This window comes from Eoetvoesiella sp., assembly GCF_035555955.1.
In the GTDB taxonomy this organism is placed as follows: Bacteria; Pseudomonadota; Gammaproteobacteria; order Burkholderiales; family Burkholderiaceae_B; genus Eoetvoesia.
On sequence record NZ_DATMGA010000068.1, the window covers coordinates 1 to 57,101 of the forward strand.

Here is a 57,101-nt window from a genome sequence, read left to right on the forward strand (position 1 = left end):
CCGATCGTGGTCGGGCCCGAGAAGCTCGTCGTCGAGCCTTGCGCCCCGACCAGGTTGCCGCTGATGGTGGTCGAGCCGCTGAAGGTGGTGCTGCCGCCCGTGGAACCCGAGAAGTCACCGCCCACGTTGGTCGTGCCGGTAAAGGTGACCGGGGTGGTGCTGGTGATGAGGACATCGCTGGGCGTGGAGTAGTCCGGCGGCGGAGGGGTGCTTGAGTCGATCTGCTGTGTGGTGCTGTCCACCACCAGACCCGCCCACTGCGCATTGGTGCCCTTGGTGACCTTGACCGTGACCTCATTGGTACCGGTAAGGTCGACCACATTGCCCTGCGCGAACGCACCATCCTGCAGAACGAGATTGACGATGCCATCCTCTCCGTTGCGCGCTACGTTCAGCAGCGTGCCGTTGTTGCTGGCCACATTCGTGCCGCTGCCCAGTGTAATGTTCTGAGACTGACCTGCCCGGGTAAATTCCGAGCTGAACGTTGCCCCCGCCGAGTTCAGCGTCGTGCCGGTGAAGCTGGCCGTAGCTCTATTCTGTAAATATGCCGACGACGAGCTCGCGTCGGTGGTGGTGACACTGCCACCAGCCATGCTGACCGAGCTGACCGAGCTATCTTCGCCATACACGCTGACGCCGTTGGCATTGGCGCCACTGGTCTTGACCGTGGTGTCGGTGGCGACAATAATGCCCCCCGCTTCGGCCGCGTCTCTGTCCGAACGCAAGCCATCGGCCAGCGCCCCGCTGGTCGTGATGGCGACGTTGTTCACGTTTACAGTACTGCCGTTCTTGGACAACACACCGAAACTGCCTATGGTGCCGCTCAGCGCCCCGCCGGTGGTGGTGATGGAACCGCCGTTCAGGGTAATACCCGCACCTTCTTCGGCGAACGCGCCAAAGCCCGCCAACCCGCCGGTCGTGATGTCGGCCGTGCTGGTGATGTTGCCGCTATTCTGCGAATACAAGCCCCACGAATTATCACCGGTGGTTGTAATGGATCCACCATTGATGGTAATGCTAGGCGCTGGCGATGCTCCCGAACTCGACGCATAGGCATGCACAGCATGCGAATTGCTGCCCGTCGTGGAAATGGCGGTGTTTGTCGTGGTGACCGATGAGCCGACCCCCACCAAGATGCCTCGCGAGTATTGCTCTCCAGTCGCCGAGATCGAACCGTCAGTTATCTCAGCGGTGGCTCCGCCAGTGGCATCAAGCGCATAAATCGGGCTGGTAACACCACCGGTTTTACTGCCGCTGGCAGAGGTACTGATGACGCTGTTGGTAGCGACAACCTTGGAGCCGGCGCCATCCGCGGTAATCCCATTACCCCCAGAGGACTTGAGCGTGGCCTTTTCCAGGTTTAGGGCGCTGCCATACAGCACCCTGGCTGCCATTGAGCCTGAACCAGTGGCGGTAATCGTGCCGTTTGTGTATGTGATTTCGCCCGCTGTTCCGGGATTACTGCCATCGGTATCGCCGGCCATCAGGCCAATGGACGATGTTCCATTCACGTTGATGGCTGTGCCGTCCAGAATAACCTTGCCCTGTTTGCTTTTTTCAAGGGAGGTGTCGGGATCGAAGCCCGTGTAGGCGCGCGCGCCAGCGGCAACATCGCCATTCACATCAATTGTGCTGTTGCTGAGATTGACTGTACTGCCCACGGTCGTGCCGCCGCCGGCCTCCACGCCAAAGGTATAGCTGGTTCCACCATCGACAGATATTCCCACGCCGCTTCCGGTAACAGCGCCGCCATCTTCCGCTTGAATGCCGTTGCTGTACGTCCCGTTGGTTGTAATGGTGCCGCCGACAACATTCAAGGTGCTGCCGTCTCCAAAAGCTTCTACGCCATGAGCCCCCCAAGACGAACCGGAATTCGTTGTAACGGTGGCATTGTTCAGCGTAACCGTCGAACCACCCGTGGAAAGGACACCACGCTGATTTTTCCCATGAGTTATTGGCTCAAACGTATCGCCATTAAACGTTTTCGTGCTCCCATCGCTGACCACTTCAGTCCACGCATATGTTTCCGCCGCAGCCGTTCCATAAACCCCCATCAACGCCACCGTCAACGCGGTAGCCCGCAACACCGCCAACCGCTTGCCTACTGTCTTCATACTGTCCCCTTTTACACATGTGCTGTTTTTCTGCAAAATCGTTTCGTCCCCGCAGGGCCACGCCAGTCGCGGCAAATCGCGGTCGAACAATGAAAATTCATACATATATTTACGAATTTCTTTGCATTTGATCACAATGTTGATACGTTTTGACGTAGATGTATCTTTATATTGCTAATGGTTATCCCTGATTGAATCTTGAGGACACTGAAGAACAATAAAAATACTTTTATATTTCAAGGATCAAGAAAGTTTCAAGGCTCAAGAAGCCGGACGCGGCAATCGAAGCCGCTCTTGGAGGATGAGCCGCGGCCGCCACACCGCCTATGTCGCGGCCCGCATCATGAAAGACGCACCCACGGCTTTTCAGAATAATGCTGACAACCATGCCAGCCGCCGCAGCTATGATTATGGTTCTGGCTGCGGCTGGCCGGGCTTTGGCCGACTGCGCCGCGGGCTCCCGTTGCCCCGAGGCGCTTGCCTGACAGGCCGGCCTAGCGCCCTGCCTGCTTGGCGGTAATACCGTTGGCCATGCCCATATTGGTATTGGGAAAATCGGTGATGCGGGCGCGGACTTCGGCCACCGGCACGCCGGTCACTTCATGCGCGGCAGGCCCCAGCGCGGCGATCAGCGCGGCTTTTTGCTCTTCGGTGCGCCCGGCGATCATGTCGACTTCGTACATAATGGTAGGCGAGCCGAATTCGCCGCCATTCAAATAATGCCCTTCGGGCAGTTCATGCAAAACGACGCGCACACTGTGCTGAGGAGCGCTCAACGCTTGCACGACGGTCTCGCTCGAGCGCAGCAGCAACTGCTTTTTTTGATCGGCCGAAAGTCCCGGAGTGGCCGTAATGGTGACGAATGGCATCAAGGTTCCTTGAAGTGAATAAGAAAAAGGGGTCTGGCTGAAAAAACATAGTCTGGCTTGAATACGGCCCATTATCGCTGTAGCCGGCCGCCCCGCACAAGTTGCCCAGGCGCCAACGGCCCGGAACAGACGCGGCAAGCCCGGCAACACCGGCGCCGCCCCCGCCCATTCGATCCAATGCAGCCGGGCGTCAACTTTACGCGTTGAACCATTTCACCCAAAATACGTCCCTTATCAGGAGCACGGCAGCGCGACCGCCTTGCACGCCCGCCTTTAATCTTTCGGAATACCCATGAACTGGAATCACGAATTGGCCAGCAGCGGCATATGGATACTCAAGGCCTATGTCATTACCGGAGTTCTGTTTGGCCTTGCCGCCTGGGGGCTGGCGCGGTTTACGGTGTGGGGCGGCCACTTCTGGAAAATCACCGGCGGCTACTTCTCGCCCCGGCGCAGCTGGCGGCCCATTCTGGCCCTGGCGTTCATCCTGTTCCTGACCCTGTGCGCGGTGCGCCTGGATGTGCTGTTTTCCAATTGGTACAACAGCATGTACACCGCCCTGCAAAAACTGGACGTCGCCGCCTTCTGGGCCGCCATGTGGCTGTTCGCCATTCTGGCAACCATCCACGTCGTCCGCTCTTTGTTCGACTTCTATGTGCAGCAGGCCTTCACCATCCACTGGCGGGTGTGGCTGAACGAGCAAATGCTGGCAAGCTGGCTGGACAACCGCGCCTACTACCGCAGCCAGTTTCTGGAACAGCCCATCGACAACCCCGACCAGCGGATCCAGCAGGACGTGGCCACCTTCGTCCAGTCGTCGCTTGCCCTGTCCATGGGCGTCGTCAATGCCCTGGTTTCGACCATTGCCTTTACCGTCATACTATGGGGGCTTTCGGGGCCGCTGGCCGTTTTCGGCGTGGACGTTCCGCGCGCCATGGTGTTCCTGGTGTTCGTATACGTGGTCGTGGCCACGGTCTTCGCGATTGGAATCGGGCGGCCGCTGATTGCGCTGAACTTTCTTAACGAACGGTTCAACGCCAACTACCGTTATGCCCTGGTGCGCGTGCGCGAATATGCCGAAAGCATTGCGTTCTATGCCGGTGAAAAAGTCGAAGGGGCCTTGCTGCGCGGCAGGTTCGGCCAGGTCATCGGCAACGCCTGGGCCATTGTGTACCGGTCGTTGAAATTCCTGGGCTTCAACTTCGTCGTGACCCAGGCCGCCGTGGTCTTTCCCTTCATCATCCAGGCGCAGCGCTTTTTTTCCAAGCAGATAAGCCTGGGAGACCTGATGCAGACCGCGCAGGCCTTCGGCCGCCTGCAGGACAATCTGTCGTTCTTTCGCAATGCCTACGACCAATTCGCTTCGTACCGCGCCACGCTGGACCGGCTTACCGGCTTTACCAAGGCCCTCGAGCACGCCAAACACCTGCCCGAACCCAAGGTCAGCGAGCAGGGCCAGCGCCTGGCCCTGGAAAACCTGACGGTGCGCACCCCCGGCGGCCAAACGCTTATCGCCGGCCTGAACCTGGAAGTCGGCGAAACCGAGCCCGTGCTGGTGCGGGGCCCTTCGGGCGCCGGGAAAACCACCTTGCTGCGCGCCATCGCCGGCCTATGGCCGTACTGCGAAGGGCAAATCATAAGGCCGGGTTCCGGCGCGCTATTCCTTTCGCAAAAACCGTACATCCCGCTCGGCAGCCTGCGTGATGCGCTGTACTACCCGCAGCCATTGCCGGACGACACCGACTACGTGCGGCTGGCAACCAAAGCCACGCCGCAGGCCGGCCTTGGCGCCCCCACCAACCTTGACAGCATGCTGCACATCGCCGACTTCGCGCCGGGTTCCGAGAACGCCCCCGACGACCAGCGCGCGCGCGACGTCCTGCGGCAAGTGCAACTGAGGCATCTGGCGGATCGCCTGGACGAGGTGGCCGACTGGGGCCGCATACTCTCGCTGGGCGAACAGCAAAGGCTGGCCTTCGGGCGCCTGCTGCTGGCCGCCCCCGCGGCCGCCTTCCTGGACGAAGCCACCTCGGCCATGGACGAAGGCCTGGAAGACGCCATGTACAGACTGGTGCGCGAACACCTGCCCCGCACCCGGCTGGTCAGCGTGGGGCACCGCAGCACGCTGCTGGCGCACCACCCCTGCCTGCTTACCCTGAAGCTGGAAGGCGCGTGGGAATTGTCCAGGCCATGAGCACGCGGCGCCATCCGCCTACCGCACAAGCCGGCGCGCCCCGCCGTTTCAACGTGCCGCCGCTTATCAGTTACTCTTATCGTTGCGGGCCATTGTCCGGCTGCGGCGGCACGGCGCCTGCGCGACAACGGCCTCGCCCGGCCTTGCCCGCTCATCCATTTCATTCATCCATTCATCGCCCACTTCGGAAACCATGAACTACCTCGCCATCAAACACCTGCACATCACCGCGGCCGTATTGAGCATTCTCTTCTTCGTGCTGCGCGCCTATTGGTCCGTGGCGGGGTCGCCCAAGCTGCAGGCCAGGTTCGTGCGCATCGCGCCGCATGTCATCGACACCGTGCTGCTGGTATGCGGCATCATCCTTGCCGTCATGATCGGCCCCGAGCAGCCGTGGATACTGGCCAAGCTGATCGGCGTCGTTCTGTACATCGTCATCGGCACCATCGCCATCAAGCGCGGCAAGACACCCGGCGCGCGGGCCGTGGCCGCCGTGGCCGCCGTGCTGGTGTTCTTCTACATCGTGGGCATCGCCATCAACCACAACTGGCTGTCGTGGTTCGCATGAAAGGCAAGCCCACCCTTCCCGACTACGAAACCATCGCCCTGGTGCTGCAGGGCGGCGGCGCCCTGGGCGCTTATCAGGCGGGCGTATTCCAGGGCCTGCACGAAGCCGGCATCGTCCCCACTTGGCTGGCCGGCATTTCCATCGGCGCCCTGAACACCGCCATTCTTGCCGGCAACCCTCCCGAAAAGCGCGTCGAGCGGCTGCGCGAGTTCTGGGACACCATCTGCCAGCCGAATATCGGCATGGGCGTGCCACCGATGTTCGACAACGACATCTTCGGCGTCACCGATTTCGTGCGCGGCGCCATGAACTCATTCAGCGCGGGAAACACCATGGTGGGCGGGCAGGCAGGATTTTTTCATCCGCGTTTTCCGCCCCCCATGTGGAGCCACTCGGGCTCTCCGAATACAGCCAGCTACTACACCACGCATCCGTTGAAGGAAACCCTGGAACGGCTGTGCGACTTCGACCGCATCAACTCCGGCGAGTTGCGCGTTTCCGTCGGCGCCGTCAATATCCGCACCGGCAACCTTACGTACTTCGACAACCGCGAGATCGAATTGCGGGCCGAACACTTCATGGCCTCGGGCGCGCTGCCCCCGGCCTTCCCCGCCATTGAAATCGACGGCGAGCACTATTGGGACGGCGGCCTGGTGTCGAACACGCCGCTGGCCTATGTGCTGGAATCGCGGCCTCTGGAAGACACCCTGGCCTTCCAGGTCGACTTATGGAGCGCCAAGGGCCTTGCGCCCACCAACCTCGAAGAAGTCGCCGACCGCGAAAAGGAAATCCGCTATTCAAGCCGCACACGGCTGGTAACCGACCAACTGCGCCGGGCGCAGAACTTCAGGCGCCTGCTGCAGCGCATGCTGGACGACATTCCCGAAGACGTGCGCAACAAGGCGCCGTATTGCAAGACCGCCCGCGAACTGGCATGCAGCAAGCGCTACAACGTCATCCACCTCATTTACCAGAACAAGCCCTACGAAAGCCATTACAAGGACTTCGAATTCAGCCAGGCCAGCATGCAGGACCACTGGCACAGCGGGCTGGAAGACATTCAAAGAACGCTTAAAACCCCGCACTACCTGGCCATGCCCGACAACGAATCGGGCTTCGTCACGCACGACGTGCACAACAAGGAAAAAGGGTAGCGGATCATCCAGCCCGCGCGCCACGCAAGGCCGGCGCAGAACGAGCGCGCGATTCGGTCAATGGAGGAAGCCGCGCCTTAGGGCCTCAGGCCCTAGCGCCGACCCAGCACCACAGCCCCCGCCAGCACGAATACCGTGCCCAGCAGTTGTACAGCGGTAATGGGCTCATCCAGCAGCCACGCCGCCAGAAACAGCACCGACACCGGGCCGATCAGACCCAGTTGCGCCGTCATGGGAGCGCCGATGCGCGCCACCGCCCACATGATCATGAAGGTGGGCGCCACGGTATTGACGGTGGCGTGGATGAAAGAAAGCCCGTATACCGGCCACGCCTGGTACAGGCCGCGCCAGGCATGCACCCAGAAAAACTGGATCAAGGTAAAAACCGCCGACACCGTCATGGCGTACGCCACCAGCCGGGTCGCCCCGACACGCTTGATGAGCTCGCCCGAGCCGATCAGATAGAACGCGTACGTAAACGCCGAGGCCAGTACAAAGCCCGCCCCGCGCAGCACGCCCTCGCCGCTGAACGACAGATCCTGCAAAAAGACCAACACGACGCCGGCATACGACAGGCCAAGCGCCAGCCATTGCTTGCCGGCGATCGCGCGCTTGAAATACAGCGCGGAAATCAGCAGCACGAACGTGGGCGATAAAAACAGAATAAGGCGCTCCAGGCCCGCCGTAATCGTCTGCAAGCCCAGGAAGTCCAGGAAACTGGACAGGTAGTACCCGATGAACCCAAGCAGGACGAGCTGGCAGCGCTCTTTTACCGTGAGGCGCGGGATCAGCCCGCGCGCTGCCTTGCGCGCCTGGAACACGCCGATTGCCAGAAAGAACGGCAAGGACAGCAGCATGCGAAAGCCAATGATGGTCACCGCGTCCACGCCGTAGCGGTAGGTAAGCTTGACCACGACGGCCTTGGCGGAAAACAGCACGGCGCCCAGCCCCGCCAGCAAAAACCCGGCCCAGAACTCTTTGGGACGCGACGCGGCAACGGAACGGGACAACAAGGACATGGGAAACGCAGTCAGAAAAGTCAACAATTTGTCAGGAGATACTGTCGGGACTGTAATTGCATAGACAAATAAATACGCATAAAATACAGGACATGGAATATTACCAGCCCAACCCCGATTCCCTCAGCGCGGAAAACAACGTCGGACACCTGCTGAAGCTTGCCGCAGGGTCCGTCGTGCGCATGGCCGACCAGGCCGTGGCGCCGCTTGGGCTGACCGCCATACAATGGCGGCCGCTGGTTATCCTGCGCTATACCGAAATCAACACCCCGGCCGAGCTGGCGCGCGTCGTCACCGTGGACACCGGAGCCATGACCCGCACGCTCGACCGCCTGGAAGCCAAAGGCTTTCTTACCCGCCAACGCTGCCAGGAAGACCGGCGCGTGGTTCTGCTGGAACTTACGCCGCTTGGGCACGACGTCGTCGCGAAAATCCTGCCGGCCGTCGCCGCCACCTTGAACTCGCACCTGGAGGGGTTTTCAAAAGCCGAAACCACTCAGCTCATCGGGCTGTTGCGGCGTGTCATCATCAACGGCGGCCACAACCCCGATTGCTGTAAACCGAAGGAACATTAGCTTCTCATTGCCAAGCATTCATGAATGCGCGCCGGGCTCCGTTTTTTACGCCCCATCGCGCCATCCGCCGGTTGCCGCTAAATAATTGCCTAGTCAGATACTACTTAATCAATCATATTCAGCTTATTGTCAGCAATGAAATCTCTTTTGCCTCTTGCGCTTGCCCTATCCCTGGCGGGTTGCGCCGCCATCGACCCGGGCAACGCCTCGTTGAATCAAATCCCGGCAAGCCAGCTCGGCCTTGCCGCAGGCTCTGTAACCTGGCCGCAGACCCAGTGGTGGACGCGCTACGGCTCTCCCCAGCTCGACCGCATCATGGAGCAGGCTCTGGCCAACAATCCCTCGCTGGCCGCCGCCCAGGCGCGCCTCGACCTGGCCAATGCCGCCGTGCGCGGCGCCCGCGCCGTGCAATTGCCGCAACTGGACATTGCCTACAAGCAGTCGCGCCAGCGGTTCTCGGAAAACTACATCTACCCGCCGCCTTATGCCGGTTCCATGTACACCGACAGCTCCCTGAACCTGAATGCCGGCATCGACCTCGACCTGTGGGGCAAGAACCGCAGCAAATACGCCGCCGCCGTTTCCCGGGCGGAAGCCAACCAGGCCGACCTGGCCGTGGCGCGCAATATGCTGGCCGGCAACGTCGTGCAAAGCTACTTCAACCTGCAAAACGCCTTGGCGGAGCAAAAGGTTCTGGGCGACATCGCCAGGCAGCAAGCCAATGTCCTGTCCATTACCCGTGATCGCGTCAAGGCCGGCCTGGATACCGAGATCGAAGTGAATCAGGCGGACTCGGCGCTGTCCGCCGTGAAGGTGCAACTGAACCAGGCCGGCGTCAATGCCCAGTTGCTGCGGCACCAGTTGGCGGCCCTGATGGGCCAGGGCCCCGATGCCGGCAACAGTATCGCCGCCGTCCCCCTGGCTCAGGCGCCGCACGCCGTGCCCGCCACCCTGCCGCTGAACCTGCTTGGCCGACGGCCCGACATCGTGGCGGCGCGTCGCCAGGTCGAAGCCGCATCCAGCGAGGTCTCGGCAGCCAAGGCCGAGTTCTACCCCAATGTGAACCTGTCGGCCTTCGCCGGTTTCCTGTCGCTGGGCCTGGGCAATCTACTTAAGGACGAAAGCCTGGTCTACGGCGCGGGGCCGGCGGTTACCCTGCCCGTCTTCCACGGCGGCGCGCTGAACGCCCAACTCAAGGGCAAGAAAGCCGAACGCGACCTGGCCATCGCCAACTACAACCAGACACTGCTGGACGCGGTGCGCGAGGTGGCCGATGCCGTGACCTCGATACGCGCCCTGCAGCAGCAGATTGTGGACCAGCACGCCAGCTACGTCGCCATCAACTCGGCGTACGACATCGCCGTCAAGCGCTACAAGTCGGGCCTGGGCAATTTCGTGCAGGTCTTGCAGGCCCAAAGCGAAATGCAGCGGCAGGTGCTGCTGGACGTCGGCCTGCAGACCCGCGCCTACAAGCTGGATGCCCAGTTGGCCGTGGCGCTGGGCGGCGGTTATGGCTCCCAGGCCGAGCCCGCCGCCGTGCCGGCAGCGGCGCCAGCCGCCATGCCCGCGGCAGCCCCCGCCAACGCCGAATAAGTCAACGACCTTCCTCGAATACTCAACGCGAAATTCCTATGTCATCAGCTCAACCAAAGTCCTCACAACGCAAACGCCTGCTCACCACGGCGGCCCTGGCCTTCATCGTCCTCGGCATCGCCTACGCAATCTGGTGGTTCATCTTCGCCGCGCACTACGAAAGCACCGACGACGCCTACGTCCATGGCAATATCGTGCAAGTGACCCCGCAAATCGCGGGCACCATCATCGGCATCGACGCCGACGACACGCAGATCGTCGCCAAGGGCGCGCCCCTGGTCAAGCTCGACTCGGTGGACACCGACGTGGCGCTGGCGCAGGCCGAAGCCGAGCTGGCCCAGACCGTGCGCAAGACCCGCACGCTGTTCGTGCAGAACGACGCGCTGGAAGCCGACATCGCCATGCGCCAGGCCAATCTGGACAAAGCCCGCGCCGACCTGTCGCGCGCCGAAAGCGATCTGAAGCGGCGCAAGACCCTGGCTCAATCCGGCGGCGTCAGCGGAGAAGAAATCCTGCACGCGCAAGCCGCGCTGAAAGCCGCGCAGGCCGGCGTGGCCCAGGCGCAGGCCACCCTGGCATCGGCCAAGGCCAACCTGCTTACGAATCAATCGCTGACCGCCAACACCACCGTGGCCAAGCACCCGGACGTGCTGCGGGCCGCCGCCCAGGTGCGCCAGGCGTGGCTGGCCAAGGCCCGCACGCAATTGCTGGCGCCGGTATCGGGCATGATCGCGGAACGTTCGGCGCAAGTGGGCCAGCACGTTGCCCCCGGCACGCCGCTGATGACCATCGTGCCCATGCATCAACTGTGGGTCGAGGCCAACTTCAAGGAAGTCCAGCTGCGCAAGATGAAACCCGGCCAGAGCGTCACCATGACGGCCGACCTGTACGGCGGCAGCGTTGAATACCACGGCACGGTCGAAGGCATTACCGCCGGCACCGGCAGCGCGTTCGCCCTGCTTCCCGCGCAGAACGCCACGGGCAACTGGATCAAGGTGGTGCAGCGCGTGCCGGTGCGCATTGCGCTGGATCCCAAAGACGTGGATGCCCATCCGCTGCGCATCGGCCTGTCGATGCAGGTGGAGGTCGACCTGAACAGCGGCGGCGACAAAGCCGAAAAAGCCGAGCCTCCCACCACGCTTGAAACCGATGTCTATGCAGAAAGCGCAAAAGGCGCCGATGCGCTGATCAACAAAATCATCCAGGACAATCTGGGCTCATGAGTTCCCACGACGCAACCCCCTCGCCGGCGCCTGAAAAAAATCAGCAGCGCCCCGGCGTCTACGCGCCGCTCGAAGGCAATGCGCGTGCATTCGGCACCATCGCGCTTTCGACGGCCGTGTTCATGACCGTGCTGGACTCGTCGATCGCCAACGTGTCGATCCCCACCATCGCGGGCGACCTGGGCGTCAGCTCCACCCAGGGCACCTGGGTCATTACCTCGTTCGCGGTGGCCAACGCCATCACCGTGCCGCTGACCGGCTGGCTGACCCAGCGGTTCGGCCAGGTCCGCCTGTTCACCTTGTCGATCCTGCTGTTCTCCCTGTCGTCATGGCTGTGCGGCTTTTCGTGGTCGCTGGAATCGCTGGTGTTCTTCCGCATCATCCAGGGCGCCGTGGCCGGCCCGCTGATTCCGCTGTCGCAGTCCCTGATGCTGGCCAGCTACCCCAAGGAGAAAGCCGGCATGGCCCTTGCCCTATGGTCCATGACGGTGCTGGTGGGCCCCGTCGTCGGACCATTGCTGGGCGGCTGGATTTCCGACAACATGACCTGGTCGTGGATTTTCTACATCAACGTGCCGGTTGGACTGATATCGGGCTGGGCCACCTGGCAAATCTACAAGAAGCGGGAGTCGCCGCGCGTCAAGCTGCCCATCGACCGCATCGGGCTGGGCCTGCTGGTTCTGTGGGTGGGCGCGCTGCAGCTCATGCTGGACAAAGGCAAGGAGCTGGACTGGTTCGCCAGTTCCGCCATCGTCACCATGGCCATCGTCGTGGTGATTGCCCTGGTCTTCTTCATCATTTGGGAGCTCACCGAAAAACATCCCATCGTCGACCTGACCCTGTTCACGGTGCGCAACTTCAACGCCGGCGTGATTACCGTTTCCATCGTGTACGGCGTGTTCTTCGGCACCGTGGTTCTGCTGCCGCTGTGGATGCAGGGCACCCTGGGCTACACCGCCACCGATGCCGGCATCGCCTCGGCGCCGGTGGGCATACTGGCCATCATCCTGTCGCCGCTTATCGGCAAGATGCTGCAAAAGCACGACCCACGCTACATCGTGACGGGCGCCTGCCTGCTGTTCTCGCTGATCAGCTTCATGCGCGCCGACTTCAACACCGAAGTTTCCATCTGGGTGATCATGTGGCCCACCTTCATCCAGGGCGCGGCCATGGCCATGCTGTTCATTCCGCTGACCACCATCAGCCTGTCGGGCCTGGATCCGCACCGCATTCCGGCGGCGGCGGGGTTGTCGAACTTCGTCAGGCTGCTGTTCGGCGCTTTCGGGACGTCCATTACCACCACCCTCTGGGAAAATCGCGCCACCCTGCACCACGCCCAGTTGACCGAGGTGGTTCGTCCCGGCGAGCCGGCATTCGATGCCGCCATGCATGGCCTGCAGCACAAGGGCTTCAGCCTTGAACAGGCCGCCGGAATCGTCAACAACCTGATCAACCAGCAGGCCTTCACCATGTCGGCCGTGGATATTTTCTACGGATCCGCCGTGCTGTTCCTGTTCCTGATCGGCCTGGTGTGGTTTGCCCGCCCCGCGCGCAACAAGGCCGTCAGCGCAGAAGCCGCCGGTGTGCATTAGGGCCTGTTAACCCTTATTAAGGAGATCCGTTGGGGCTGGAACGGGTCGGGCACAAGGCGTCCCCCGCAGCAAGGCTCAATGCCTTGCGAGGAGGGACAACGCCGCGAACGGCCGGTTCAAGCCCCAACCCTGCGGGAAGCCATGATCAGGCCAGGCAGGCCTTGATGCGCTCGGCCATGGCCTTCAGGGTTTCTTCGGGCGCGCGAATGGCCGCATGCATGCGCAGCACCGTGCCGGTGGCATGGGGGATGACGTGGAAATGGCAATGCGGCACCGTTTGCCCCGCCGCCGCGCCGTTCAGTTGCGCCACATGTATGCCTTCCACGCCCAACGCCTTCTTGACCGCGATGGCGACGCGGCGCGTGGTGCGGATGCAAGCCTGTGCGCCCGCTTCGGAAAGATCCAGCAAGTTCTCGGCGGCTTCCTTGGGAATGATGAGAACGTGGCCGTCGGCCTGAGGCATCAGGTCCATGAAGGCCAGCGTATGGTCGTCTTCGTAGACAGAGATGCAGGACGCCTCGCCCCGCAGGATTTTGGCGAATATATTGTTGCTGTCGTAAGCCATTCTTTGTCCTTTTGCATTGTCGCGTTGTAGCCTTGCCGCCGCCTTGCCCGGCCGGCGGGCCGGCGCTGCCGCTTCGCCCGGCTGATTCGAATACCTCAGCCGGCCAAACGGCACGCCATCGCCATGCATATTAAAGCATCGGCACGCCATGAACACACGCGTCACGGCTCAACAGCCTTTTCCTTGGGACTTCTTCACGAGCGCGGTGACATAATCGAGAAAAGCGCCTATTTTGGGAGGCTGGTAGCGGCGGTACGGGTAGACGGCGTACAAGGTGATTCCCTCGCCCTCGAATTCGGGCAGGCATTCTTCGAGCCTGCCCGAATCCAGATCCTCCTGGATATCCCACTGGAATTTCTGGCCGATGCCGTAGCCGCCCAATATCCAGTTGTAAAGCACTTCGCCGCTGTTGCACACCAGCCTGGGAGTCACCTGCACATCGCGCGCAACGCCGTTTTCCACCACACCCCACCGTTTGTGCACATGGCTGCCGCGCTTCAGGCACAAGCAATCGTGCTCCAGGAGATCGTCGGGTTTTTGCGGGCGGCCGCGCCGGTTCAGATAGTCGGGCGTCGCGCACAGCACCAGTCGGCTCGTGGCCATCTTGCGGGCCACGACATACGACGAAGGCTGGACGTCGATCTTGAAAAGGATGTCCAGATCGTCCTCGACGATGTCCATGGGCGCGTCGGACAACACGAATTCGATCTGAAGATCGGGGTGCATTTCTGAAAAATGGGCGACATCCGGCGCCAGGCGCCTGCGCCCCAATTGCAGCATGGCCCCGATGCGCAAGCGCCCGGTCAAACGATCGGTATGGCGGGCCGCTTCCTCCTCGGCCTCCTGGATTTCGGCAAGAATGCGCTGGGCGCGCTCGAACAGCAAGCCGCCCGCTTCGGTCAGCTGGAAATGCCGCGCATTGCGCTCGATCAGCTTCACGCCCAGTCTGGCCTCCATGGCCGCCAGCCGGCGGCTTACCGCCGGCGGAGAGCTGTCCAGATTCATGGCCGCCTTGGTCAGCGAGCCCGCCGACACGATCTGGGTGAACAGATGAAAGTCGTTGATGTTGTCGGCCATGCCTTGATTCCACTTATAGGAACTTAAATTTGTATTCTACAGGCTATCTGAGGGAAAACCCTAGTATTAGAATTTCTCTCATGGGAAGTAAGACGCCGTACCCCTAGCAGGAAACACCCGCCTTACCAGCCCGGCCAAAAGCCAGGCTTGTCCCTTTTAAACCACCTTACCCACAGTTAAAAGGAAAGCATCATGAAAGCAACTCTCTCCGCATACGCCCTGGCTCTTGGTCTTTTAGCCGCCGGCCCCATGGCCGCCCAAGCCCAAGGCACCGCGCCAACCGTCAGCTCGCAAGCACAAAGCGACCTGGCAGACTGGAGGGCCGCGGGCTTCGACGAGCAAACCTACGCCGCGCTATCGCAAGACGTCTACGGCGCCGCCTACCAACAGCGTATCGCAAAATACGAAGAACTTCGCAAACTGCATTCGCAAGGCGCTCAATACTAAGCCATTGGTTTTGGCTTAAATAGGTAATGTGCTCTTAGCCTCAAGCCGGGTTGCATCCCGGTGATCGATGAAACGCCGAACAGGCCGCTGAACTATGCTCAGCTACTTGTTTGGCGTTGCTGTTTTTGAGGGCGGTTGCTTTGTGCCGGCAGCGGGCAACGCTATCATTTGCGCTATCAAACCATCTGAAATCCAGGGTTTGAACGGATAAAAAAATAACGCCTCTGGAAAGAGGCGTTATTTTTCAAGCAAGTGCGCTTGTAATTCTGTGGCTCCCCGAACTGGGTTCGAACCAGTGACCTGCGGATTAACAGTCCGTCGCTCTACCGACTGAGCTATCGGGGAATTAAAGAAGCGAAACTATAGCATGGATTTTTTGGTTTGCGCAAATCAGGCCAGCAGTGGCTTGGCACTGTAATCCGCCGGGCTGTTTTGCGCTTTCTAGGCTCTTGGCGCAGCGCGAAAAAACCTTTCATCCAACACCTGCCTTGACCTTGGCCCCAGGCCTGCAAACAGGTATGCTCGTAGCCAATGAAAACAACGCCTTCCACGACCTCATCACCTCCGCCGCCGCCCGCTTTCCGGCTAAGCACACTGTTCAAATTGCGGCCGGCGGGGCGGCGTTGGCCGTTTGCGGCGCGGGCGGCGCTTTGCATGGGCGTGCCGGTCCTGGCCGGCTGGCTTGCCGGCGACATGGCAGCGGGGCTCATGGCCACCATCGGGGCTTTCACGACGCTCTACGGCAACGACCGCCCGTACCTGAACCGGGCGATCCACCTGGCGGTGATCGCACTTTGCTTCAGCCTGGCGGTCATGCTTGGCGTCTGGGCCGCCGAGATACCGTTGATGGTGGTTCCCACCATCGTCCTGATCGCCATGGCCTCGACCTTTTTGTGCAACGCGTTGCGGACCGGACCACCGGGGGCCTATATGTTCGCGCTTGCTTGTGCGGCCGGCACAGCCATGCCGGCTGGTCATTTGACCATCCCGCAGATCGGACTTCTGATCTTCCTGGGCGGGGCATTCGCATGGCTGGCCCATATGGCGGGCGCCCTATTCCAGCCCCGAGGGCCGGAAAGAGCGGCTGTCGCGGCGGCGGCGCAAGCGGTTGCCCGTTTCATGGAAGCGGTTGGCACGTCCGCTGAAGACGGCGCCCGCCATGCCGCGGCGCTGGCCCTGCACCATGCCTGGACAGTGCTTGTGGCCTACCAGCCCGCCCGGCCCCGGCCCAACGGCTCCCTAAGCCATCTGCGCGCGCTCAATCGAGAATTGCATCTGCTTTTCGTCGGGGTCATGAATGCACCGGCCCCGGACAGCCACCCGCTTGCCGCGGGCGCCGATCGCGCGCGGCGAATAGCCGTTCAAGCGAAAGAAACCAGAGGGCGGGACGAACGCACCGACCCCAAGCACATTCCGCTAGGCCATCACGGGCCGCTGGAATCGCTGCGCGAAAATCTTCGGCCATGGTCGCCGGCGCTGCTGGCCGCCGCCCGCGTCGGCGCGGCGACAGCCATAGCCGGAACAATAGGCGCCCTGCTGGGCCTGGAACGCGCTTATTGGATCATGGCGGCCGCGGTGCTGATCCTGTATCAGGGGCTCGACTGGATGCGCAGCCTGCAACGCGGCATTGAACGCATGATCGGCACCCTCATCGGCCTGATCCTGGCCGGCGTCATTCTGGCCCTCTACCCCGAAGGCCTATGGCTCGTCGCAACGCTGATGCTGATTCAGTTCATCATCGAAATGCTCGTAATCCGCAACTACGCGCTGGCCGTGGTATTCATTACCGCCGCGGCGCTGACGATCGCCTCGGGCGGGCAGCCGGTGGCGGATATCGGGCATGTGCTGTGGGTGCGCGGCGAAGACACGTTCATCGGCTGTCTGACCGGGCTCGCGATACTGGCCTTGACGTCGCCGCGGTCGGTGGAGATTCGCATTCCGCGCGAGCTGGTCGGCACGCTGGTGGCGCTGAAGCGGGTTCTGGCCCGTGCGGCCAAGGGCGATGCCACCACCAGTGCCGCCCAACGGGCGCGGCGCGACCTCCAGCACCGTACGTTTTTGCTGCTCCAGGCCTATGACGCCAGCGTCGGCGCCACACCGTGGCATCGCGACGCCGCCGAACGGTCGTGGCCCACGGTTTCAGCCACGCAGCGCCTGGCCTACCGCGTGCTTTCCATCTGCTGGCAGTTGGAGAATGCCGGCCCAGACAGCACCAACGTAGCGCATGCCCTGTTCGGCTCCAATGGTGACCGAGAAATCGGCCGCGCCCTGCTGGCCCTATCCAATGCCATTCGAGCAGGAAGCCAGCCCGCGCCGCCGCCCCATTTGCCCGAATTCATCGACACCGAAATGCGTAGCCTGCACGACTCGCTGGTGTATGGCGGCGAAAGCGCCTCATCGTGAGGCAGGCGCCGGCGTTTCAATCTTCAGCAACGCATTCCCGCAGTCTGCAATCCCACCCCGTGCCCGCATTTACGCGGGTTTGTGTTTTTATAAGCCTGAATAAAAGGCAAAAAAAACGCTTTATTAGCGCTTTTTGATTTTCATGAGCAGTTACATTTAAGGGAACCATGCATTTCTTGGTGAAGATCTCCGGCCCAAGGGCCGGAGCTTCTCCGCCACGATGCGGGGGCGCCTTCGGCGCCGTATCGACATCGTCTCGCTTGACCTCGGCCTGACGTCCGAGGCTTGCGCTCTGACATGTGGTCAGTAAACGGAACTACCATGAGCTACGAAACAAACCAAAGCATATTGTCGGCGATCCGGGAAGTCGAACGCTGGGTCGACAGCGAAGGCCTGCCTCCGAAGCCGGTCGCCATTGCTCAGGAAATCGTGCGCATCGGCAAGAACTCGGGCGGCACCAAGCAGCGCGCGCTGTTGGCCGCCTTTGGTTTGCTGGCCGGGGGCCTGGAAATCAACCCCCACAATATTGCCTGGCTGATCCAGGACGGCTATGTCGGCTACCCCAGGACGCCGACATTCGAAATTTGAAACGATTGCCGCCAAAAGCTCACACCTCCAAGCACCGGATCCCGGCCTCTCTCGCGAAGCGCCTTGAAGCGCAATCATCCGCCTCGAAAATGCCCCGTACATCTTCGGCTCGAGCCCTTACCCTCATTGAGGCTCCGCAAGCGCAAATCACGTGCATGCCGTGACAGCGCATCGGCGCTCGAGCCTGTAACCGCGCCGGCGCCGCATGCGTTCAACTCAAGAGTGCGTTAGCGTTTTGCCGCCTTGCACGACGGCCCCGGCGGAATGACCGCCCAATCGATCTCGATGACACGGCTGCCGGGCGACGACCAGGGCAGGCTTGCCTTGCCATGCCACGGCGCGCTTTCGTAGAGTTTGAACAGTGCGGGCGCAGGGTCTCCCCGCGTGGTCCGGCTGTAGGCCACCAGCGCACCGCAATCCAGGGCCGTGGCCGGATCCAGCCAGGGGGATTCGAAATAATCGGCATCGATGAACACCTTCATGCCCGAACCGGCATGGATCGCGATATTGCCGCCCAGCCAGGTATCGGACGCCACAAGCCGCAGCGGCTGCCCCGGGACATGCTGGCGCCACACCTTTTGCATTTGCGCGGAAATCAGCGCGCCCGGAAAGGTGGAGCGGGCCGTGCGCCCCGAATAATAAGCCAGAGGCCCGCGCGCCACCGCATAGCCGACCGCCATCAGCACATGCACGGCGATCACCAGAATGATCGTGCGCCGCAGGTTGAGGCGCTCGCTGCCATACAGCCACCACAACGCGAAATAGCCATACAGAATGAAGAACGTGGTGGCCCACGAGGCCTCCAGCCGCGTACCCAGCAACGCCGACACCAGCACTGTCAGGGCAAAAGGCCCCAGGCCGACCCACAGCAGAAAGGAACGGTCGTAGGCGGAAAGATCGTGGGCATAGACCGCGGCGACGGGCCGGAACGAAAACCCGGGCGTGTTTTGCGCGGCGGCGCTACTACGTGCCAGTGCGGCATGCCCGCCGACGGAAGCCGCACGTACCGTTCCATCCGGCGCCACGACACCCAGCTTGCCCCGCCCCGCTCCGCCCGCGGCTTTGCGGGCCACTTTGGCAGTCCAGCACCACAATGCCAGCCACACCACCACCATGGGACTCAATCGGCCGAACTGATCCAGCACGAAGTCCAGCATGTCTTTCAAGGCACCCTGGGAAGTGGTGGTGTCGATGGACCGGTCGGCATAGACCAGCGGAGCGAAATGATGGTCGGCCAGCCAATAAAGATGAGGAGACAGGACAAGCAGATACGCCACCAGCGCAAAGGCCAGGCCTTTCAGCGTTTGACCCTGGCGCAAATGCCCCTGCCGCAACATGAAGCAAAAGAACACCGCGAACTGGATCATGGCGCTGTATTTGGTCATGGTGGCCAGGGCCCCGACCACACCCAGCCAGATCCAGTATGCGGGCTTCTGGTAACGCAGGGCTTTGTAGAACAGCCAGGTGGCCGCCGCAATGGACCAAAGCTGCGCCGTATTGTGGTTGTAGATGGTGCCGCGCAAGGAAAAATACGCAACGGTGGAGACCATCAGGGTGGCCATCAGGGCCCGCCGCGGTGTCGTGAACTCGCATCCCAGCAACCACACGAACCACAGCGCCAAGACCGAAAAAAGCTGGCCGGCAAAAAAGGTAAGCCAAACCGGCTTGCCGAACACGAAGGTCAGGCTGTACAGCACCCAGGATGGGAACGGCGGATGCTTGTAGTAGCCCAGCTCGAAGCTCGACGCCCAGACCAATTCTTCCATGCCATCCAGATCCGGCGCGCGATGGCTGATGCCGCACAGCACCGTCCATAGCAGCACCATGCCCAGCAACAATAAAAAAAACCGCCATTTCAGAGCAGTATTCGCATTATCTTTACCGGGAATAGCTTGTATGCCCGCCATCTTGTTTATCATGTCAACTGTCTCGTGATTCCGGCTTCGCCGGCCTTGGCGCCAGGCACAATTATCATTTATTGGAAAACTATGGATACCGGCCGACACCAATTTTAAATTACTATTCTGGCGCGGGGCCACCGCAGGCCATTTCCCACCAATAAGAACCTTGCCGCCGCGGCGGCGCGAATCCCCCGGAAATTTACATGAACGATCGTCAAACCACGTACTACCGTAGTTTCGTCACCTTGCTGGTTCTGGTTTCCGTGGCCTTCGCATGGCTGCTGCGGCCTTATTTCGGCGCCATCTTCTGGGGCACCGTCCTCGCCATCAGTTTCGCTCCGCTGCACAGGCGCCTGACCTGCGCCATGAAGATCCGCCCCAATCTGGCCGCCCTGCTCACCTTGCTGCTTTGCCTGTTCATCGTCATTTTGCCCGTGACCGTGCTGACCGGCTCCCTGGTCAAGGAAGGCGCGTCGCTCTATAAGCGCGTGGAAAGCGGGCAATTGAACCTGGGGCTTTATTTCGAGCAAATCGTCGGCGCGCTGCCGCCCTCCGTGCACCAGACCCTCGACCAGTTGGGGCTCGCCGATGTCTTCAGCATCCAGGAAAAACTGTCGGCCGGCGCCATGCAAGGCAGCAAATTCCTGGCCACCCAGGCCGTCAACATCGGCCAGAACACTTTCGAATTCCTCATCAGCTTCGGCATTATGCTGTACTTGCTGTTTTTCCTGCTGCGCGACGGTTCGGCGCTGGGCCGCAAAATCATGGCCACCATACCACTGGGCGCCGAACAAAAGCTGCTGCTGCTGCAGAAGTTCGTGACGGTGGTGCGGGCAACGCTCAAGGGCAACATCGTCGTCGCCGCCACCCAAGGCCTGCTGGGCGGCATCATGTTCTGGTTCCTGGGCATCGACGGCGCATTGCTGTGGGGGGTGCTGATGGCATTTCTGTCACTGCTGCCCGCCATCGGCTCGGCCATCATCTGGCTGCCCGTAGCCATTTATTTCCTGGTTGCAGGCCCGTTGTGGCAAGGGGTGGTGCTGATTCTTTTCGGCGTCCTGGTCATCGGGCTGGTCGACAATATTCTGCGCCCGCTGCTGGTGGGCAAGGACACCAAGATGCCCGACTACGTCGTCCTGATTTCAACGCTGGGCGGCCTGGCCACCTTCGGCCTCAACGGCTTCGTCATCGGCCCGCTGATCGCCGCCCTGTTCATCGCCGTCTGGGATTTGTTTCCGAACGCCCGTTCGCAGACAGAGGAATAGCGCCAGACAAAAAGTCGTCAAAATTGTTCATGAATGGTTCTTTTGCCGACATATTCATGTAACTAGTCAATTATTTTCGATTTGCGCGCCTCATTGGGGCAAAACTCCATGGACGATGCGCGCCATCTTGTATATCATTGTGTAACTTTTTAATCGCACTTGTTTGACCCTTTGTGCCGCTACGCAATATGAATACCGCCATTTCCCAATCCCCGGCCGAAGTCGATGATCCCCACGCCATCACCTCGCCTCTGGAAATCCTGGCCATATTGCGCTCCATCGAAAAAAACAAAACCCTGATCCGCGCGCACGCCCAACGGCCGAACAGCACGTTCATCACCACGCTGCTGGAAATCCTGCCCGATCAAAAAACCATCGTCCTGGACAGCGCCCCTCAAGAAAGCCTGAACCAGCGTCTCATCACCGCAGGTGAAGCCCTGTGCGAGGCCTCGCTCGACAACGTAAACGTCCGCTTCAACATCGCGAATATCCACCAGGAAACCCAAGACGGCAAGCCGGCGCTCGGGGCCGACTTCCCCGCCCAGCTCATTCGCATCCAGCGTCGCAACTCATTCCGCATCCACACGCCCATTGCCAATCCCGTGCAATGCCGCATCCGACACGACAACAAAGACGTTTCCCTTACACTCGACGACATCAGCGCGTCGGGCCTGGGCGCATTCGACGACAGCCAGCAACTGACTCCCGTCCCGGGACAAACGTACAAGAATTGCGCCATCAATCTGCCCAACGTCGGCCAAATCAACATCGATCTTTGTGTCGCCTACACCGAACAATTCGAAACGCCCACGGGGGCGACGCGCCAGCGCATTGGCTTCTCGTTCGTCAACCCTCCCGGCGCGGTGGCCAACGCCGTGCAGCGCTACGTCAGCTCACTCGAGCGCGAGCTTATCGCCAAGCGAAAAGGATTTGCATAAGCCTTGTCGAAAGACGGGGCCATGAAGGTATGGGCGGTGGAAAACCTGCCGCCACGCCGGACTGCGGACCGTCCCGGCCTTGCATAGCATCACCCTGTACACCGTTTTTCTTTACTGTTATTGTTACGAATTTTACATAATTAATTAACGAGCGGGTAATTCATGAAAACGCCTGAGTACCTTCTGGAGCGAGACAATCTGCAACCCTACATCCTGACTTCGCCACCCGATATCCTGGATGTTCTGCAATCGCTTCGAAACCGAGGCACGACACTGCGCTCGTACATAGAGCCCACGTCTCAAACTGCCCACACCTTCCTGCTCGACGTCAGCACCCGCAACAACGCCCTGGTTCTAAGCATGGAGCGAACGGAATCCGAGGTGGCCGGCGAAGACTTCCTCGCCGCGCAAAGCGCACTGACGGAAGCCTCGCTGGGCACTAGCCATGTGCAGTTCCTCGGCCAGCAAGCCGCCCCCTACGACAGCGAAAAATATACCGCCATACGGCTACCCATTCCCTCGCAGCTATTGCATGTGCAACGCCGCGACAACTACCGCATGATGGTGCCCGTGACCAGCCCCGTGCAATGCACGATCTCGCCTGGTTCCAGCAAAAAACCATTTACCATTTCCGTCGAGGACATCAGCGGCGGCGGTGTCTGCCTGGCCGACAACAACCAGGATATCGATCACGTCGTCGGCAAAATCTACCCCGACTGCAGTATCGACCTGCCCGGCGTCGGAACCATTACCGTCACGCTGCAACTGGCTCACGTTACCCCGCAACCGGGCCTGGCCGGCCACCCCCGCTACATGCGTGTCGGCTGCGCCTTCGTTCAAGCCAACGGCTCTACCGTCGCAATGGTCCAGCGCTACATTACGCAATTGGAACGCGAGGAAATCGCCCGCAAGCGAGGCTTTATTTAAGCGGCAAAACTGCCCCCGCTCGTCAGGCGGAGGCGCAGCGACGGCGCGAAAAAGATTCCTGGGCCGCTTTCCGCCACACAGCCGGCCAAGAATATGTATAATAGCTGGCTTAGCTTTTAAGCGGCTTTTTTAAGCTTCCCTTACCCGTCAAGGCGCCGTCGTTGCGATGGCGCTTGGGCAGTAGGCGCGAATCAACCAAAAGCAACCAAAAGGTTGAAGAAGTCAAAAGGCTAAACGCCGATGTAGCTCAGTTGGTAGAGCAGCTCATTCGTAATGAGAAGGTCGAGGGTTCGACTCCTTTCATCGGCACCAATTAAATCAAGCACTTACGCCAGCCTCTCGGGGGCTGGCGTTTTTGTTTTTGGTTTCATGTAGCCGCCATGTAAACTTTTGCGGCCAACGCCAATACACATCCGGTTTTTCGCGCCGCCGGGCTGGATGCTGGCGTAAAACGGTTGCGATCAGGCGGCAGTTAAGTCATGCAACGCCGGCGCTCGCTGAACGTGCAGCGGTGCCGCCTTGATTTTTTGTTCGGCCTGCCACATGTCGTAGGCGGTTTGTTCCGCCAGCCACAAGCGGGCTTCGCCGCCACGCTCAAGCCCAAGCCATGCCTCAATGCGTAGCGCCATTTCTGGCGATATGGCCGCATGGCCGTTCAGGACGCGGGATAACGTGACGCGCGCCACGCCTAATTGCTTTGCTGCATCCGTAATAGAAAGCCCCAACGCTGGCAATACATCATCGCGCAAGGTCAGCCCTGGATGCGGAGGGTTATGCATACGCATGGTGTTCTCCTAGTGATAATCCTGATAATCGACCAGCACGGCGTCGCCATTATCAAACATAAAGGTCATACGCCAGTTGCCACTAATCTGCACTGAAAAATGCCCTTTGAGGTCGCCCTTTAGCGAATGCAAGTTCCAACCAGGCAAGTTCATCCCTTGCGGACCAGTCGTTTCGTTCAGGCGTCGCAGCATGGCGGCCAATCGCGGCGCATGTACGGGCTGAATGCCCGCAACGGTTCCTTGCTCAAAAAACGCTTTCAATCCTTTGTGCCGGAATGTCTTTATCATGACTTATTGTATCGCGTAACGTATCAGCTATCAAACGACAGTTATCGGCCTCGGCTTTTGAGCCTATTCGGTCGGCTGTTCGATGCCAGCCTGTTCCAGTCTCCAATGCTCATACTTGGCATGCCACATCTGCAGCAGCGAGGCAACATAGGGCGTCAATGGAATAGCGGGCCGAGCGGCGTTCTATGAAATAAGCCTGGCAAGCCCTTTCTGACGTTCGACGATCAAGGCGGCCAACGCCGACAGATAATCCATGACGGCGGGCTCGAATCCCGCGAATACCTCCATGCTCCTGGTGGACCGGACGATGCTCATGGTCTGTGTCACGCAAGGATCCACTATCCTGCGGGCGGTCAGCCTGCCATCGCCGAGTTCGCCGGCAACGGCACCATAAGGCATGACCGAGGCCGCCATGCCACGCAGTACGATCTCGCGGATTCCGGCGATGGATCTCATCTCATAGACAATGTTCAAGGCTCGCCCGCGTTCGTGGGCGAGCCGCTCCATCAGGCATCGGCCAACATCCCGGCGCCCGCCAAACACAAAATTGAAACCCAGAGCCTCGTCGAGAGAAATTGCATCCTGCCCGCATTGCATGCTGGGATGAGTGACAAACAGAACGTCTTCCTGCACCATCGGGGTCAGGCATACGCCAGGCCGCTCGCTCGCGCCATAAGCCAGCGCGACATCGAGCTCACGGTTCTCGACCGCGTCAACCAGAACGAAGCTCGGATCCTCTCTGAGGGAAAACGAAAAACGGGGAAGATTCTTCTTGGCCGAAACGACGGCCTCGGTGCCCACGAGCAGCACCAGACTGGACGGCATGCCAAGCGAAAAAAATCTTTCGGAATGGCCCAGGCTGGAAACATCCTTGATGGTGATGTCGAGCAGCTCGAACAAGGAGCTTATTCTGGAATACAGAAGCTCTCCGGCCGGCGTAACGTCCACCCCGCGCGCATGGCGAGTCAACAGCGCCACGCCCAGGCAGTCTTCCAGCTGCTTTATATTGAGGCTCAAGGCCGGTTGCGCAATGCATAAGGATTCCGCCGCCTGCGTGATGCTGCCCAGCTCGACAGTCTTCACAAAGCACTGAAGCTTTCTTAGCGTCAAATTATGCGAGTTCATAAAGCTCTCGATGGCGGGCAGCGTCCGCGGCGCATCAGGACGGGTAGGCCCGAAGGGTCTTCAGGTAATCCAGCGCTTCAGCCAATGTCACCACATCGCAGTATTTCGCCTGCAGGTCGAACAAGCTCTGTTTGTGCGCGGCTTCCGAGCGGTCGCCGACCGCTTCCGCAACGACGACGGGCCGGAACCCGTTCTGCACCGCATCGACCGCCGTACCGCGCACGCAACCACTGGTAGTGCATCCCGCGATCAGCAGCGTATCGCAGCCATTGGAAACCAGACGGGACAGCAGATCGGTGCCGAAAAAGCACGAGGCGTATTTCTTGACCAGTATCGAATCTCCCGGCAGATGGCGCAGGCGCGGGTCGAGCTCGACCGCGGCAGTGCCGCTGCGCAGCGTGGCGGCGCCCTTCTGCTTCAGCACCCATACGCCGCCATCCTTCAACGAGGCATCATCGTAAGCGGTCGTGGTGAAGAAGATCGGCACGCTCGCCTCCCGGCTGGCATCGATGAGCCGGTTCGTGGCAACGATCTCGTCGTCCATATTCGAACCCAGCGGCATGTCGGGGTTGGTAAATGCCCGGATGATGTCCACAACGATCAAACCCGGGCGAACGCCAAATCCGAGTTTCAATCCGAATCCTCGCTCGCGGAAAAACTCTGTGTCGGCATGAACCATTTCACTCATTTGCTTGCTCCTTGACCAGCAATGCGGAAGCTGAAAACACTCTGCTCGTTGTACAGGACTCCGGCCTGAAGACCGGATTTCTGCGGCCCGGCGCGCTCGGCATGGCCTCAGCGATGGCGCGACACCCGCTGTTCCAGCCACCTCAGGCACAGGCCGGGAATGACAGCAAGAATGATGATGAATATGACTTGGCCGGTGATCCGCGCGAGCCGCGCATTCGCGATGTTGTTCACCAGCTCGTGGCCGAGTCCGCTCGTCGCCGACACCATGCCCGCCAGAATGAGACCGATCATCGTCAGGCCCAAGGCAATCCGCGCACCGCTGACCAGAGCCGGGACAAGCGCCGGAATAATGATCTTCGCAAGTTTTGCGTGCCACGGCAAAGTCAGCGCATCCGCCAGCCTGAGCAGGTTTTTATCCATGTCGACGGTCGCGCCCATAACCAGCAGCGCCATCGGAGGCAGCGCATGAGCAATGGCAAAGATCACTCGAACCTGTTCGCCGATCCCGAAAAAAATAATGAATACCGGATACAGGGTGACGAGCGGCACGCAATAGAACGCGAACATCGGCGTGGCGAAGACCCGCGACCAGAATGAGGACAGGCCCAGGCCAAAGCCGATCAGAGCGCCCGCAATCACCGAAATGGCCCAGCTCAGCAACAACAGCCTGACTGTGGTGAGAATGCTCTGGCGATAGGCTTCGCGCCCCAGATCCAGGATAAGGCCCTGGATCGCCTCCAGGGGGCCGGGAAAGACCACGTTATTCAGGATGGCGGCCGCGATCGCCCAGATCACGACCACGAACGCCGGTAATGCCAGCACCACCAGCACTTCGTTCAGCGCTCGAGCCAGGATCCCGGGCACGGCCGTGCCGGCGCGCTTCACCGCGCCGCAAGCCTCGTCCGATGCCGACAAAGCCATTTTGGTCATAGCGACATCCTTTTGCTTCGTCCACGCAACAACAAGCCGAACAAAGCATTCACGCCCAAGGCAAAAACCAGCACGATGACAATCCCCGCATACATGTCGTTCAACGAGAAATGGTCGTAGGCATAGGAAATGAAATGGCCCAGCCCGTATGTGGAAAGGATGAACTCGCTGGCCATGACGCCGATGATGCAGAACGACAGCGCCAGCCTGAGCCCCACGACAATCTGATTGAGGGTCGATGGAATGAGTATCTTGAAAACATAATCGGTGGTCGAGAGCTGCAGTGCCCGTGCCAGCTTGATGGTGATCCGCGGAATGGAGTCGAGCCCATCGAGCGTGGACGTGATGACCGACACGATGCCCAGCAAGGCGCCCAGCAGAACCACGGGAACCAGGCCGATGCCGGCGACGACCACAAGCAGCGGATACAGCGCGAAAGTCGGTATGGCGTAGTAGATAGAGAGCCATGGATCGAACACTCGCCGCAACAACGGGACGCGCCAGAGGATAAGGCCGATGACGATGCCGCACACGGACGCGAACACGAACGCAAGCAGGATAGCCAGGAGACTGGGGCCCAGATGGTGCAGCCAGAAAGCTTCATCGACAAGCAATTGCCCGGCACGGATCAGAATAAGGCTTAGCGGCGGCAAGGTGAAGGAGTCGATCAGCCCCGTCCTGGGCCCGATCTCGAGCACGGCAAGAATGAGCGCCACGCCAAGAAGCATCCAGGCCCTGGGACCAAGCCCAAGGCGCCGATCAGTGCACGCCGCCGCGACCGATGCGCGTGTCACAGAGCGGCCCCTTGCCTGGCCAGGGCATCTTCAGCCTCGGTGCGGAGCAGGCCCCAGACCTGTTCGGTCAGGCGCGCCGCCTCTTTCAAGCCGAGCACCGATGGATCTCTTTCCGCAGGCAGATCGACCGGCGCATCGAGAATGATGCGGCCAGGCCGCGCGCTCATTACAAGAATGCGGTCGGACAGCAAAACCGCTTCCTGGATGCTGTGCGTGACGAAAATGACGGTTGCCTTGACATGGCGCACCATCTTCAGAAGCTCGAAGCCAAGCACCACGCGGGTTTGCTCGTCCAGCGCCCCAAAGGGCTCGTCCGCCAGGACGAGATCGGGCGCGGTGCTCAGGACACGGGCGATGGCGGTACGCTGGCGCATGCCGCCGGACAACTGATGGGGATAATGCCCGCCGAACTCCGAAAGGCCGACACGGCGCAAAACATCGGCCGCCACCGCCTGCCGCTCGGCCTCCGGAACCTTGCGGGCTTCGAGGGCGAAGGCGGCGTTTTCGAGCACGGTGCGCCACGGCAGCAAAGCGGCTTCCTGGAAGATGATACCGGTTTCCCTGCGAGGCGCGGAAAGAAGCTGCCCGTCGACCAGAACCCTTCCATCGTTGATCCGGTTCAACCCGGCAACGATATCCAGAAGCGTGGACTTTCCACACCCGCTCGGCCCCACGATAGTCGTGAAACTGCCGGGCTCGAAGCGGGTGGTAGTGTTGTCCAGCGCCACCACCTCTCCGTATACCTGACCAACGTCTTGCAATTCAACCAGGACACCCATATATGACTCGCCTCGATTTCAATTAGGACATACGGCCTAAAATAGATAGCGCTGAAGCGTTCAATCGGGAATCTTGCCTTTGTACTTCTCTGGCAAATAAGCATCCGTGAGCAGGCCTTTCCAGTCCACATGCTCGATCTTGTCCGTATAGCGCAGGCCTTCCGCGACACCCGCCAGGGATTTTGGATTGAAGGCCAGCGAAAGCACGTTCAGATCGTTGAACTTCTGAATCAGCTCCTTCCCGATTTGCGGATTCACATTGAGGCTGGCCGCGTACATTTCACCGGCCTCCGAGGGATTGGCCTTCATCCAGTCTATCGCGCTCTGCAGGGCTCGCAGCAAGCCCCGCGCCACCTCTGGATGCTTTTCCGCATAGCGACGGCTGCTCACGATCATCGTCAATTCGTAATACGGCACGAATTCGTTGCCCCGGACGACAACCCTGAGATCCTTCGTGTGCTCTTTTTCCGTAAGGGGCGGAATGAACGTGACGTCGACCGCCCCGCTTTGCAACAGGGCGATCCCCGCTCCGACCCCGCCCGTCGCGACCCGCTTGGTGGTTTCCATGTTGAGGCCGGCATGTTTGGGCACCAGATAGCTCATAGCCTCGGTGACCGACCCTGCGTTCGTGAACCCCCAGGTCTTGCCGTCGAGATCCTTGACGGTCTTGATGGGAGAGTCCTTCATGACCGCCCAGCCGATTTCAAATGGAACCTCCGACGCGCCCGAAATGACCTTGATCGGCGCGCCTTTCATGTAGGCGTTGACCAGGGCGGAAGTGGCCACCTGCCCGAATGGAAGATCCCCCGCAATGACATTATGCAAAGTGGTTCCGCCACCTTCCGCCGGCAGCACTTTGTCGAGCACGATTCCCTCGCGTTCGAAAAAACCCTTGGCTTGCGCCACTTTCCAGGGCATTCCGTTGATATCGTTCGCTTGCGCCACCGATACCGTTATATGCGTCAGTTCCTTGGCGGCGCCCAGAGACGGTGAAACCATTGCAAACGCAATGGTGAGTGCGCCGGCGCCCGCCAACAGAGTTTGCCTCCAGGTCTTGTTCATATCAAAGTCTCCTCCAGCATCGAGTGCCAGGTTTATGGGTCGGTAGAAAACACCACGAGGCTATTCAAACCCCAGCCACGATAATTCTGATATTTATTTTGGAAGCGAGCATGCCTGTGAGATATGCCGCTGATACGCCAGTCTCTGCTTTGTTTTATAACATGCTGGTTAAGCATGTATCCAATATGTTCTGGGCACGCGCAGCCATATATTATCTTTATGGTTGGCCGCGCTCATACCCTCTATGGCTCTATGAGTAAGCGGATTCAATCCTCGTCGGAGCAAACCGCCTGCAATTTTTGCAGAATGTCGTATAGCCGCACGCGATCCTCTTTGTCGAGCGACAACAGCAGACGCGCATGATGCATGCGCGCTAGCGGCATTGCCGCATCCACCAGCTTAGAACCCTTCGCCGTAATGTTGCAGGCCAGCGATCGGTCGCCGCTTTTCATGGACGCGGTGTTGACCAGCCCCTTCTGGGCAAGCTCTTTGACGGTGCGGCTGACCAGGGCTTTATCGGTGGCCGCGACCTCGGCCAATTGTTTCAGCGGTATGGATTTATGATGCGCCACCGTGGACAGCAACCGCCACTGCGGCAGGGTAAGCCCTGCGCCCCGGGCGTAGACGCCGGGAAAGCGCTTCAAGTGCGCGGCAATCCGCACAATGTGCACGGACAGGAAATCTTCGACGGTAAGGTTGGAGCCATCGAGTTCGATGTGCTCCCATGGGCATGGTGTAGAAGTATCGCGCGTCACAGTCAACCTTCCGAATGCTGGAACAGGGGTACACAATAAAACACGGAGCAATCGGAAACCAGGACGAGGCTGTTGCGCCCAATCGTCGTGAAAGAACCGGAACCCTTCCCCTAGTGTACTGTTTGGGAAGCGATTGTATCACCGTCGTGGCGCATGACCGGCGGGTTTACCGGCGATGAACAGCCAGCCAGACCGTGGGTTCCTCGTTCGAGGTAAAGGCCACGCGATGCCTGCATCCCGCGGGCAACCAGCAATGCTCGCCCACCCTCAGCCGCAACAACTCGTCATGGCCAGCCATTTGCAGCGCAGCCTCGCCACGCAGCACGATCACCCATTCGTCCCAGTCCTGCTCGTACCAGAAATCACACGGACTGGCCTGGCCATGCGATACGATGCGCTCGATGCGCAGACCCGGCACATCGAGCAGATCGTCGAAGGATTCCTGAGTACCGTCTAGCGGCAGGGCCTTGAACAGATTCGACAACATGGTTTCTCCTGATGCCGGTAAATCACGGAAAATCGCCGGCGACCCGCAGGCTTTGCCCCGTCAGCCGCTCCAGCGGATCCTGGCGATAATATTGCCGCAACAGCCCGTACCAATCGGGCAACGCCTGCGCCAAAGGCTCGGGATCCACAAAGAAAGCCTCGGAACTGACCGCGAAGAACTCCGCCGTATCCATGGCCGCATAGGGATCCAGAGGGAGGCTGTCGTACCATGGCGCGGCGGCTTCGGACTCGGGATCGATGTGGCGCGGAATGGCGTCTTCGACGGCATCGAGGGCGGTATTGAAATCGTCGAAGGCGGCGTCGAGCACACGCATCCAGATTGCGGGGCGGATATCCGCGTGGTCGTGCAGGCTTGGCATGCCGTCGGCGGCGCCGCCATACAGATCCAGCTTGTGCGCGAACTCGTGGATGACCACGTTCACGGCATGGCGTCCACCCGGCTCGCTGTCTTCCCACGACAGGATTATCGGACCACCCTCCCAGGCCTCGCCCGAAGCCTCGAGCAGGTATTCGTGCACCACTCCGTCTTCGTGAACCTCGCTGCGCGGAATCAAAAAGCCGCCCGGATACACCACGATTTCCACCCAGCCTTCGTACAGCGAGGGATCGAGCTCCATGATGGGCAAGGCCGCCTGGATGGCGACGGCAAGCCGGATGTCGTCGGTTATTTCAAACCCATGCGCACCGCTGAATGTCTTGCTGGCCAGCAGCCACGCGGCGCGTGCGCGCAAGGCTTCGTCCTGCTGCGCCGAAAGGCCCGCCAGAAAAGGCAGGCCGTCAACCGCCCGCCTCCAGGCCCGGGGCGAGATAAGGGAAAGTTCGCGCATTACGCGCCGTCGGCTGGCGCCTTTGCCGGCAAGCCACCTGAACATAGCTGGTGATCCAAGGAAAACAGATAGAGGAATATCCGATGATACCCGCAAGGGTCAACAAGCATTTTGCGCCCGTCCGGCAACAGCCGCTTACAACAGCTACGCAATCTTCCAAAAAATCCTGCGCGGAACGCGTCGGATGGTGCTGGCTGTTCTATAGTGAAATCTATGCGGCAAATGGTGATTCCGCAATTCGGAGAGGTTCATGGCTTATCTGTTTTCACGTCTGGCCTTTGTGCTGATCGGCCTGCTTTTCGCCCTGGGCGCAGTACCTTCCCAGGCCGCCGACGCCTACAGCCCCGAAGAGCTCGAACAACTGGTGGCGCCCATTGCCCTCTACCCCGATCCGCTGCTCTCGCAGGTGCTCATGGCCTCCACCTATCCGCTGGAAATCGTCGAAGCGGCACGTTGGCGGGCCGGCCAGCCGCAAAGCCTGTCGGATCAGCAGTTGTCGGGACTGCTGGCGGACAAACCCTGGGATCCCAGCGTAAAAGCCGTAGCGGCGTTTCCCGACGTGCTGGAGATGATGAACGAGAAAATCAGCTGGACGGGCCAGTTGGGCAATGCCTTTCTCGATCAGCAGGAAGACGTCATGGCAGCGGTGCAGCGCCTGCGCGCCCGCGCCCAGGCGGCCGGCAATCTTCAATCCGGGCCGCAGCAGACCGTCACGGTATCGGGCAGCCCATCGGTCATCGCCATCGCGCCGGCCCAACCTGATACGATCTACGTCCCTATCTACAATCCTGTCGTCATCTACGGCCCGTGGCCGTATCCCGGCTATCTGCCCTATTATTGGCATCCGCCGCGCTATGTTGTCCGGGGCCCGGTCATTACATTCACGACCGCCTTCATCGTGGGCGGTGTGCTCTGGAGCACCTACAACTGGCATCACCGCCGTTTCGACATCAACGTGAACCGCTACAACCGGTTCAACCGCACGCATATCACCGGCCCTGTCTGGCATCGGGAGTTCGAACAACGCCGCGCTGCCGCCTATCGCCACGAGGCCGTTCGGGAGCATTACGGCAATCCGCGCAACGCAGTCCCTCGGGGCCCCATGCCCAATAGACCTGGGCCCGAACATGCAGGGCCGCCGGCCGGCGGCCGTTCCAGCTTCGGGCACACGCCGCCCGGCCAAGGCGTGACCCGCACGCCTCCTCCCGCCGAAGCGCCGCACGGGCAAATCCACACGCGCACTTCGCAACCACCGTCGTCGTCGATGCAGCAACCGCAACGACAGCCGCAACAAACGCAACAGCGGCCGCCTCAACAGCAGCCGCAGGCGCGGCCACAGCAACCACCGCATCACGCGCCGGGCGGGGAAAGACCTGCGAACGTGATCCGCACACACGAATTCCACAACGAAGCGGCCCACACGCGGCCTCCGGCTGAACGCCAGGCCCAGAGGCAGGAACATAGGCAGGAATACCGGCAATCCCACGCGCCGGCCTCCGAACGCCATGAAAGGAATGGCGGCGACAGATAGCGCTGCGCCAGCGCAAAACCCTTGGCACCAAGACGCCAAGGGCCGGCCTGCGCCTGTTTGACGCCCCGCGCGTAACTTGATTTCAGCTACGCGCGGGAAGGCAGGGAAGCGTTCACCCGTTCATCTTGCACAAATGTGAATAGACATCGCCATGGTCCTTGACCAGGGTCTTGATGACTTTGTAGTCGAGCTTGCCGTCGGCGTTGCGCTCGATGTGCGCAAGAGACCAATCTTGAACCGGGTACTGGTTGGGCCCGAAGTGGAAGCTGCCGCGCACACTTTGGAAGTCAGCCTTGCGCAGGGCCGCGCGGAACTGGTCGGGCTTGCCCTTGTAGTCGCCGTCGACGGCTTTCAGGGCCGAACCGATGGCGCGGGCGGTATCGTACGCCGTGGCCGCATAGCTGGAGGGGCGGCGCTTGAAGGTTTTTTCGAAGTCGGCCACGAAGGTCTTGCTGGCCTGGTTGTCGCGGCTGGCGGTCCATAACGTGCTGAGGTAATAGCCATCGGCCGCATCGCCCAGGGCGGCCAGCATGCGGTCGTCCAAAGCAAGGGTCGTTACCATTTTCACGGACTTGTTCAAGCCCGAGTTGGCGAATTGCTTGCCGAAGTTGATGCCCGCCCCGCCCGGCAGGAACTGGAACACGCCGTCGGGATTCAGCGAGCGGATGCGCGCCAGCTCGACGGAATAGTCCGACTGGTCGAGCTTGGTGTAGATTTCGGCCAGAACCTCGCCCTTGAACTCGCGCTTGAAACCGCTTAGCGCATCGCGCCCGGCCTGATAGGCGGACGCCACCAGGACGATCTTCTTGATGCCTACCTCGTTGGCGGCCATGGCGGCGGTATCGCTATGCGAATCGTTCTGGAAGCCCACCGAGAATAGGTTCTTGTCGCACCCCCTGCCGGCGAAATTCGAAGGACCCGCGTTCAGGCTGACATAAAAGCCCCCCTCCTTCACCACAGCTGGCGCAACCGCAATCATTACATTGGAAAAATTGATACCGGTGAACAGGCGTATGCCTTCCTGCAGCATTTTGTCGGCCGACTGCTTGCCCGAGCTGGGCTTCAAGCCGTCGTCCTCGACCACGAGACTGACCGGGACGCCGCCCAGCTTGCCGCCCTCCTGCTGGATAGCCAGGGCAAAGCCGTCGCGCTCGTCCTCGCCGATATAGCCCGCCGGGGTCGACAGCGTCGTGATGAAGCCTATTTTGACGGGCTCCTGCGCATGGGTCGCCACGGCCGATACGGACAAAGCCAGGCCAAGGCCAAGTTTTGCTAATTGATTCATACCGCTGCTCTCCTCAGGGTTGAACTGCCAAAAAAGCTTATTGATTATTGATGTCAGGCGTTGCGCACCATGACCCGCATCGACCCGATGCCCTGGAACTCGGCCACGATGCAGTCTCCTGCATTCTACCCGCCGACGCAAGCAATCGTGCTAGGGATCTATCTGCGGAACAGTGGGGCGCGGGCGCTTGAGGATCTCGCCCAGTGCCGCGTAGAACGGCCCGCCCAGACGGGCAATGGGATCGATGGCGACGCTGTTCACGTGATTCCCGTCGTACACGGCCGGGTCCAGGTGGAACATGACCACCTCGCCGATATACAGCGTATTGGTGCCCGTTCCCAACGGCACAATGTGCGCCAGGCGGCATTCCATCTGCACGGGTGATATCGCCACGCGCGGCACCTTGACCAGGCGGCCGGGCAGCGTGGCAATGCCCAGGTGCTCGGCCTCGCTGGCATGCGAGGGGTACAAGGCGCTGCTGGCGTTCATCAGATCCAGCACGGCGCGCGTTGCCACGTTGACCACGAACTCGCCGGTTTCCCGGATGTTGCGGGCGGTGTCCTTCAGCGCGCCGTCGTCCTGGCCCGCAATATTGACGGCCAGCATGGGCGGTGTATCGCACACGTAGTTATATGAGCTGAACGGCGCCACATTGACGACGCCGTTTTGCCCGAGGGTGGTTATCCAGGCCACCGGCCGGGGCACTACCACGCCGGTAAGCAATTTGTAGGCCATGGATGCCGACAGTTCCGAGGTCGGCAGGGAAGTGAAGTTTTCGTGAATCGCTTGCGTCATCGTTGCACCAAGGCTCCTGGCCTGTCTATTCAGATGAATAATTGTATGCCGGGCAGGAAGCCGTCCATGTTCAACAGCTCGATCTTTTTTTCCACGATGCGCAATTGCCCCTCGGCTTCACGCAGCATATAGTGCGCGCGCGCGCCCAGCACGACCTGGCTTCCCCCCTGATGCTCCAGGTAGACGATATTGCTGGTCAAGCGCGGCAACCCGCCGCCAGCCTCGCCCTCATCGACTTCCGGGCGCTGCACCACATGCATGCTGCGCACCGGAGGCTGCAGGGAATGGGCCTGAGGATGGCCTAACCGCGCAATGCGCAGCTTGAGCAGCATTTTGTCCTCCAGCGCAATGCTGGCCTGCGTGTGGCGGTCGGTTTGTCCTGGCCGGGTGGGAATCCAGTAAACGCCATCGTCCGCGAACAGGTCGTACCATTGCTCGAACTGCCTGTCATCCAGCAAACGGTTCTCGTGATACACGAATTCGACAAGACGGTCGTTCAATTCGGATTTGCTCATGCCTGGGCTCCCATGGGTTGCATCAACAGCGCATGCCAGGCGCGATACTGATTGCGCATGACCAGTTCGTTATTGCCGTCCTCGAAGCGGCAATCGCCCTGCTCCTGCTCGGCCGGGTCGAATTGGCGCTGCAGATTGACCCAGGGATTGCCCGCCGCGGCCAGGCTGGCCTGCTGGCTTTCAAACAAATGCACATCGTCATGGGACACCACGCTCATGGGCGAGAACACCAGCCGGCTATAGGTCAGGCCGCGCTCGAGCATGATGGCTGGCGCTCCCTTGGGCTGAAAGGCCCAGACCTCCAACTGGGTAAGGTTTGCGGCCAGAGGCCTTAGCACCCGCAGTATCTGCGGCGACCCCTTTGTGGCCAGGCTGGGATACAGCACCACGTTCTGCGGCGAGAAGGCGAGAATCTCGCGGGCCCGCTCTTTGCCGTGGGCCTGTTCCAACGACTCCTGATAGCCAGGGACATCGGAATAATCGGTATGAATGCTGAACTTGGTGCCGAGAATGCTGTGCCCATTGGGCAGGGTTCTGGCGCCCATCTTGGTATAGAAATCGTAGCCGGAACCAAAGGGCAGCAATTGCTCCAGAGCCGTGGGATTGATTTCCAGGAATTCCTCGCCCACCTGCTGGGCCGTGGCCGACGCGGATTCATGCGTGGAAATGGGGTGAACCGTATCGTTGATGTTTTCCAGATACATCTTCCAGTTGCAACGGATGACGCTGCGGATGCAGCTGCCGGCGATCTGCAGTTCGCCTTCGGGAGAACGGTCGGCCATGTTGTCGAGCGCGCCCAGGGCTTCGCCGAAATACTCCCGGAACGACATGCCCTGCCGGCTGAGGCGCGCAAACACGAAGCCCCGATAGGTTTCCACGCCCCCGGGCACCGACAGCCCCTCGGCGGCGGCGCTGGCTTCGAATCCGGTGTCCTTGTAGCCCGCCTTGAGCGATACCGCCAGCAAAGCGCCGTCGGTTTTATAGCACCACGCATGATAGGGACAGCGCAGCATGCGCCCGGCATTGCCCTGCGGCCTGGAAACAATGCTGGCGCCCTTGTGGGCGCAGCGGTTGATCAGCACGCGCACGCTGCCGTCGCTGTGCCGGATCATGATGACCGGACTGCCCGCCAGCTCCAGCGTTATATAGTCGCCCGCTTGCGGAACCTGGCTTGCGTGGCCCACGTAAAGCCACGACCGGGCAAAGACCCGCTCTTGTTCCAGTTGAAAGATTTCTTCGCTGATGTAGGCGTCGCGATGGATCTGGCCCTTGGAAACCAGCCCCGCGACGGCTTCGGCGTCGGTACGGTAATGCATGATTTATCTTCCCATATTCATGGATGGAATGGCCTGCGCCTCGCTATGCTTGTTCCAGCTGGGTTTGTGAAACGGCCCCTGCGTTTTCCCTTTCGCTTGCCGGGCGCGGCCATACGGCCGTCACGTCATCGGGCGGCACGGAAGACAGAAGCAGGCGTGTATAAGGATGAGAGGGATTGCTGAATACGGCTTCAGTGTCGCCCTGCTCGACCACTTCGCCCTTGCACATGACCAGCACACGCCGGCACAAATAGCGGACGACGGAAAGATCGTGGGAAATAAGGACCACGGCAACGCCAAGCTCACGATTAAGCTGCAACAGCAAGTTCAAAATCAAGGCCTGAACCGACACGTCCAGACCGGACACGATTTCATCGGCCACCAGCAACTGCGGTTGCGCGCACAGGGCCCGCGCGATGTTCACGCGCTGCTTCTGCCCGCCCGACAATTGCGAAGGAAACCGGCCCATGGCGTCCATGGCCATACCCACCTGGCCCATCAGCTTGGCAGCGATCCGGCCGCGCTCTTCCGAAGAAACATCATCGCGGGTTTCCAGCACCTGGGTAATCAGTTTTTGAACCGTGCGGCGCGGATTCAACGCGGAATCCGGATCCTGGAAAACCATTTGCACGATTTTCCTCATGGTTCGGGCGGCCTCGACGGAAGCCCCCGAACGCGCCACGCCGTTGATATGCACAGTGCCTTGCGACGGTTCCAGCAAGCCCACAATCAGGCGCGCCAATGTGCTTTTGCCGCTGCCGCTTTCCCCGACCACGCCAAGCAACTCACCCGGAGCCACGGAAAGAGACAAAGGCCGAAGTGCATGGAACACGACGCGCTGCCCGCCGGAGCGGCTGTAATAGCTGCGGCTGACGTCCTTGAATTCGATGAGGGGCCGGCCCAGCCCGTTGGAGCTTTCGGGCAACACATGGACTTGCTGTTGCAAGGTGGCCGCGGAAGACCGACAGGCTCCGGCACAAGCGACGAAATGATCGTCGGCGACCTGGACAAGCTCGGGGATGCTATTTTCGCAATCGCCATTGCGCGTCGGACAGCGGCGCGCAAACCGGCAGCCCTTGAGCTCGGCCATGTCTTTGAGACCCGGCATCAGTTCAGCCAAGGACGGCAGCACGAACTGCCGGCCATCGAGGCCCGGCGTAGCGGTTTTCAGGGACCAGGAATACGGATGCCTGGGAGATTCGAGCACGCGCCGCGCGGGGCCGCGCTCGACGACGTCGCCCGCATACAGCACCGCCACCTCGTCGCATACATGCGCAGCCATCCGCAAATCGTGCGTAATGAGTATGACCGCTGTATTGTGCTTGCTTTGCACTTCGCGCAGGATGCGGATGATCTGGGCCTGGGTGATGACATCCAGCGCGGTGGTGGGTTCGTCCGCCACGATCAGTTCGGGATCGCCCGAAAAAGCCATGGCGATGAGAATGCGCTGGCACTGCCCGCCTGAAAGCTGGTGCGCATAACGCCCCAGCATGGATTCGGGCTCGGGCAGGCCGACTTCGGCCAGGCGCGCGATGCTGTAGGACTCCCATTCCTTGCGCGGCAAGCCCAGATACTTGAGGTGCTCGAACATCTGCTGCCTGATGGTGAACACTGGGTTCAACGCGGACAGTGGCTCTTGCGGTATGAAGGCAATGCGCTTGCCCAGGAAGGAACGCGCCTGCCTGCCGGTAAGCGCTTCGCCCTGGAAACGCACCTGGCCCGAGGAGAACCGCAGATTCTCGGGCAGCAAACCCGATATGACCCGCCCCACCATGCTCTTGCCCGCGCCGGACTCCCCGACCAGACCTAGTACCTCACCCTTGCGGACGCCGAACGACACATTGCGCAACAACGCTACGCTGGCGCCGCCCACCTTGACGTCCACGGAAACCTTGTCGAATTCCAATACCGGCTGCATCAGTCGCTCCCACGTTGCTTCAACCGCGGATCCAGCACCACCCGCAAACCGTCGCTGAGCAGATTGAACGCCAGCACGGCAAAGACGATTCCACAGACGGGCGCCAGCAGATTCCAGCTTGCCTGGTAGATCTGGTCGCGGCCGTCGGCCAGCATGACGCCCCACGCCACGACATTGGAAGGCACCGACAAGCCCACGAAACTGAGAATGGCCTCGACCACGATGGCGATGCCCATTTCCAGGCTGAACAATGTGATGATGAGTGGCATGACGCTGGGCAGGACCTCGTGCGTCATGACCCGCCAATGCGAGAACCCCAGCAGGCGCGCGGCATACACGTACTCGCGCTGCCTTGCCACCAGGACCTCGGCGCGCACGACACGGTAGAACCGGGTCCAGTCGACCAGCACGATAGCCAGAATAACATTGGTGATGCCCGTGCCCAACCCCACCATCAGCATCATGGAAAACACCACGGGCGGAAACGCCATCCAGAGCACGACAATGGCGCTGACGAAGCGGTCGAACCAGCCGCCTATGTATCCGGCCAAGATGGCCAGCACCGTGCCCAGCAGCATCGTGCCCGTGGCGGCGACCACGGCAACCAGCAAGGCCACCCGGCTGCCGAAGATAAGCCGCGACAACACACAACGCCCGAGGGCATCGGTTCCCAACGGATATTGCGCCATGCCGCCCGCCGACCAGGCCGGCGGCAGCACAGTCGACATGAGGTCTTGCGCATTGGGGTCGTTGGGGGCAAGCCATGGCGCGAACACCGCCACGAATACGAAGATCAGCACCAGCATGCTGCCCACCAGCACCTTCGGATGCCTGAAGATGCGTGCGAACGCCGCATCGCGAACCAGGTTTATGGCGATTGCAGTCATGAAACTCTAAGCCTTGGATTAAGCACCGCATACAAGCCGTCGACGCAGAAATTGACGAACAGCACCATCAGGCAGAACACCAGCGCCACGCCCTGGATGAGAGGCAGGTCGTAATTCTTGATGGCTTGCACCATAAGATTGCCGATGCCGGGAAACGAAAAGATCACCTCGATCAGCAAGGTGCCGCCAAACAGAAAACCAAACTGCACGCCGATGAGCGTCAGTGTGGGAAGCGCGGCGTTTTTCAGCATGTGCAGCAATAGCACCCGCCATTCCGGCACCCCCCGCAGGCGCGCTACATTGACATACTGCGAGGTCGCGGTGTCGATCAGGCTGGAACGCAACACACGGATGATGATGGGACTGAAGGCCAGTGCCAATGCGAAAGCCGGCAACAGCAAATGCGCAAAGGCATCGAACCATGCCGACCACTGCCCGCTCAGCAGCAGGTCGATAAGAAGAAAGCCCGTTCCGTGAGGTGCGGTAATGCTGGAATCCAGGCGGCCCATGAACGGCAGCACCGGAAACAGGACGCCAAGCAAAAGAATGAGAATGATGCCCCACAGGAACGACGGCACCGAAAGCAGAAACACCAGGAAGAAATCCGCGGCGACTTCACCCCTTTTGCGATCCAGCAAATACAGCACGATGCCGCCGGGAATGGAAATGAGCAGCGCCATGACCAGGCTGACCAGCACGAGTTCCAGCGTGGCCGGCAATGCCACGCCCAGCAGCTCCGACACGGGCTCGCGAAAGAAAATGGATCGGCCCAGGTCGCCGTGCACCGCATGGCCCAGCCACACCATGTACTGATGGGATACCGAGCCATCCATGCCCAGGGCCTTGCGCAGCAGGTCGGCGTCGGCCTGCGTGGCCGACGGCGGCAGCATCATTCCCAGGGGGTCGGAGGGAATCATGCGCAATACGATGAACACCACCATGGAAAGGAACAGCGCGGTGATGACCATGACGCCCAGCTTGCGCCCCAGCAACGAAACAATGGGATTCATGCAGCGCCCGTCCTGATGCAGAGAGTGAGCAGGCGCGGATCGCAAGCCGGCGCATTGCATATTGGTTTAATCGGCATAACGATCGCGCCCTTGAAACACTATTTTTTCCAGGAATATTCTTGCGGCAGGATGTAGCCAGTCTGATAAGTGGGAACGTCCAGCCCTTTTTTGTAGGCAATCGTCGCCACGGACTGCAGGACCGGCAGGCTCCATGCGTTCTCGGCGGCCTCGCGGTTAAGCGCCTGATACCCGGCCACCCGCTTGGCTTCGTCCATTTGCCCGTTAAGCGCGTCGAGCTGGGCGGAAAGCTTGGGCTCTTTCCAGGTCGAGAAGCGCAGGCGGGGATCCAGGATCCGGCCCGTGAAGATTTCGGGGTCGCCCGTGGCATTGGCCCAGCTGTACAGCATGACACCGGTCAGCTTGGACGAATGGCTGAGCTCCAGATACTTGGCGATGGTGATTTCCTCGACCGTGGTGTTGATGCCGATTTGGGTCCACATTTGCGCAATCGCACGCGCCACGTCGTAATCGGACGGGAACGTGTTATTGGTGGAGAGCAGGTGGATCTGCAGGGGCTTTTCCTTGCTATAGCCGGCTTTGGCCAGTTCAGCAGCGGCTTCGTTCTTGTTGTACTCGACCCTGTAGTCGGGCACATCGCCCGGTGAGCCCTTGGTTGCCAGAACGGAGATCGGCTGAGCAACGTTGTTGTAGAAAGCACGCGACAACCCGGCCTTGTTGATGGCCAGTTGCATGGCCTTGCGTATATGGACGTTCTGGAAAGCCGGCACATAGCTGGGTATCTGCAGAATATAGATTTCGCTGTACGGATACACCTTGGCCTGCAGCTTGGGGTTCTTTTCCAGGCGAGTTACTTCGCGCACCGGAATCTGCACCGAAATGTCGGACCGGCCGGATTCCACCGCGGCCACCCGCGCCGATGCATCGGGCACGATTTCGAAAACCACGCGCTTGATGGCGGGCGCCCCCTTCCAGTAGTCGTCGAAGGCTTCCAGCGTAATGCGCGAGCCGCGCTTGTAATCGACCAGCTTGTAAGGCCCCGCCCCGATTGGATGCTTGACGAATTCAGCCTCGCCCACCTTCTCGAAGTAAGCCTTGGGCAGAATGTAGGCCGACAGGAAAGCCAGGCCCTTCATGGCCGTGGGGGTCGCCTGGGAAAAGGTGATGACGGCCTTGTCAGGCGCGGTAACCTCGACAGACTTCAAGGTGGGAAGCATGCCGTGCAGCGCCAGAATCTTGTTCTGGATAGCGCGATCCAAGGTGAACTTGAGGTCCTGCGCCGACATTTTGCTGCCGTCCTGGAACAGCACGCCGTCGCGCATTTGAACCTCGAGCTTTGTGCCCGAATCATCCAGCCAGCGCCAGGCTTTGATGAGGCGCGGCTCGACCTGCAGGTCGTTGTTCACGAACAGCGGGGAATCGAACACCGCCTTGTAAATGGATTGCCCTGCCGGATACGTCACCGCAGTGGGATCCCAGCTTGGCACATCGACCGGATACGCAATGGTGAGTTCGGATGGGTGTTCGTGCGCCTGCGCCCAGCCGGCCATCAAACCCATGGTCGCGCACAACATCAACCCTATTGTTTTGTTACGCCATATTTTCACGGAGCTTTCCTTAAGTGTGGATGGTTTGCAAGCACCCAATTGAATGAACAGATTCCAGCCCGAAATGCGGGCCACCACATGCAAATCAATTGCTCGTAAAAAGTATATTGTTTATGATTAAATTCAGTCGATAATGGTTTTCCCTATTTTTAATAACATTAAAATCAATAGGTTAATATAAATATAATTAGTATATAGATATCAAATAAATACTAGAACATCGCCCAGGATCAGAAAAAATGGCAAAACTCCATTTTCAATACACTGATGCAAAAATACCCGAAGCCGCGGCGCCCCTCCCGACGGAACCGGGCGTGGGAAGCTGGTATGCTGCAAGCTATCGGTTCGCTGCTCTACCAAGGCCTGTTATCACCAACCACCGCCAACCATGACATCGCTTTCAAGCCCAGCCCGACGCAGCCCGCAAAAAAAGGCCGCCACGCGCAAGCCGAATATGCGCGAGCAGGTCTATCTGCACTTGCGCACACGCATGCAAAAAGGTGAAATCCAGTTCGACGACAGGCTGGTCGATCATGAAATCGCGGCCGACCTGCGGGTGTCCCGCATGCCGGTTCGCGAAGCCCTGCTGCAATTGAAAAACGAAGGGCTGCTGGACAGCACTTCCCGCGGCTTCGTCCTGCGACGCTTCACGCCCACCGATATTGCGCAACTGTTCGAAGTACGACTGCTGCTGGAGCCGGCCGCGGCGGCGGCGGCATGCGAAAAAGCCACGCTGGAAGGCCTGGCCATCATGCGCATGGCAACCGACGAGTCTGAAAAGGCGCATCGGGCAAGCGACATCCTGGCCTACATGAAAGCGAACACCACGTTCCGCTCTACGTGGATCAGCCTGGTTCCCAACCCCCACCTGGCCACCATGATCTCCCGACTTGTCGATCACGTGGAAGCCGTGCGCCTGGCCACGCTACGCGATCCGAAATGGCGAGCCTCTTCGCTGCTGTCCACGCAAAAAATCATGGACGGCTTCATGAAAAAAGACACCGACCTGGTTCAGGAAAGCGTCCGCTACAACCTGCGCCATGCTGCGGCCGCCTACTACGCCGTCCAGGACGCCATGATGCTGGAGAACAGGCAGGCCGAGACCTGAAGCGCGTGCAGCGCCCCCAGGCCTGTACCGCGCGCCTTGCGGCAAACCGAAAGCCGCAGCGTCAAGACCCTCTGCCCAGCCAGGCTCCGCCTGCGATGGGCGTGCACCTCATAAACCGAAGAAGTCGGCGGCGTTGCCGGCAAGCATCCGGGCTTTGTCCTGGGACGACAGGAAATCGGCGCCCGCGATCAGCGAGCCGATTCTCGGTTCGCCAAGGGGAAAGGGGTAGTCCGAACCCAGCATGACATGGTCCGTGCCCATTATTTTGGTCAGCAGATTCAGGGAATCGGGATCGAACACCGCGCTGTCGACGCTGAAGCGGTCCACGTAGCTGGAGGGAGGATTGGGGCAGTCCTGCCGGACGATATCGCGATGTTTCCAGGCATTGTCCACCCGGCCCAGCAGGAAGGCGAAGGCGCCCCCGCCATGCGCGAAGCACAGCTTCAGGCTTTTGGGGATACGCTCGAACGCGCCCGAAAGAATCAGGGAAAGAATGCTCAACTGGGTTTCGGCCGGCATGGCCACCAGCCACGGCAGCATCCACTTTTTCATGCGGTTCGGCCCGCCCATCATGTCCCAGGGATGAACCAGCACGGGTATGCCGTCGTTCGCGCAATGAGTCAGAAAATCCACCAGATGGGCGCTGTCCATGTCCAGGTTGCCCAGGTGGTTGCCGATCTGGACGCCCACATGGCCCTTGGCCTTGGCGCGGCTGGCCTCGGCGCACGCCAGGTCCAGGTCCTGCAGCGGAACCTGAGCCAGGACCTTGAGGCGGGCAGGATTGGCGCTGGCGAATTGCAAGGCGTGATCGTTCATGCGCTCGGCCCAATCGGCGGCCGCGCGCGCCGCATCGCTATACCGGAACATGATGGGGGTGGCACAGCTGATCTGGATGTCCACGCCCTGCTCGTCCATTTCGGCCAGGCGCGCATGCGCATCCCAGAGCACTTTGTAGACGGGCCGGAAAGGCTTTTCTCCGGTCATGATCTGGCCGGTATCGCCGCCGGCGTCGACACGAAGCCACAGACCGTTGTCACGATCCAGGGCAGCGCCCTCCTCCTTGCTCAAAAGGGGGAAATGGTGGGCGTGCATGTCGATTTTTTTCGGATAGGTCATGATTTTTTCTGTATGGTTCGTGGCGCTTGCCTGTGCATGGCCGCCAGGGCCGGGGCGTTACAGTGCATGCGTGCGATGCAGCTCGTCGTGCCAGGCCTGGAAATCCCGGCCGGAATGAATGAGGCCACAGCCTGGGCAGATGCGCTCGGCATCGGTGGTCGAATAAAAACGGTTGTATATGGGCGGAAAATCGTCGACGATGCTTTCCAGCTGTATGTCGTAGCGCTTGACTATCGTGCCGCAGCGGGCACAGCTCCATTGCAGCCCGTCCGCCTCGCCCTTGGGGCGTTTGCGTTCGATGACCAGGCACAGGCTGTCGGCTTCGCGCTGCGGCGAATGCAGCGTGTGCGGCGCCATCAGGAACATGTCGCCTTCCTTCAGATGCACTTTTTCGTATTGCCCGCGATCCCACATGAGCAGGTAGGCGTTGCCCTTGAACTGGTAAAAAAACTCTTCGATGGGATCGTCGTGGAAATCGCTGCGCTGGTTGGGGCCGCCCACCACCGTGACCATGAAATCGCCGTCCGCCCAGATTTGTTGGTTGCCCACTGGCGGCTTCAGCAAGTGGGAGTTGTCGTCCAGCCAACGCTGGAAATTCAGGGGATAACCGTATTTGTACATGTGCGAAGTCTCCTTCCGATCGCGCCGCTTTGCCGCGGCTTGCGCGTTGCTATTCAAAACCCTGGAGCAGCGGGTCGGTGCTGCCCCAGGACTCAAAGCGGCTTGTAGGCAATGGCCTTGATTTCGATGAGCAGGTGCGGGTGAGGCAGCTGATGCACCGCCACCGTCGTTCTGGCGGGGCCGGTTTCGTCGAAGAACTGGCCATATACCTCGTTGTAGCCGCCAAAGTCATTCATATTGACCAGGAAGGCGCTGACTTCCACCACATCGGACAGATCGGCCCCGGCGCTGGCAAGAATATCGCGGATGTTTTCGATGACCGCACGGGTCTGGGCGCGAATATCCAGGCTGGTGGTGCCCATGGCATCCACCTGCACGCCTTCGAAGCTGTTGTCCGGCCTGCGCGAGCTGGTGCCGGAAACGAAAATGAAGTCACCCGCGCGCCTGAAATGGGGAAAACGGCCGCGAGGCTTTGCTTTTCCGGGTATGACGGCGGCTTCTGTGGTTTTCATGTGCTTGTCCCAATAAAAGATATGACGTCCATCCGGGAAACTATAAAGGCAATTTCCAAGGCTGGATACTGAAAAACCCGACAAGCAACTATAACCAAAATGAATATATGGGCGTTTGCCAACCCGGCGCTACAGGCCGCCCGGGGCGTCAATGCCGGCCACTTGCTCCAGGGCGGCCAGCAAGCGTGCCGTCGCCGCCGTGGGCGGCCTGTCGGCCATCAAGGTATAGCCGACCTTGCCGAAAGGACTGGCCACGCCCAGGCGCAGAATGCTAAGCAGACCGGCCCGCACGAACTGCTCGGCAACCGCATAGGGCATCAGGGCGATCATGGTCGACTCCAGCAACAGCCCCAGGTTGGTCAGGAAGGACACCGATTCGACCAGCTTTCCCGGCATCGCCATGCCCGCCGCCTCGAAAAAGGAGTGGGCGGACCGCCTGGCCACCGATTCCACGGTAGGGATTATCCAGGCCATGTCCTGCAATTGACGGATATCCACCTGGGCATCCAGGGCCAGGGGATGGTGGCGCGACACGACGGCGCACAGCATTTCGTCGTACAGCGGAACGTGGATGAAGGAAGGATTGATGTTTTCTTCCGGGAGAAAGCCGATGACCACGTCGAACTGCCCGCGCGCAAGCTCCGGAAACAAAGCGTCGTTGGATCCGACGCGGATCTTGACGATGATGTTGGGCGCTATTTCGCGCAGGCGCAAAACCGCCCTGGGCAGCAATTTTGCCGAGGCCGTCAACAGCGTGCCCACCACGACCTGGCCCGAGATGCCGGCGCTCCACGAGTTGGCATCGTCGGCAAGAAAGCGCAGCCCCGCCAGCAGGGACTGCGCATGCCGCCGCAGCAACTCGCCGAATTCGGTCAACTGCACCCCGCGCTTGCCGCGCGTGAACAGGGTTTCGTTGAAGTGTTGCTCCAGTTCGCGGATGCACTTGCTGACCGCCGGCTGGGTCATGTGCAATTCGCGCGAGGCCGCCAGCATCGAGCCGGTTTCGGCCACCTTCTCGAAAATGGCGAGCTGTTGCAGCCTGAGCCGGCGAACCAGGGAGCCGCTGGAATGTTCCATGGCTTCGCGGCTCCTTAATAAGTGTTGACAGGCCCTAATCCAGCCATACCGTGAAATCGCCGGCGGGAACCCTGGGAGTACGGAACGTATTGACCAGCGCCGACTCGTCGGCATAGCCCAGCGCCATGCCGCACACCACCATTTCGTCGTCGTTCGCGCCGACATGCGGCAAAATGATTTTTCCGTAGGCGTTCCAGGCCGCCTGGGGGCAGGTGTCGAGCCCGCGCGCGCGCGCGGCGACCATGACGCTTTGCAGGAAGCCGCCGTAGTCCATGAGCGAACCTGTGCCCAGGATCGTGTTGACCGTGAAGATCAGCCCCACGGGCGCATCGAAAAAGCGGAAATTGCGCTGATGCTGCGCATGCATGCCGTCTTTGTTGCCGCGTTCGATGCCCAGCAGTCCGTACAGGCCCCAGCCGTTTTCGCGGCGGCGATCGATGAACGGGCTGATCCATTTGCGGGGGTAGTAGTCGAATGCCTCGACATACTCGGCGGCCAGGGCGGGATCGGCGCGCAGGGCGTCGTGGGCGGCGCATACTTTTTCCACCAGGGAATCCTTGCTTCGGCCTTGCAGCACATAGGCTTTCCAGGGCTGGATATTGGCGCCGGACGGCGCGCGGCTGGCCACGGCCAGGATTTCCTCGATCAGGCCGCGCGCAACGGGCTCGGCGGTATAGGCGCGAATGGACTGGCGTCCTTCAATGGCCTGGTCGACGAGTGCCACGGCATCGGATACACAACTTTCAACGGCGGTACTGCTGGACATGATGCGGAAAACTCCTGGTTTCTGGATTCCCAGGGACGCCACGCGCCCCGTGAATATCGATGATAAAGCAAACAGCGCAAATATATGCGCGCAAAAGATGGTGCCTGCGCAAAACTGATAGCCGGCGAACCCGCTCCGCCCGTAATGTATCGCCAAGGGCGCAACACGACGCCGACCCAAGACGGGCCGACCGGCTCAAATAACCAGGAGATGACGCAGCATGGCCACCCACCCCTTCCTTACCAAGAACCGCTTCCTGCTGGGCACGTTTTCGACCAACTGCTCTGGCGGCATGACTGTATCCAAGCTGCCCGGCCGCTGGAAGGCCGACTGGCAGCACAATCTTTGCATAGGAAAAATGCTGGACGACGCGGGCATCGATTTCATGCTGCCCATTGCACGCTGGATCGGCTACGGCGGCGAAACCGATTTCCACGGCTACGTGCTTGAAACCGTCACCTGGGCCACCGCCCTGCTGGCCAATACCAAGAACATCACCGTGTTCGCCACCGTCCACACCGTGGCCAACCACCCCGTCGTGGTCGCCAAGCAAATCGCCACCATGGCGCAAGTGGGCGGCACCGAGCGCGTGGGGCTGAACATTGTGGCGGGCTGGAACAAGCCCGAATACGAAGCCCTGGGCCTGACCCTGCCGGACGACCACGAAACACGCTATGGCTACGCTCAGGAATGGTTCGACATCGTCAAGAAGCTGTGGACGCACGACGGCCCCTTCGACTGGGACGGCAAGTACTTCCATCTCAAGCACACTTACGGCAACCCCAAGCCCGAATTCCAGCCGCCCATCTTCAATGCCGCCGGATCCGGCCAGGGCCGGGAATTCGCAAGCCGCAACGCCGACTTCCTGTTCACCCCCGCCATCGACCTGAGCCGTTCCAAACAGGAAGTGGCCGAGCTCATCCAGCTAGGAAAAACAAACCAACGCAACGTAAACGTGCTGACCTTCAGCCATGTCATCTGCCGGCCCACCGAAGCCGAAGCCAAGGCCGACTGGCAAAAGCTGCAGGACAACGCCGACTGGGCAGCGGTGGACAACCTGATCAAGCTGCAATTCGCGCATGCACAGTCCTTTCCCCACGACCTGCTGGCACTGATCCGCGAGCGCTTCGCCGCCGGCCATGGCGGCTTCCCGCTGGTCGGCACACCCCAACAGGTGGCCGACGGAATCAGCTCGCTGCACGAGGCGGGCTTCGCGGGAACCACGCTGTCGTTCTTCGATTATGCCGAAGAGTTCCCCTACTTCCGCGACAACGTCCTGCCCATGCTTGAAGCACGCGGCATAAGGTAATCAGGCACAGGGTAACTATCATGGTTCTGCTTCGCCTCCCCAAAAAACCCCAGGCCGCGGCCGACACGTGCGCGACCGCCCCCGGCCAGCCCCAGGCATTCCGCAGCGCGATGCGTGAACTGGCGGGCGGCGTCAGCGTCATCACGGCCTCGCGCGGCGACGAACGTACCGGCCTGACCGTCACTTCGGTGATCTCCTTGTCCCTGGATCCTCCCGAACTGCTGGTGTCGGTCAACCAGAACTCCTCGTCCTGGCCCTTCATCAAGGAAACCGGCTATTTCGGCGTCAATGTGCTGAGCGCCGAACTCCAGCCGGTAGCCGAACGCTTCTCGGGCAAGGGGGGCATCCGCGGCGAGCAGCGCTACGAAGGGGCGCCATGGCAACGCGACCAGCACGGGGTATGGGTGCTGCCGCAGGCTCTGGCCACATTTTCCTGCAAGGTCGAGGACATCCTCATCCATCACACGCATGCCCTGATCGTCGGCGCGGTGCTGTGCGCCCACACGCAGGGGCAGGAAAACGGCCCGCTCTCCTATTGGCGTGGCCGGTACGGTGGTTTCAGCCTGTAGCCTTCAGCCCAGGAAAACCCTCGCAGCCAAATTGAGGTTTTGGGTATAAACTCTTTATTGTCAATATGTTGCCGTATATCATGCCCGGCGCGATCAACCCCTATCTGCGCGGCGTGTGCCGGCTTTCTATGGAGCTGCCTTGTCGCGATCCGCCCTCGCCGCCACCCGCAGTCGCCTGTTCGAGCGCTACCCCGTCATTGCCTCCAGCGACCTGGACGAAGTCCGCGGCCAGGTCGCCAGTGTCTTTTGCGAGCACCGCTTAAGCGTCGTCGGAAAATCCCAGCACCTGAGCACGCAAATGTATTTCCGGCCAGGGCCGCGCGCCGGCTATGGCCGCATGAGCTACGGCGCCGCCGTCGACATCGACCCGGGCAGCCTCGACAACTTCTTCCTGCTGCAGTTTCCCCTGCAGGGCGGCGAAACCATTTTCGCCGAGGGGCAGCCGGTCGAATCCACATCCAACCTGGCCACCATCGTCAGCCCCGCCGTCGACTTTCGCATGCGGCATGGCAAAAACACCGAAAAGCTGTTCATCCGCCTCGACCGCCAGGCCCTGGAACGCGAGTTCGTCCAGCTCTCGGGCGCCGCCCTGAAAGGCCGCCTCAAATTCCTGCCCGGAATCCCCCTGGACACTCCGCAAGGACAGGCCCTGTACCGCTACGTCTGCTGGCTCATGCGGGAAGCCTCCGACGGCAGCCTGCTCGACCATCCGCTGGTCGCCGCCCAGCTCGAAAGCACGCTCATGGCGGCTGTGCTCGATACGCTTGCGCACAACCAGAACAACCCGTTGCGCCAATCCGGCGCGCCGGCCCCGCACTTCGTGCGCCTGGCCGAAGAATACATGGCCCAGCATGCCCACGAGCCCATCAGCGCCAGCGACATCTCCCGCTACGTCAATGTCAGCACGCGCAGCCTGTTCGCCGGCTTTCGCAAATACCGCGACACCACGCCCATGGCGCACCTGCGCACGCTGCGGCTGGAAAAAGCCCATGCCGACCTCAGCGCACCGTCATCCAGCGACGACAGCGTCACCAGCATCGCACTGCGCTGGGGGTTTTCGCATCTGGGACAATTCGCAGCGGCCTATCGGCGCAGCTACGGCGAGCCCCCCTCGTGCACACTGCGGCGCGCCAGCGGCCCGCCCAGCGCCCCAAAAAACGATTGAAACCGCCTTCCCGGCCAAGCGCCGCCGCTACATGGCAGCGCCCAACACGCGCTGCACGAATTCGACAACCGGCATTTTCTTGCCGTTGATCTCGACGTTATTGTCCCCATACCGCAAGCGGACGGCGGCATTGCCGCCATCCATGGCAACCAGGCCCGCGCGGGCCAGACGGCCGGTGTAAACGTCGAACAGCATGGCCCCCATCATGGCCGCCCGCCCGTCCTGGCCCGCGCCGCCCTGCAATTGGCTGAAGGTCTGGATGAACATGGGCTTGGCCACCATGACGTTCAGATCCAGCTGCTTGATCATCTGCGCCAGCAAAGTGGCCGTATCGCCCGCCGCCGAAGGATCTGCCGGCCTGGCCAGATCCACGGACACCGTCAGGCGGCTTTCTCCCTTGTCGTTCTTCCAGACCAGCGGATCCACCGCCAGTTGGGGCTTGCTGTCCAGCACAGTCCAGAGCCTGTCCCGCAACACGGCGGCTTCGTCCGGGGTAATCGCCAGGGCCTCATCCGGGGTGCCGCCATGCCTGGCCTGGATGCGGTCGTAGTCGGCGGCCAATGCCGACAACGCATCCAGATCGAGGTTGCGGCCCCGGAGACTGGCTTCCACGCTGCCAAAGCCCGTTTCGCCGATCCGAATGGCGCCCAGTTTGTACTGCAGCGTGAGATCCATGTGCTGATTGCGCTGCACGCTATCCAGGCTAAGGCCAACCTTGTCCAACTGCACGGGGATGCCTTCGCCCGATTGCAGAATGAACGTGTCCGCGGCAGCCTGGCTGTTGGTTTTCACCTCTTGGGCGCCGTTGTCCGTCGTCGTTGCCGTGCTGGCCAGCGTTATGCCCCGCACGTCCAGGCTTTCGCGCTTGCTCGCCGAGACGTACTGCAAGCCGCCAAAAGCGCCTTTGACAACGCTGTCCCGGAAATTATTGCTGAACACCGCGTCGATCGCGCCCCCGCTGAATTTGACGCTGTCGCCGCCATCTTGCAGGTCTATCGGCATGAAACGCCAGGCCGAACTGCCCTTGCCCGTAAACCCGATCCGGGTCGTCGCCGTAACCGGCGACTGTCCTTTGAGGCTGTCGAACCACTTTTGCGTGGCGGCCGAGGGAATGAGCTGCGCGCGGCTGGATGCCATGAGCGGCGCCACGCTGCCTGATTTCAGGGCATCCAGGGGGAAAGGGCCATGCTGCAAGTGGTCGCTCAGCAAATACTCCACACGCTGGCCGCGGCTATCCTGCATCTGCAGGGTATAGACCACATCGGACGAAAACACATGGCGCTTGTACTCGCTGATGGCAAGCCTGGCGCCGCTTTCATCGGCGCCAGGGCCCAGCGTGGAGCGCAGCCGTTCGTTGGCCTGGACGACCCATTGCTGCAAAACCGCCTGCGCCTTTTTGCCGACGTACCAAGAGGCCGCCGTATAGCCGGCCGCCACCACCACGACGGCCGTCAAAATCCTGGTGCTTGTCTTCATGCTTGGTCCGCCAAGGAGTAGTTCAGGAAACCGGACGCTTGCGCGACAGTTCCCGCGGCAACGGGAACGCCACGTTTTCTTCCGCGCCCGGCAAGGTGCGCACCGAAGCGGCGCCCAGCTCGTTGAGCCGGTCGATGACCTGCCGCACCAGCACCTCGGGCGCCGAGGCTCCGGCGGTAAGCCCGATACGCCTGGCCCCGGCCAACCAGGCCGGGTCGATCATGGCCGGATCGTCGATGAGATAAGCCGGCACGCCCTTGCGCTCGGCCACCTCGCGCAGGCGATTGGAATTGGAACTGTTGGGACTGCCCACCACCAGCACCAGGTCGCACTCGGGCGCCAGGACCTTTACCGCGTCCTGGCGATTCTGGGTGGCATAGCAGATATCGCTTTTCTTGGGCTCGACGATGTCGGGAAACCTGGATCGCAAGGCATTGGCCACCGCCGCGGCGTCGTCCACGGACAAAGTGGTCTGCGTCACAAAGGCCAGATTGCCGGGATCGGCGACCTGCAGGGCGGCGACGTCTTCGGCCGTTTCCACCAAATACATGCCGTCGCTGGCCTGACCCAGCGTGCCCTCGACCTCGGGGTGCCCCCGATGGCCGATCATGATGATCTCGCGGCCCGCCGCGCGCATGCGGGCCACTTCGATGTGAACCTTGGTGACCAGCGGGCAGGTGGCGTCGAACACCTGCAGGCCCATGCGCTCGGCTTCGGCGCGCACGCTTTGCGCCACGCCATGCGCCGAGAACACCACGATGGCTCCCTTCGGAGCCTCGTCCAGCTCGGCGATGAACACCGCGCCCTTGGCTTTCAGGTCTTGAACCACGTAGCGGTTGTGAACGATTTCGTGGCGCACGTAAATAGGCGCGCCGTGCAGTTCGAGCGCGCGCTCGACGATATCGATGGCCCGATCGACCCCGGCGCAGAAGCCGCGGGGCTGGGCCAGCACCACCTCGACGGGTTCGCCGGAGCGGGTTCTGACCTGAGCCATCACAGCACCCCCAGCAGGGACACTTCGATGGATAGGTCCGCACCCGCCAGCGGATGGTTGAAATCGAACAGCGCCCAGCCTTCGCCCTGCTCTTTGAGGACGCCCGAATAGCGCCCGCCGTTGGGAGCCGAAAACTCGACGATATCGCCAGGCGCAAAGACCGTGCCCGGCTCGGTATTGGCCTGGATCATGCTGTCGGCCACGCGCTGGATGAGGTCGGGATTGCGCTCGCCGTAAGCTTTCGCGGCCGGCAGCTCGATGCGAAAACGCGTGCCCTCTTCATGGCCGAGCAAAGCTTCTTCCATGCCCGGCGCCCACTGCCCCATGCCCAGTTGCAAGGTGGCCGGGCGGTCGTCGAAAGTATTGACGAACACGGAACCGGCCGCGGGCCCAGTGGCCAGCTCGATGCGGTAATGCAGCGTCAGATAGGAGTCGGGGCGCACAACCGCCTTGGCCGAGTCGATAGGGGAAGTCAAGATTCATCACCGTAAAAACATTGCTGATGCGCCATTTTAGTGCCTCTTGCGAGTTGGCACATGCGGGCGCGTCTTTCGGCCGGCCCAGGCGGTCAAATCCGGCGTATGCCCGCCCCGCTGCGCATCGCGCGATGGCCGCGACGGGCTCAAGGACGCAATCCGGACAATCCGAGCCGGACAAATGTATTCACTGCGCGCCGCCTGGCCGGCCAAATCGGGCATTGTGAAGATCTTTACCTTTGAACCGCCCGCCATGCCCAGCCAACCCGCCGCCTCTCCCGAACGCCCCCGCGAGCGCCTGCTTGCCCACGGCGCCCAGTCACTCACTACACCCGAACTGCTGGCCATCGTACTGCGCACGGGCATACGGGGCGCCAGCGCTATTGCCCTGGGCCGCCAGCTCATCGAGCACTTCAACGGCCTGCGGGGCTTGCTGGACGCCGATCTGCGCACGCTCATGGCCCAGCCCGGCCTGGGCCTGGCCAAAGCCTGCGAGCTGCTGGCCATCCACGAACTCAATCGCCGCGCCCTGGCCGAAGAACTGCGCCTGGGTCAGGCGCTGGATCAGCCGCAGCGCGTCAAACACTATTGCATAGCCGCGCTGGGCCACCTCAAGGTAGAACACTGCCTTGCGCTTTACCTGGACAGCCAGTACCGGCTGATCACCTCCGAAGAGCTTGCCCGCGGCACCCTGACCCAGGCCTCGGTCTATCCCCGCGAAGTCGTAAAGGCCAGCCTCAAGCACCACGCCGCCGCGCTCATCCTGGCCCACAACCACCCATCGGGCGTTTCCGAGCCCAGCCAGGCCGACCTCGCCCTGACCCGGCACCTGAAGCAGGCGCTGGCGCTGGTCGACATCCGCTTGCTGGATCATCTTGTCGTCACGGCGAACAGCGCCATTTCCCTGGCGGAACGCGGGCAGATATGAGCGCGTCCGGCAATTCGCCAGCGCAACGGCGCGGCCGCATCTCGGCCTGCATTTCGGGAAGGTCTTTGAAAACAAGCCGTTGGCATGCTAGAATTACGAGTTAATTTGGATACGTGACCAAAATGGCGCCTCTATATTTTATGCGCATTTCGATCGGCGACCCGTTTTTTAGAAAGCAACCGGATCCTAGCGGGTCCAACAGGATATCACCATGAAAGAAGGCGTCCACCCCGAATACCGCGAAGTGGTGTTCTTGGATCAGCAAACGGGCAGCAAGTTTATTTCGCGCTCTACGCTGGCCAGCCGCGAAACCATCGACCTCGATGGTAAAACCTACCCGCTTTTCAAGTGTGAAGTTACCTCCGAATCGCATCCGTTCTACACCGGCGCGCAAACGCGCATCGTGGAAACCGGCCGCGTCGAGAAATTCCGCGCTCGTTTCGCCCGCACGGCCGGCACCGTCAAGAAAGCATCGTAATTACCTGCTCGCCGCCCAAGCGGCGCAATGCACCGGGGCGTTTTTACAAGCTCCGACAAAAAGGCAGCCTGCGGGCTGCCTTTTCAATGTCTTTTTACTTTAAGATGGCTGCGTCATTCATTTAAATTTTGCCGACCCTGTGGCTCCACAAGAATCCCGCCTGACTCCGGCCCGACTGACCGCGCCGGCAACCACCAAGCTGCCCAGACTACTGTTGCTGCTGCTGGGCGTCGTCTATATTTTTGCCGGCCTGTACTTCCGGGACCCCTGGAAAAGCGACGACGTCGTCGGCCTGGCCACCATGCTTACCGCCCTGCACGGGCCGGCGCATGCCCTTTGGCTGCCTCAAATCGGCGACCTGGCCCACGCCCAGGATGGTCCGTTGCCCATGTGGGTCGGCGCGTTCAGCATCTGGCTGTTCAGCCCTCTGTTCGAATTTTTCACCTCGTCGCTGAACGCCGCCATCATCGCTTCGCGGCTGCCGAACTTTCTATGGTTCGGCATCATCCTGTGGTCCATCTGGTACGGCACCTACCTGCTGGGCCGGCGCCCCGAGCCCCAGCCCCTGGCCCTGCCGTTTGGCGGTGAACCCACAGTGCGCGACTACGGCCGCATGATCGCCGACGCCGCCCTGCTGCTCATCCTGGCCACCGCGGGCATTATGTGGCGCCTTCACGAAACCTCGGAAGTCCCTGCCATCATCGCCTTCCAGGCCCTGGCCTTCTATGCCGTGGCCCGCATGCTGGATCACCCGGTCTCGGGCGCCGTCACGCTCGGCATCGCCGTGGGCGCGGCGTTTCTGACCCGGGGATGGATAGGCGCGCTGCCCATCATGCTGGCCGCGCCATTCGCCTTCACTCCGCATACCAGCTTGTGGCAGGCCAAGCACTGGCTCATCGTCTCCACTGTCATCGCCGCCAGCCTGATCCTGCTCTGGTGGATTCCTGCCAGCCACCTCAGCCCCTACTGGGCCGAAAACTGGTGGCTGTGGAACGTCGACTCCTTCAACTGGCCCCGCATTCCGGAGCTGCTCAGCATCCTGCGCGACCTGCCCTGGTTCTTGTGGCCCACCTGGCCGTTTGCCCTGCTGGCCATCTGGCGCTGGCGGTCCTGGCTCTATGCGCCGCACATCTGGATACCGCTCATGTTCGCCGTCTGGCCACTGGTGGTCATGGCTTTCCTGGTGGATCCGTTCGAACCCGAATACAGCCTCATGGCCGTCCCCGTGGCCGTGCTTGCCGCCTTTGCCCTGCCCACCCTGCGGCGCGGCGTCGTCAACTCGCTGGACTGGTTCGCCGTCATGTGCTTTTCCCTGACATGCGTCACCGTCTGGCTGGGCTGGGTGGCCCTGCAAACCGGCTGGCCAACACAGATCGCCCACAATATCGCCCGCCAGACACAAGGCTACAACGCCTATGTATCCTGGCCGGCCGTCCTTATCGCCCTTGCCGGCACCGCCTGCTGGATCGCGCTGGTGCACTGGCGCCTGCACGCCAAGCCGGCCGCCCTGTGGCGCGGCACCGTGCTGTCGGCCTGCGGCATTACGCTTACCTGGCTGCTTCTGGTCACGCTGTGGATGCCGGCGCTGGACTACGTGCGCAGCTACCGCAGCGTATCGGCCCAGCTCAAGGTCGCGCTCGACACGCTGGCCCGCCCAGGCGAATGCGTGCGCGCCTCGGCGCTGGGAACCGGCCAGCGCGCTTCGTTCTACGTCTTCAACGACATCACCTTCAGCTACGACCCCAAATGCACTTTGGTGCTGCAGCAAACCTCCCCGCAGAACGTGCGGGAAGGCACGGCGGGTTACGACAATGCGCGGGTATTGTGGGAAGGCAAGCGCGGCCCCGACCGCCACGAAATGTTCCGCCTGCTGAGAGTCAAATAACATGGGCGTCTCAGCGTTGCCGGGCACGCTGCTGTTCTATGTAAGGCAAACACTCAACCACGCATGGCCCGTGCTGGTCAGCGCCTGGGCGGGCATCGCCTTCGGCGTTCTCGACACCGCCATGGCCGGCCACTCCAGCGCCGCCGACCTGCAGGCCATGTCGCTGTCGGTCTCCATCTACATTA

Annotated in this window: 55 protein-coding genes and 2 tRNA genes (1 of these 57 running past the window's edge); 23 read left to right on the forward strand and 34 right to left on the reverse strand. The window is 61.0% G+C overall.

The genetic code is table 11. The features are described 5' to 3' along the window. Positions 1-1,727, reverse strand: a 1,727-nt coding sequence (locus tag VNT00_RS16755; protein ID WP_325589562.1) for a beta strand repeat-containing protein, incomplete at its 3' end; no start/stop codon positions are given. 881 nt (positions 1,728-2,608) lie between these two features. Beyond that, a complete protein-coding gene (locus tag VNT00_RS16760; protein ID WP_325589564.1) occupies positions 2,609-2,983 on the reverse strand; it encodes a tautomerase family protein in 375 nt (124 codons plus the stop codon). A 292-nt stretch (positions 2,984-3,275) separates the two neighbouring features. On the opposite strand from VNT00_RS16760, the gene VNT00_RS16765 reads away from it, so the two are divergent. The 3 genes from VNT00_RS16765 (at position 3,276) to VNT00_RS16775 (ending at position 6,899) form a co-directional block, all read left to right on the forward strand. Continuing rightward, positions 3,276-5,177 (forward strand): ABC transporter ATP-binding protein/permease, encoded by a 1,902-nt coding sequence (locus VNT00_RS16765; RefSeq protein WP_325589566.1) that lies wholly within the window; start codon positions 3,276-3,278, stop codon positions 5,175-5,177. A 193-nt stretch (positions 5,178-5,370) separates the two neighbouring features. Continuing rightward, the gene (locus tag VNT00_RS16770) at positions 5,371-5,745 is read left to right on the forward strand and encodes a SirB2 family protein (RefSeq protein WP_325589568.1); all 375 of its coding nucleotides are present in this window, start codon (positions 5,371-5,373) and stop codon (positions 5,743-5,745) included. Further along, complete coding sequence (locus VNT00_RS16775) at positions 5,742-6,899, forward strand: patatin-like phospholipase family protein (RefSeq protein WP_325589570.1); 1,158 nt, start codon at positions 5,742-5,744, stop codon at positions 6,897-6,899. The genes VNT00_RS16770 and VNT00_RS16775 overlap by 4 nt, the downstream gene beginning before the upstream one ends. A 92-nt stretch (positions 6,900-6,991) precedes the next feature. Here the strand turns inward: VNT00_RS16775 and VNT00_RS16780 are convergent, their stop codons facing one another. Next, on the reverse strand, positions 6,992-7,909 hold the full coding sequence (locus tag VNT00_RS16780) for a DMT family transporter (RefSeq protein WP_414650950.1): 918 nt from the start codon (positions 7,907-7,909) through the stop codon (positions 6,992-6,994). A 101-nt stretch (positions 7,910-8,010) separates the two neighbouring features. Between VNT00_RS16780 and VNT00_RS16785 the strand changes: the two genes are divergently transcribed. The 4 genes from VNT00_RS16785 to VNT00_RS16800 all read left to right on the forward strand — a co-directional run bounded on the left by VNT00_RS16785 (position 8,011) and on the right by VNT00_RS16800 (position 12,901). Next, on the forward strand, positions 8,011-8,493 hold the full coding sequence (locus VNT00_RS16785; RefSeq protein ID WP_325589574.1) for a MarR family winged helix-turn-helix transcriptional regulator: 483 nt from the start codon (positions 8,011-8,013) through the stop codon (positions 8,491-8,493). Between the two features lie 135 nt (positions 8,494-8,628). Further along, positions 8,629-10,086 (forward strand): efflux transporter outer membrane subunit, encoded by a 1,458-nt coding sequence (locus VNT00_RS16790; RefSeq protein ID WP_325589575.1) that lies wholly within the window; start codon positions 8,629-8,631, stop codon positions 10,084-10,086. Between the two features lie 38 nt (positions 10,087-10,124). Then, on the forward strand, positions 10,125-11,309 hold the full coding sequence (locus VNT00_RS16795; RefSeq protein WP_325589576.1) for an HlyD family secretion protein: 1,185 nt from the start codon (positions 10,125-10,127) through the stop codon (positions 11,307-11,309). Then, positions 11,306-12,901, forward strand: coding sequence for a DHA2 family efflux MFS transporter permease subunit (locus VNT00_RS16800; RefSeq protein ID WP_325589577.1), 1,596 nt, complete (start codon positions 11,306-11,308; stop codon positions 12,899-12,901). The genes VNT00_RS16795 and VNT00_RS16800 overlap by 4 nt, the downstream gene beginning before the upstream one ends. A 145-nt stretch (positions 12,902-13,046) precedes the next feature. Here the strand turns inward: VNT00_RS16800 and VNT00_RS16805 are convergent, their stop codons facing one another. After that, the gene (locus VNT00_RS16805; RefSeq protein WP_325589578.1) at positions 13,047-13,466 is read right to left on the reverse strand and encodes an HIT family protein; all 420 of its coding nucleotides are present in this window, start codon (positions 13,464-13,466) and stop codon (positions 13,047-13,049) included. Positions 13,467-13,634: 168 nt separating this feature from the next. After that, a complete protein-coding gene (locus VNT00_RS16810) occupies positions 13,635-14,543 on the reverse strand; it encodes a LysR family transcriptional regulator (protein ID WP_325589579.1) in 909 nt (302 codons plus the stop codon). A 192-nt stretch (positions 14,544-14,735) separates the two neighbouring features. Here VNT00_RS16810 and VNT00_RS16815 point away from each other — a divergent pair, with 192 nt between their 5' ends. Beyond that, the gene (locus VNT00_RS16815; RefSeq protein ID WP_325589581.1) at positions 14,736-14,990 is read left to right on the forward strand and encodes a hypothetical protein; all 255 of its coding nucleotides are present in this window, start codon (positions 14,736-14,738) and stop codon (positions 14,988-14,990) included. Positions 14,991-15,259: 269 nt separating this feature from the next. Here the strand turns inward: VNT00_RS16815 and VNT00_RS16820 are convergent. Beyond that, positions 15,260-15,335, reverse strand: a tRNA-Asn gene (locus VNT00_RS16820). A 309-nt stretch (positions 15,336-15,644) separates the two neighbouring features. Here VNT00_RS16820 and VNT00_RS16825 point away from each other — a divergent pair. Both VNT00_RS16825 and VNT00_RS16830 read left to right on the forward strand, forming a co-directional pair. Beyond that, a complete protein-coding gene (locus VNT00_RS16825) occupies positions 15,645-17,393 on the forward strand; it encodes an FUSC family protein (protein ID WP_325589583.1) in 1,749 nt (582 codons plus the stop codon). A gap of 321 nt (positions 17,394-17,714) precedes the next feature. Next, complete coding sequence (locus VNT00_RS16830) at positions 17,715-17,981, forward strand: hypothetical protein (RefSeq protein WP_325589585.1); 267 nt, start codon at positions 17,715-17,717, stop codon at positions 17,979-17,981. 227 nt (positions 17,982-18,208) lie between these two features. Here VNT00_RS16830 and VNT00_RS16835 read toward each other — a convergent pair whose 3' ends face one another. Continuing rightward, on the reverse strand, positions 18,209-19,900 hold the full coding sequence (locus tag VNT00_RS16835) for a glycosyltransferase family 39 protein (protein ID WP_325589587.1): 1,692 nt from the start codon (positions 19,898-19,900) through the stop codon (positions 18,209-18,211). A 185-nt stretch (positions 19,901-20,085) separates the two neighbouring features. Between VNT00_RS16835 and VNT00_RS16840 the strand changes: the two genes are divergently transcribed. The 4 genes from VNT00_RS16840 to VNT00_RS16855 all read left to right on the forward strand — a co-directional run bounded on the left by VNT00_RS16840 (position 20,086) and on the right by VNT00_RS16855 (position 23,324). Continuing rightward, positions 20,086-21,147, forward strand: coding sequence for an AI-2E family transporter (locus tag VNT00_RS16840; RefSeq protein WP_325589589.1), 1,062 nt, complete (start codon positions 20,086-20,088; stop codon positions 21,145-21,147). A gap of 188 nt (positions 21,148-21,335) precedes the next feature. Beyond that, positions 21,336-22,085 (forward strand): flagellar brake protein, encoded by a 750-nt coding sequence (locus VNT00_RS16845; protein WP_325589591.1) that lies wholly within the window; start codon positions 21,336-21,338, stop codon positions 22,083-22,085. Between the two features lie 162 nt (positions 22,086-22,247). Further along, the gene (locus VNT00_RS16850) at positions 22,248-23,012 is read left to right on the forward strand and encodes a flagellar brake protein (RefSeq protein WP_325589593.1); all 765 of its coding nucleotides are present in this window, start codon (positions 22,248-22,250) and stop codon (positions 23,010-23,012) included. 236 nt (positions 23,013-23,248) lie between these two features. After that, positions 23,249-23,324: transfer RNA gene (locus VNT00_RS16855), tRNA-Thr, on the forward strand. 149 nt (positions 23,325-23,473) lie between these two features. Here VNT00_RS16855 and VNT00_RS16860 read toward each other — a convergent pair. The 11 genes from VNT00_RS16860 to VNT00_RS16910 form a co-directional block, all read right to left on the reverse strand. Continuing rightward, the gene (locus VNT00_RS16860) at positions 23,474-23,797 is read right to left on the reverse strand and encodes a HigA family addiction module antitoxin (RefSeq protein WP_325589594.1); all 324 of its coding nucleotides are present in this window, start codon (positions 23,795-23,797) and stop codon (positions 23,474-23,476) included. A 9-nt stretch (positions 23,798-23,806) separates the two neighbouring features. Continuing rightward, positions 23,807-24,085 (reverse strand): type II toxin-antitoxin system RelE/ParE family toxin, encoded by a 279-nt coding sequence (locus VNT00_RS16865; RefSeq protein WP_325589596.1) that lies wholly within the window; start codon positions 24,083-24,085, stop codon positions 23,807-23,809. A gap of 183 nt (positions 24,086-24,268) precedes the next feature. Further along, the gene (locus tag VNT00_RS16870; RefSeq protein WP_325589598.1) at positions 24,269-25,210 is read right to left on the reverse strand and encodes a LysR family transcriptional regulator; all 942 of its coding nucleotides are present in this window, start codon (positions 25,208-25,210) and stop codon (positions 24,269-24,271) included. Positions 25,211-25,244: 34 nt separating this feature from the next. Next, entirely contained in the window at positions 25,245-25,898 is a 654-nt protein-coding gene (locus VNT00_RS16875; RefSeq protein WP_325589600.1) for an isochorismatase family protein, read from the reverse strand. Positions 25,899-26,005: 107 nt separating this feature from the next. Beyond that, a complete protein-coding gene (locus VNT00_RS16880; protein WP_325589602.1) occupies positions 26,006-26,830 on the reverse strand; it encodes an ABC transporter permease in 825 nt (274 codons plus the stop codon). Next, complete coding sequence (locus VNT00_RS16885) at positions 26,827-27,624, reverse strand: ABC transporter permease (RefSeq protein WP_325589604.1); 798 nt, start codon at positions 27,622-27,624, stop codon at positions 26,827-26,829. Before VNT00_RS16885 ends, VNT00_RS16880 begins: the two co-directional genes overlap by 4 nt. Then, positions 27,621-28,403: an ABC transporter ATP-binding protein gene (locus VNT00_RS16890; RefSeq protein ID WP_325589606.1), complete on the reverse strand. Its 783-nt coding sequence runs from the start codon at positions 28,401-28,403 to the stop codon at positions 27,621-27,623. Before VNT00_RS16890 ends, VNT00_RS16885 begins: the two co-directional genes overlap by 4 nt. Positions 28,404-28,463: 60 nt before the next feature. After that, complete coding sequence (locus VNT00_RS16895) at positions 28,464-29,465, reverse strand: ABC transporter substrate-binding protein (protein ID WP_325589608.1); 1,002 nt, start codon at positions 29,463-29,465, stop codon at positions 28,464-28,466. 266 nt (positions 29,466-29,731) lie between these two features. Then, positions 29,732-30,220 carry a MarR family winged helix-turn-helix transcriptional regulator gene (locus tag VNT00_RS16900; RefSeq protein ID WP_325589610.1) on the reverse strand — a complete coding sequence of 163 codons (489 nt, stop codon included), beginning with the start codon at positions 30,218-30,220 and terminating at the stop codon, positions 29,732-29,734. A 166-nt stretch (positions 30,221-30,386) separates the two neighbouring features. Continuing rightward, positions 30,387-30,707 (reverse strand): cupin domain-containing protein, encoded by a 321-nt coding sequence (locus VNT00_RS16905; protein ID WP_325589612.1) that lies wholly within the window; start codon positions 30,705-30,707, stop codon positions 30,387-30,389. Between the two features lie 22 nt (positions 30,708-30,729). Beyond that, positions 30,730-31,599 carry a M90 family metallopeptidase gene (locus tag VNT00_RS16910; protein ID WP_325589613.1) on the reverse strand — a complete coding sequence of 290 codons (870 nt, stop codon included), beginning with the start codon at positions 31,597-31,599 and terminating at the stop codon, positions 30,730-30,732. A 205-nt stretch (positions 31,600-31,804) separates the two neighbouring features. On the opposite strand from VNT00_RS16910, the gene VNT00_RS16915 reads away from it, so the two are divergent. Next, the gene (locus VNT00_RS16915; RefSeq protein WP_325589615.1) at positions 31,805-33,085 is read left to right on the forward strand and encodes a DUF3300 domain-containing protein; all 1,281 of its coding nucleotides are present in this window, start codon (positions 31,805-31,807) and stop codon (positions 33,083-33,085) included. 112 nt (positions 33,086-33,197) lie between these two features. On the opposite strand, the gene VNT00_RS16920 is transcribed toward VNT00_RS16915, so the two are convergent. The 8 genes from VNT00_RS16920 to VNT00_RS16955 all read right to left on the reverse strand — a co-directional run bounded on the left by VNT00_RS16920 (position 33,198) and on the right by VNT00_RS16955 (position 42,436). Continuing rightward, a complete protein-coding gene (locus VNT00_RS16920; protein WP_325589617.1) occupies positions 33,198-34,370 on the reverse strand; it encodes an ABC transporter substrate-binding protein in 1,173 nt (390 codons plus the stop codon). A gap of 150 nt (positions 34,371-34,520) precedes the next feature. After that, positions 34,521-35,165, reverse strand: a complete 645-nt coding sequence (locus VNT00_RS16925; RefSeq protein ID WP_325589619.1) for a flavin reductase family protein — start codon at positions 35,163-35,165, stop codon at positions 34,521-34,523. 29 nt (positions 35,166-35,194) lie between these two features. Further along, the gene (locus VNT00_RS16930) at positions 35,195-35,680 is read right to left on the reverse strand and encodes an aromatic-ring-hydroxylating dioxygenase subunit beta (protein WP_325589621.1); all 486 of its coding nucleotides are present in this window, start codon (positions 35,678-35,680) and stop codon (positions 35,195-35,197) included. Next, a complete protein-coding gene (locus tag VNT00_RS16935) occupies positions 35,677-36,996 on the reverse strand; it encodes an aromatic ring-hydroxylating oxygenase subunit alpha (RefSeq protein WP_325589623.1) in 1,320 nt (439 codons plus the stop codon). Before VNT00_RS16935 ends, VNT00_RS16930 begins: the two co-directional genes overlap by 4 nt. A gap of 43 nt (positions 36,997-37,039) precedes the next feature. Further along, a complete protein-coding gene (locus tag VNT00_RS16940) occupies positions 37,040-38,914 on the reverse strand; it encodes an ABC transporter ATP-binding protein (RefSeq protein ID WP_325589625.1) in 1,875 nt (624 codons plus the stop codon). Beyond that, positions 38,914-39,801 carry an ABC transporter permease gene (locus VNT00_RS16945; protein WP_325589627.1) on the reverse strand — a complete coding sequence of 296 codons (888 nt, stop codon included), beginning with the start codon at positions 39,799-39,801 and terminating at the stop codon, positions 38,914-38,916. Before VNT00_RS16945 ends, VNT00_RS16940 begins: the two co-directional genes overlap by 1 nt. After that, positions 39,798-40,811, reverse strand: coding sequence for an ABC transporter permease (locus VNT00_RS16950; RefSeq protein WP_325589629.1), 1,014 nt, complete (start codon positions 40,809-40,811; stop codon positions 39,798-39,800). The genes VNT00_RS16945 and VNT00_RS16950 overlap by 4 nt, the downstream gene beginning before the upstream one ends. 98 nt (positions 40,812-40,909) lie before the next feature. Further along, positions 40,910-42,436, reverse strand: coding sequence for an ABC transporter substrate-binding protein (locus VNT00_RS16955; protein ID WP_325589631.1), 1,527 nt, complete (start codon positions 42,434-42,436; stop codon positions 40,910-40,912). 388 nt (positions 42,437-42,824) lie between these two features. Here VNT00_RS16955 and VNT00_RS16960 point away from each other — a divergent pair, with 388 nt between their 5' ends. Next, on the forward strand, positions 42,825-43,544 hold the full coding sequence (locus tag VNT00_RS16960) for a GntR family transcriptional regulator (RefSeq protein WP_325589633.1): 720 nt from the start codon (positions 42,825-42,827) through the stop codon (positions 43,542-43,544). Between the two features lie 108 nt (positions 43,545-43,652). On the opposite strand, the gene VNT00_RS16965 is transcribed toward VNT00_RS16960, so the two are convergent. The 5 genes from VNT00_RS16965 to VNT00_RS16985 all read right to left on the reverse strand — a co-directional run bounded on the left by VNT00_RS16965 (position 43,653) and on the right by VNT00_RS16985 (position 47,636). Further along, positions 43,653-44,660 carry an amidohydrolase family protein gene (locus VNT00_RS16965; RefSeq protein ID WP_325589635.1) on the reverse strand — a complete coding sequence of 336 codons (1,008 nt, stop codon included), beginning with the start codon at positions 44,658-44,660 and terminating at the stop codon, positions 43,653-43,655. Positions 44,661-44,717: 57 nt separating this feature from the next. Beyond that, positions 44,718-45,281, reverse strand: coding sequence for a 3-hydroxyanthranilate 3,4-dioxygenase (locus tag VNT00_RS16970; RefSeq protein WP_325589637.1), 564 nt, complete (start codon positions 45,279-45,281; stop codon positions 44,718-44,720). 92 nt (positions 45,282-45,373) lie between these two features. After that, positions 45,374-45,793: a RidA family protein gene (locus VNT00_RS16975; RefSeq protein ID WP_325589639.1), complete on the reverse strand. Its 420-nt coding sequence runs from the start codon at positions 45,791-45,793 to the stop codon at positions 45,374-45,376. Positions 45,794-45,922: 129 nt separating this feature from the next. Further along, positions 45,923-46,870, reverse strand: coding sequence for a LysR substrate-binding domain-containing protein (locus tag VNT00_RS16980; protein WP_325589641.1), 948 nt, complete (start codon positions 46,868-46,870; stop codon positions 45,923-45,925). A 34-nt stretch (positions 46,871-46,904) separates the two neighbouring features. Further along, entirely contained in the window at positions 46,905-47,636 is a 732-nt protein-coding gene (locus tag VNT00_RS16985; RefSeq protein ID WP_325589643.1) for a nitroreductase, read from the reverse strand. A 220-nt stretch (positions 47,637-47,856) separates the two neighbouring features. Between VNT00_RS16985 and VNT00_RS16990 the strand changes: the two genes are divergently transcribed. From VNT00_RS16990 to VNT00_RS17000, 3 genes are all read left to right on the forward strand, one after another. Then, complete coding sequence (locus tag VNT00_RS16990) at positions 47,857-48,945, forward strand: LLM class flavin-dependent oxidoreductase (protein WP_325589645.1); 1,089 nt, start codon at positions 47,857-47,859, stop codon at positions 48,943-48,945. Between the two features lie 20 nt (positions 48,946-48,965). Further along, positions 48,966-49,514 (forward strand): flavin reductase family protein, encoded by a 549-nt coding sequence (locus tag VNT00_RS16995; protein ID WP_325589647.1) that lies wholly within the window; start codon positions 48,966-48,968, stop codon positions 49,512-49,514. 139 nt (positions 49,515-49,653) lie between these two features. After that, positions 49,654-50,679: an AraC family transcriptional regulator gene (locus VNT00_RS17000; protein WP_325589649.1), complete on the forward strand. Its 1,026-nt coding sequence runs from the start codon at positions 49,654-49,656 to the stop codon at positions 50,677-50,679. A 27-nt stretch (positions 50,680-50,706) separates the two neighbouring features. On the opposite strand, the gene VNT00_RS17005 is transcribed toward VNT00_RS17000, so the two are convergent. From VNT00_RS17005 to VNT00_RS17015, 3 genes are read right to left on the reverse strand one after another with little or no spacing between them, the layout of a single operon-like run. Beyond that, on the reverse strand, positions 50,707-52,155 hold the full coding sequence (locus VNT00_RS17005) for a YdgA family protein (protein WP_325589651.1): 1,449 nt from the start codon (positions 52,153-52,155) through the stop codon (positions 50,707-50,709). A 22-nt stretch (positions 52,156-52,177) separates the two neighbouring features. Next, positions 52,178-53,149 (reverse strand): 4-hydroxy-3-methylbut-2-enyl diphosphate reductase, encoded by a 972-nt coding sequence (gene ispH / locus VNT00_RS17010; protein ID WP_325589653.1) that lies wholly within the window; start codon positions 53,147-53,149, stop codon positions 52,178-52,180. Further along, on the reverse strand, positions 53,149-53,625 hold the full coding sequence (locus VNT00_RS17015) for an FKBP-type peptidyl-prolyl cis-trans isomerase (RefSeq protein ID WP_325589655.1): 477 nt from the start codon (positions 53,623-53,625) through the stop codon (positions 53,149-53,151). Before VNT00_RS17015 ends, ispH begins: the two co-directional genes overlap by 1 nt. A 253-nt stretch (positions 53,626-53,878) precedes the next feature. Between VNT00_RS17015 and radC the strand changes: the two genes are divergently transcribed. From radC to VNT00_RS17035, 4 genes are all read left to right on the forward strand, one after another. After that, entirely contained in the window at positions 53,879-54,553 is a 675-nt protein-coding gene (gene radC, locus VNT00_RS17020; RefSeq protein WP_325589707.1) for a RadC family protein, read from the forward strand. A gap of 211 nt (positions 54,554-54,764) precedes the next feature. Beyond that, a complete protein-coding gene (locus VNT00_RS17025; protein WP_325589657.1) occupies positions 54,765-55,031 on the forward strand; it encodes a type B 50S ribosomal protein L31 in 267 nt (88 codons plus the stop codon). Positions 55,032-55,170: 139 nt separating this feature from the next. Further along, the gene (locus VNT00_RS17030) at positions 55,171-56,916 is read left to right on the forward strand and encodes an ArnT family glycosyltransferase (protein ID WP_325589659.1); all 1,746 of its coding nucleotides are present in this window, start codon (positions 55,171-55,173) and stop codon (positions 56,914-56,916) included. 1 nt (position 56,917) lies between these two features. Next, positions 56,918-57,101, forward strand: partial view of an MATE family efflux transporter gene (locus VNT00_RS17035; protein ID WP_325589661.1) — the beginning only. 1,226 nt of this gene lie beyond the right edge of the window; only the first 184 of its 1,410 coding nucleotides appear in the window; its start codon is at positions 56,918-56,920; its stop codon lies beyond the right edge, outside the window.

Coding starts and splice junctions, on each gene's coding strand:
- VNT00_RS16915 (WP_325589615.1), top strand. CDS start 31,805: ATGGCTTATCTGTTTTCACGTCTGGCCTTTGTGCTGATCGGCCTGCTT.
- VNT00_RS17005 (WP_325589651.1), bottom strand. CDS start 52,155: ATGAAGACAAGCACCAGGATTTTGACGGCCGTCGTGGTGGTGGCGGCC.
- VNT00_RS16980 (WP_325589641.1), bottom strand. CDS start 46,870: ATGGAACATTCCAGCGGCTCCCTGGTTCGCCGGCTCAGGCTGCAACAG.
- VNT00_RS16810 (WP_325589579.1), bottom strand. CDS start 14,543: ATGGCCGACAACATCAACGACTTTCATCTGTTCACCCAGATCGTGTCG.
- VNT00_RS16950 (WP_325589629.1), bottom strand. CDS start 40,811: ATGAATCCCATTGTTTCGTTGCTGGGGCGCAAGCTGGGCGTCATGGTC.
- VNT00_RS16920 (WP_325589617.1), bottom strand. CDS start 34,370: ATGAATCAATTAGCAAAACTTGGCCTTGGCCTGGCTTTGTCCGTATCG.
- VNT00_RS16895 (WP_325589608.1), bottom strand. CDS start 29,465: ATGAACAAGACCTGGAGGCAAACTCTGTTGGCGGGCGCCGGCGCACTC.
- VNT00_RS16970 (WP_325589637.1), bottom strand. CDS start 45,281: ATGTACAAATACGGTTATCCCCTGAATTTCCAGCGTTGGCTGGACGAC.
- VNT00_RS17025 (WP_325589657.1), top strand. CDS start 54,765: ATGAAAGAAGGCGTCCACCCCGAATACCGCGAAGTGGTGTTCTTGGAT.
- VNT00_RS16990 (WP_325589645.1), top strand. CDS start 47,857: ATGGCCACCCACCCCTTCCTTACCAAGAACCGCTTCCTGCTGGGCACG.
- VNT00_RS16945 (WP_325589627.1), bottom strand. CDS start 39,801: ATGACTGCAATCGCCATAAACCTGGTTCGCGATGCGGCGTTCGCACGC.
- VNT00_RS16935 (WP_325589623.1), bottom strand. CDS start 36,996: ATGCATTACCGTACCGACGCCGAAGCCGTCGCGGGGCTGGTTTCCAAG.
- VNT00_RS16770 (WP_325589568.1), top strand. CDS start 5,371: ATGAACTACCTCGCCATCAAACACCTGCACATCACCGCGGCCGTATTG.
- VNT00_RS16800 (WP_325589577.1), top strand. CDS start 11,306: ATGAGTTCCCACGACGCAACCCCCTCGCCGGCGCCTGAAAAAAATCAG.
- VNT00_RS16870 (WP_325589598.1), bottom strand. CDS start 25,210: ATGAACTCGCATAATTTGACGCTAAGAAAGCTTCAGTGCTTTGTGAAG.
- VNT00_RS16815 (WP_325589581.1), top strand. CDS start 14,736: ATGAAAGCAACTCTCTCCGCATACGCCCTGGCTCTTGGTCTTTTAGCC.
- VNT00_RS16880 (WP_325589602.1), bottom strand. CDS start 26,830: ATGACCAAAATGGCTTTGTCGGCATCGGACGAGGCTTGCGGCGCGGTG.
- VNT00_RS16875 (WP_325589600.1), bottom strand. CDS start 25,898: ATGAGTGAAATGGTTCATGCCGACACAGAGTTTTTCCGCGAGCGAGGA.
- ispH (WP_325589653.1), bottom strand. CDS start 53,149: ATGGCTCAGGTCAGAACCCGCTCCGGCGAACCCGTCGAGGTGGTGCTG.
- VNT00_RS16840 (WP_325589589.1), top strand. CDS start 20,086: ATGAACGATCGTCAAACCACGTACTACCGTAGTTTCGTCACCTTGCTG.
- VNT00_RS16865 (WP_325589596.1), bottom strand. CDS start 24,085: ATGATAAAGACATTCCGGCACAAAGGATTGAAAGCGTTTTTTGAGCAA.
- VNT00_RS16760 (WP_325589564.1), bottom strand. CDS start 2,983: ATGCCATTCGTCACCATTACGGCCACTCCGGGACTTTCGGCCGATCAA.
- VNT00_RS16960 (WP_325589633.1), top strand. CDS start 42,825: ATGACATCGCTTTCAAGCCCAGCCCGACGCAGCCCGCAAAAAAAGGCC.
- VNT00_RS16795 (WP_325589576.1), top strand. CDS start 10,125: ATGTCATCAGCTCAACCAAAGTCCTCACAACGCAAACGCCTGCTCACC.
- VNT00_RS16845 (WP_325589591.1), top strand. CDS start 21,336: ATGAATACCGCCATTTCCCAATCCCCGGCCGAAGTCGATGATCCCCAC.
- VNT00_RS16860 (WP_325589594.1), bottom strand. CDS start 23,797: ATGCGTATGCATAACCCTCCGCATCCAGGGCTGACCTTGCGCGATGAT.
- VNT00_RS16910 (WP_325589613.1), bottom strand. CDS start 31,599: ATGTTCAGGTGGCTTGCCGGCAAAGGCGCCAGCCGACGGCGCGTAATG.
- VNT00_RS16965 (WP_325589635.1), bottom strand. CDS start 44,660: ATGACCTATCCGAAAAAAATCGACATGCACGCCCACCATTTCCCCCTT.
- VNT00_RS16985 (WP_325589643.1), bottom strand. CDS start 47,636: ATGTCCAGCAGTACCGCCGTTGAAAGTTGTGTATCCGATGCCGTGGCA.
- VNT00_RS16805 (WP_325589578.1), bottom strand. CDS start 13,466: ATGGCTTACGACAGCAACAATATATTCGCCAAAATCCTGCGGGGCGAG.
- VNT00_RS16830 (WP_325589585.1), top strand. CDS start 17,715: ATGAGCTACGAAACAAACCAAAGCATATTGTCGGCGATCCGGGAAGTC.
- radC (WP_325589707.1), top strand. CDS start 53,879: ATGCCCAGCCAACCCGCCGCCTCTCCCGAACGCCCCCGCGAGCGCCTG.
- VNT00_RS16785 (WP_325589574.1), top strand. CDS start 8,011: ATGGAATATTACCAGCCCAACCCCGATTCCCTCAGCGCGGAAAACAAC.
- VNT00_RS16975 (WP_325589639.1), bottom strand. CDS start 45,793: ATGAAAACCACAGAAGCCGCCGTCATACCCGGAAAAGCAAAGCCTCGC.
- VNT00_RS16995 (WP_325589647.1), top strand. CDS start 48,966: ATGGTTCTGCTTCGCCTCCCCAAAAAACCCCAGGCCGCGGCCGACACG.
- VNT00_RS16940 (WP_325589625.1), bottom strand. CDS start 38,914: ATGCAGCCGGTATTGGAATTCGACAAGGTTTCCGTGGACGTCAAGGTG.
- VNT00_RS16825 (WP_325589583.1), top strand. CDS start 15,645: ATGGGCGTGCCGGTCCTGGCCGGCTGGCTTGCCGGCGACATGGCAGCG.
- VNT00_RS16765 (WP_325589566.1), top strand. CDS start 3,276: ATGAACTGGAATCACGAATTGGCCAGCAGCGGCATATGGATACTCAAG.
- VNT00_RS16775 (WP_325589570.1), top strand. CDS start 5,742: ATGAAAGGCAAGCCCACCCTTCCCGACTACGAAACCATCGCCCTGGTG.
- VNT00_RS16835 (WP_325589587.1), bottom strand. CDS start 19,900: ATGATAAACAAGATGGCGGGCATACAAGCTATTCCCGGTAAAGATAAT.
- VNT00_RS16905 (WP_325589612.1), bottom strand. CDS start 30,707: ATGTTGTCGAATCTGTTCAAGGCCCTGCCGCTAGACGGTACTCAGGAA.
- VNT00_RS16890 (WP_325589606.1), bottom strand. CDS start 28,403: ATGGGTGTCCTGGTTGAATTGCAAGACGTTGGTCAGGTATACGGAGAG.
- VNT00_RS16925 (WP_325589619.1), bottom strand. CDS start 35,165: ATGACGCAAGCGATTCACGAAAACTTCACTTCCCTGCCGACCTCGGAA.
- VNT00_RS16850 (WP_325589593.1), top strand. CDS start 22,248: ATGAAAACGCCTGAGTACCTTCTGGAGCGAGACAATCTGCAACCCTAC.
- VNT00_RS16930 (WP_325589621.1), bottom strand. CDS start 35,680: ATGAGCAAATCCGAATTGAACGACCGTCTTGTCGAATTCGTGTATCAC.
- VNT00_RS16790 (WP_325589575.1), top strand. CDS start 8,629: ATGAAATCTCTTTTGCCTCTTGCGCTTGCCCTATCCCTGGCGGGTTGC.